Annotated in this window: 52 protein-coding genes and 1 pseudogene (1 of these 53 cut by a window edge); 40 read left to right on the top strand and 13 right to left on the bottom strand. The window is 58.4% G+C overall.

The features are described from left to right. Together argE and argA are read left to right on the top strand one after the other, a co-directional pair. Positions 1–175, top strand: the 3' end of a protein-coding gene (gene argE / locus F7R06_RS03995) for an acetylornithine deacetylase (RefSeq protein ID WP_090326366.1). 986 nt of this gene lie to the left of the window's left edge; the window shows 175 of its 1,161 coding nt (coding positions 987–1,161); the start codon falls outside the window, past its left edge; the stop codon is at positions 173–175. A 246-nt stretch (positions 176–421) separates the two neighbouring features. Beyond that, positions 422–1,720, top strand: a complete 1,299-nt coding sequence (gene argA, locus F7R06_RS03990; RefSeq protein ID WP_090326363.1) for an amino-acid N-acetyltransferase — start codon at positions 422–424, stop codon at positions 1,718–1,720. 107 nt (positions 1,721–1,827) lie between these two features. Here the strand turns inward: argA and tauA are convergent, their stop codons facing one another. Then, positions 1,828–2,817: a taurine ABC transporter substrate-binding protein gene (tauA, locus tag F7R06_RS03985; RefSeq protein ID WP_090326359.1), complete on the bottom strand. Its 990-nt coding sequence runs from the start codon at positions 2,815–2,817 to the stop codon at positions 1,828–1,830. A 363-nt stretch (positions 2,818–3,180) separates the two neighbouring features. On the opposite strand from tauA, the gene F7R06_RS03980 reads away from it, so the two are divergent. From F7R06_RS03980 to F7R06_RS03940, 9 genes are all read left to right on the top strand, one after another. Next, a complete protein-coding gene (locus F7R06_RS03980; protein ID WP_090326356.1) occupies positions 3,181–4,518 on the top strand; it encodes an OprD family outer membrane porin in 1,338 nt (445 codons plus the stop codon). A gap of 414 nt (positions 4,519–4,932) precedes the next feature. After that, on the top strand, positions 4,933–6,300 hold the full coding sequence (locus F7R06_RS03975; protein WP_090326354.1) for an OprD family porin: 1,368 nt from the start codon (positions 4,933–4,935) through the stop codon (positions 6,298–6,300). Between the two features lie 367 nt (positions 6,301–6,667). Next, the gene (locus tag F7R06_RS03970; RefSeq protein WP_090326351.1) at positions 6,668–7,306 is read left to right on the top strand and encodes a peroxiredoxin; all 639 of its coding nucleotides are present in this window, start codon (positions 6,668–6,670) and stop codon (positions 7,304–7,306) included. Between the two features lie 321 nt (positions 7,307–7,627). Continuing rightward, positions 7,628–8,221, top strand: a complete 594-nt coding sequence (ssuE, locus tag F7R06_RS03965; RefSeq protein ID WP_090326347.1) for an NADPH-dependent FMN reductase — start codon at positions 7,628–7,630, stop codon at positions 8,219–8,221. A gap of 90 nt (positions 8,222–8,311) precedes the next feature. Then, a complete protein-coding gene (locus tag F7R06_RS03960) occupies positions 8,312–9,277 on the top strand; it encodes a sulfonate ABC transporter substrate-binding protein (protein WP_090326344.1) in 966 nt (321 codons plus the stop codon). 25 nt (positions 9,278–9,302) lie between these two features. Further along, on the top strand, positions 9,303–10,451 hold the full coding sequence (gene ssuD, locus F7R06_RS03955) for an FMNH2-dependent alkanesulfonate monooxygenase (protein ID WP_007939251.1): 1,149 nt from the start codon (positions 9,303–9,305) through the stop codon (positions 10,449–10,451). Positions 10,452–10,459: 8 nt separating this feature from the next. Then, complete coding sequence (gene ssuC / locus F7R06_RS03950; RefSeq protein WP_047534732.1) at positions 10,460–11,242, top strand: aliphatic sulfonate ABC transporter permease SsuC; 783 nt, start codon at positions 10,460–10,462, stop codon at positions 11,240–11,242. Beyond that, positions 11,239–12,045, top strand: coding sequence for an aliphatic sulfonates ABC transporter ATP-binding protein (gene ssuB, locus F7R06_RS03945; protein ID WP_090326342.1), 807 nt, complete (start codon positions 11,239–11,241; stop codon positions 12,043–12,045). The genes ssuC and ssuB overlap by 4 nt, the downstream gene beginning before the upstream one ends. A gap of 33 nt (positions 12,046–12,078) precedes the next feature. Further along, on the top strand, positions 12,079–12,294 hold the full coding sequence (locus tag F7R06_RS03940; protein WP_007967989.1) for a TOBE domain-containing protein: 216 nt from the start codon (positions 12,079–12,081) through the stop codon (positions 12,292–12,294). Positions 12,295–12,351: 57 nt separating this feature from the next. On the opposite strand, the gene F7R06_RS03935 is transcribed toward F7R06_RS03940, so the two are convergent. Both F7R06_RS03935 and F7R06_RS03930 read right to left on the bottom strand, forming a co-directional pair. Next, positions 12,352–12,984: a TetR/AcrR family transcriptional regulator gene (locus tag F7R06_RS03935; RefSeq protein ID WP_090326339.1), complete on the bottom strand. Its 633-nt coding sequence runs from the start codon at positions 12,982–12,984 to the stop codon at positions 12,352–12,354. A gap of 227 nt (positions 12,985–13,211) precedes the next feature. After that, a complete protein-coding gene (locus tag F7R06_RS03930) occupies positions 13,212–14,588 on the bottom strand; it encodes a glutamine synthetase family protein (RefSeq protein WP_090326336.1) in 1,377 nt (458 codons plus the stop codon). Positions 14,589–14,866: 278 nt separating this feature from the next. On the opposite strand from F7R06_RS03930, the gene F7R06_RS03925 reads away from it, so the two are divergent. The 8 genes from F7R06_RS03925 (at position 14,867) to F7R06_RS03890 (ending at position 23,693) form a co-directional block, all read left to right on the top strand. Continuing rightward, on the top strand, positions 14,867–15,175 hold the full coding sequence (locus tag F7R06_RS03925; RefSeq protein WP_170288740.1) for a glutamine amidotransferase: 309 nt from the start codon (positions 14,867–14,869) through the stop codon (positions 15,173–15,175). Between the two features lie 93 nt (positions 15,176–15,268). Further along, positions 15,269–16,627, top strand: a complete 1,359-nt coding sequence (locus F7R06_RS03920) for a glutamine synthetase family protein (RefSeq protein ID WP_090326334.1) — start codon at positions 15,269–15,271, stop codon at positions 16,625–16,627. A gap of 59 nt (positions 16,628–16,686) precedes the next feature. After that, positions 16,687–18,051, top strand: coding sequence for an aspartate aminotransferase family protein (locus F7R06_RS03915; RefSeq protein WP_090326331.1), 1,365 nt, complete (start codon positions 16,687–16,689; stop codon positions 18,049–18,051). Between the two features lie 168 nt (positions 18,052–18,219). Continuing rightward, positions 18,220–19,332 (top strand): polyamine ABC transporter substrate-binding protein, encoded by a 1,113-nt coding sequence (locus F7R06_RS03910; protein ID WP_090326329.1) that lies wholly within the window; start codon positions 18,220–18,222, stop codon positions 19,330–19,332. Between the two features lie 243 nt (positions 19,333–19,575). Then, entirely contained in the window at positions 19,576–20,673 is a 1,098-nt protein-coding gene (locus F7R06_RS03905; RefSeq protein WP_090326327.1) for a polyamine ABC transporter substrate-binding protein, read from the top strand. A 73-nt stretch (positions 20,674–20,746) separates the two neighbouring features. Then, a complete protein-coding gene (locus F7R06_RS03900) occupies positions 20,747–21,889 on the top strand; it encodes an ABC transporter ATP-binding protein (RefSeq protein WP_090326325.1) in 1,143 nt (380 codons plus the stop codon). A 35-nt stretch (positions 21,890–21,924) separates the two neighbouring features. After that, positions 21,925–22,806, top strand: coding sequence for an ABC transporter permease subunit (locus tag F7R06_RS03895; RefSeq protein WP_174552510.1), 882 nt, complete (start codon positions 21,925–21,927; stop codon positions 22,804–22,806). Continuing rightward, a complete protein-coding gene (locus F7R06_RS03890; RefSeq protein ID WP_090326320.1) occupies positions 22,803–23,693 on the top strand; it encodes an ABC transporter permease subunit in 891 nt (296 codons plus the stop codon). The genes F7R06_RS03895 and F7R06_RS03890 overlap by 4 nt, the downstream gene beginning before the upstream one ends. Before the next feature lie 143 nt (positions 23,694–23,836). On the opposite strand, the gene F7R06_RS03885 is transcribed toward F7R06_RS03890, so the two are convergent. Next, complete coding sequence (locus F7R06_RS03885; protein WP_090326317.1) at positions 23,837–24,478, bottom strand: HD domain-containing protein; 642 nt, start codon at positions 24,476–24,478, stop codon at positions 23,837–23,839. 304 nt (positions 24,479–24,782) lie between these two features. On the opposite strand from F7R06_RS03885, the gene F7R06_RS03880 reads away from it, so the two are divergent. Beyond that, complete coding sequence (locus F7R06_RS03880) at positions 24,783–25,748, top strand: GlxA family transcriptional regulator (RefSeq protein ID WP_090326315.1); 966 nt, start codon at positions 24,783–24,785, stop codon at positions 25,746–25,748. A gap of 63 nt (positions 25,749–25,811) precedes the next feature. Here the strand turns inward: F7R06_RS03880 and F7R06_RS03875 are convergent, their stop codons facing one another. Both F7R06_RS03875 and F7R06_RS03870 read right to left on the bottom strand, forming a co-directional pair. Then, positions 25,812–28,223, bottom strand: coding sequence for a penicillin acylase family protein (locus F7R06_RS03875; protein ID WP_090326312.1), 2,412 nt, complete (start codon positions 28,221–28,223; stop codon positions 25,812–25,814). A 99-nt stretch (positions 28,224–28,322) separates the two neighbouring features. Next, positions 28,323–28,904 carry a DUF6436 domain-containing protein gene (locus tag F7R06_RS03870; protein WP_090326310.1) on the bottom strand — a complete coding sequence of 194 codons (582 nt, stop codon included), beginning with the start codon at positions 28,902–28,904 and terminating at the stop codon, positions 28,323–28,325. 97 nt (positions 28,905–29,001) lie between these two features. On the opposite strand from F7R06_RS03870, the gene bipL reads away from it, so the two are divergent. Continuing rightward, positions 29,002–29,949, top strand: coding sequence for a phospholipase BipL (gene bipL / locus F7R06_RS03865; RefSeq protein WP_090326307.1), 948 nt, complete (start codon positions 29,002–29,004; stop codon positions 29,947–29,949). Positions 29,950–29,968: 19 nt separating this feature from the next. Here the strand turns inward: bipL and F7R06_RS03860 are convergent, their stop codons facing one another. Continuing rightward, a complete protein-coding gene (locus tag F7R06_RS03860; RefSeq protein WP_090326304.1) occupies positions 29,969–30,721 on the bottom strand; it encodes a DUF2059 domain-containing protein in 753 nt (250 codons plus the stop codon). 108 nt (positions 30,722–30,829) lie between these two features. Between F7R06_RS03860 and F7R06_RS03855 the strand changes: the two genes are divergently transcribed. Then, on the top strand, positions 30,830–31,462 hold the full coding sequence (locus F7R06_RS03855) for a 2OG-Fe(II) oxygenase (RefSeq protein ID WP_090326302.1): 633 nt from the start codon (positions 30,830–30,832) through the stop codon (positions 31,460–31,462). 2 nt (positions 31,463–31,464) lie between these two features. Further along, positions 31,465–31,950 carry a 2-thiouracil desulfurase family protein gene (locus F7R06_RS03850; RefSeq protein ID WP_090327599.1) on the top strand — a complete coding sequence of 162 codons (486 nt, stop codon included), beginning with the start codon at positions 31,465–31,467 and terminating at the stop codon, positions 31,948–31,950. A gap of 128 nt (positions 31,951–32,078) precedes the next feature. On the opposite strand, the gene F7R06_RS03845 is transcribed toward F7R06_RS03850, so the two are convergent. Beyond that, positions 32,079–32,663: a transporter substrate-binding domain-containing protein gene (locus F7R06_RS03845; protein WP_090326300.1), complete on the bottom strand. Its 585-nt coding sequence runs from the start codon at positions 32,661–32,663 to the stop codon at positions 32,079–32,081. 134 nt (positions 32,664–32,797) lie between these two features. Between F7R06_RS03845 and F7R06_RS03840 the strand changes: the two genes are divergently transcribed. Further along, entirely contained in the window at positions 32,798–33,223 is a 426-nt protein-coding gene (locus F7R06_RS03840; protein ID WP_090326297.1) for a DUF4399 domain-containing protein, read from the top strand. A gap of 62 nt (positions 33,224–33,285) precedes the next feature. On the opposite strand, the gene serA is transcribed toward F7R06_RS03840, so the two are convergent. Continuing rightward, on the bottom strand, positions 33,286–34,515 hold the full coding sequence (gene serA / locus F7R06_RS03835) for a phosphoglycerate dehydrogenase (protein ID WP_077048552.1): 1,230 nt from the start codon (positions 34,513–34,515) through the stop codon (positions 33,286–33,288). A 204-nt stretch (positions 34,516–34,719) separates the two neighbouring features. Between serA and F7R06_RS03830 the strand changes: the two genes are divergently transcribed. The 4 genes from F7R06_RS03830 to F7R06_RS03815 all read left to right on the top strand — a co-directional run bounded on the left by F7R06_RS03830 (position 34,720) and on the right by F7R06_RS03815 (position 38,956). Beyond that, on the top strand, positions 34,720–36,114 hold the full coding sequence (locus F7R06_RS03830) for an FAD-binding oxidoreductase (RefSeq protein WP_090326295.1): 1,395 nt from the start codon (positions 34,720–34,722) through the stop codon (positions 36,112–36,114). 23 nt (positions 36,115–36,137) lie between these two features. After that, on the top strand, positions 36,138–36,803 hold the full coding sequence (locus F7R06_RS03825; protein WP_090326292.1) for a fumarylacetoacetate hydrolase family protein: 666 nt from the start codon (positions 36,138–36,140) through the stop codon (positions 36,801–36,803). Between the two features lie 196 nt (positions 36,804–36,999). After that, complete coding sequence (locus tag F7R06_RS03820) at positions 37,000–37,926, top strand: SdiA-regulated domain-containing protein (protein ID WP_090327596.1); 927 nt, start codon at positions 37,000–37,002, stop codon at positions 37,924–37,926. 112 nt (positions 37,927–38,038) lie between these two features. Next, positions 38,039–38,956, top strand: a complete 918-nt coding sequence (locus F7R06_RS03815; RefSeq protein ID WP_090326287.1) for an SdiA-regulated domain-containing protein — start codon at positions 38,039–38,041, stop codon at positions 38,954–38,956. Positions 38,957–39,079: 123 nt separating this feature from the next. Here the strand turns inward: F7R06_RS03815 and rpiA are convergent, their stop codons facing one another. Continuing rightward, positions 39,080–39,754 (bottom strand): ribose-5-phosphate isomerase RpiA, encoded by a 675-nt coding sequence (gene rpiA, locus F7R06_RS03805; RefSeq protein WP_090326285.1) that lies wholly within the window; start codon positions 39,752–39,754, stop codon positions 39,080–39,082. Between the two features lie 290 nt (positions 39,755–40,044). Here rpiA and ilvA point away from each other — a divergent pair, with 290 nt between their 5' ends. Both ilvA and F7R06_RS03795 read left to right on the top strand, forming a co-directional pair. Further along, entirely contained in the window at positions 40,045–41,559 is a 1,515-nt protein-coding gene (gene ilvA / locus F7R06_RS03800) for a threonine ammonia-lyase, biosynthetic (RefSeq protein WP_090326283.1), read from the top strand. Between the two features lie 39 nt (positions 41,560–41,598). Then, positions 41,599–42,024, top strand: coding sequence for a DUF2269 domain-containing protein (locus tag F7R06_RS03795; protein WP_090326280.1), 426 nt, complete (start codon positions 41,599–41,601; stop codon positions 42,022–42,024). 108 nt (positions 42,025–42,132) lie between these two features. Here the strand turns inward: F7R06_RS03795 and F7R06_RS03790 are convergent, their stop codons facing one another. Continuing rightward, positions 42,133–42,789, bottom strand: coding sequence for a histidinol-phosphatase (locus F7R06_RS03790; protein ID WP_090326278.1), 657 nt, complete (start codon positions 42,787–42,789; stop codon positions 42,133–42,135). Between the two features lie 143 nt (positions 42,790–42,932). Here F7R06_RS03790 and F7R06_RS03785 point away from each other — a divergent pair, with 143 nt between their 5' ends. Together F7R06_RS03785 and ptsP are read left to right on the top strand one after the other, a co-directional pair. Then, positions 42,933–43,412, top strand: a complete 480-nt coding sequence (locus F7R06_RS03785) for an RNA pyrophosphohydrolase (protein ID WP_007897732.1) — start codon at positions 42,933–42,935, stop codon at positions 43,410–43,412. A gap of 22 nt (positions 43,413–43,434) precedes the next feature. Continuing rightward, positions 43,435–45,714, top strand: a complete 2,280-nt coding sequence (gene ptsP / locus F7R06_RS03780; protein WP_090326277.1) for a phosphoenolpyruvate--protein phosphotransferase — start codon at positions 43,435–43,437, stop codon at positions 45,712–45,714. Positions 45,715–45,828: 114 nt separating this feature from the next. Here ptsP and F7R06_RS03775 read toward each other — a convergent pair whose 3' ends face one another. After that, positions 45,829–46,575, bottom strand: a complete 747-nt coding sequence (locus tag F7R06_RS03775) for an NRDE family protein (RefSeq protein ID WP_090326275.1) — start codon at positions 46,573–46,575, stop codon at positions 45,829–45,831. A gap of 132 nt (positions 46,576–46,707) precedes the next feature. Between F7R06_RS03775 and F7R06_RS03770 the strand changes: the two genes are divergently transcribed. From F7R06_RS03770 to F7R06_RS03735, 8 genes and pseudogenes are all read left to right on the top strand, one after another. Then, on the top strand, positions 46,708–47,490 hold the full coding sequence (locus F7R06_RS03770) for a sulfite exporter TauE/SafE family protein (protein WP_090326273.1): 783 nt from the start codon (positions 46,708–46,710) through the stop codon (positions 47,488–47,490). Between the two features lie 83 nt (positions 47,491–47,573). After that, positions 47,574–48,386: a prolipoprotein diacylglyceryl transferase gene (gene lgt / locus F7R06_RS03765; protein WP_090326270.1), complete on the top strand. Its 813-nt coding sequence runs from the start codon at positions 47,574–47,576 to the stop codon at positions 48,384–48,386. A 48-nt stretch (positions 48,387–48,434) separates the two neighbouring features. Beyond that, positions 48,435–49,103, top strand: a pseudogene (locus F7R06_RS03760) (thymidylate synthase); the annotation flags it as partial. 125 nt (positions 49,104–49,228) lie between these two features. Beyond that, the gene (locus F7R06_RS03755) at positions 49,229–50,461 is read left to right on the top strand and encodes a tyrosine-type recombinase/integrase (RefSeq protein ID WP_245706726.1); all 1,233 of its coding nucleotides are present in this window, start codon (positions 49,229–49,231) and stop codon (positions 50,459–50,461) included. Between the two features lie 136 nt (positions 50,462–50,597). After that, positions 50,598–53,477, top strand: a complete 2,880-nt coding sequence (locus F7R06_RS03750) for a site-specific integrase (protein WP_090326265.1) — start codon at positions 50,598–50,600, stop codon at positions 53,475–53,477. Then, entirely contained in the window at positions 53,474–55,630 is a 2,157-nt protein-coding gene (locus F7R06_RS03745; RefSeq protein WP_090326262.1) for a tyrosine-type recombinase/integrase, read from the top strand. The genes F7R06_RS03750 and F7R06_RS03745 overlap by 4 nt, the downstream gene beginning before the upstream one ends. Beyond that, positions 55,627–56,136, top strand: a complete 510-nt coding sequence (locus tag F7R06_RS03740; RefSeq protein ID WP_090326260.1) for a hypothetical protein — start codon at positions 55,627–55,629, stop codon at positions 56,134–56,136. Before F7R06_RS03745 ends, F7R06_RS03740 begins: the two co-directional genes overlap by 4 nt. Then, a complete protein-coding gene (locus tag F7R06_RS03735; RefSeq protein ID WP_090326258.1) occupies positions 56,133–56,966 on the top strand; it encodes a thymidylate synthase in 834 nt (277 codons plus the stop codon). Before F7R06_RS03740 ends, F7R06_RS03735 begins: the two co-directional genes overlap by 4 nt. Positions 56,967–57,165: 199 nt before the next feature. On the opposite strand, the gene F7R06_RS03730 is transcribed toward F7R06_RS03735, so the two are convergent. Continuing rightward, positions 57,166–57,606: a CBS domain-containing protein gene (locus F7R06_RS03730; protein ID WP_090326256.1), complete on the bottom strand. Its 441-nt coding sequence runs from the start codon at positions 57,604–57,606 to the stop codon at positions 57,166–57,168. Positions 57,607–57,671: the final 65 nt, after the last annotated feature.

Below are 57,671 nucleotides of genomic sequence, written 5' to 3'. Positions count from 1 at the left end.
AGCGCCTTATCTTCAGCAACTTGGCTGCGAGACACTGGTGCTCGGCCCGGGCGATATCGCCTGCGCCCACCAGCCGGGGGAATACCTCGAAATGTCACGTTTGCAGCCTACGGTGCATCTATTACGTCAGTTGATTGAACATTACTGCCTGACACCGGCAAACAACCCCCTGTAGGAGCGAGCCTGCTCGCGATGGACGTCAACGATGACGAGAGCTGCCTGGAGCAACGCGGTAGCTCTACCACCATCGCGAGCAAGCTCGCTCCTACAGGTGTTTGCGGTTAAATTGCCGGTACCCAACCCCGTATTCATGAGGAGAGCGCGCGTGTCGCCAAGCCTGTTCCGACGATAACCATCAGCCCGCTGTGCGTTTTCTGTTTCGCCCTTTTTTTCGGCTGCTATTTATTACAGGCCCAGGTTCATGCCCGAATACGTCAATTGGCTTCGTCACGCTTCGCCATACATCAACGCCCACCGCGATTGCACCTTCGTCGTCATGCTGCCCGGCGACGGCGTTGAGCATCCCAACTTCGGCAATATCGTCCACGACCTGGTGCTGTTGCACAGCCTGGGCGTACGACTGGTGCTGGTTCACGGTTCGCGTCCGCAAATCGAAGCGCGTCTCGCCGCTCGCGGCCTGACCCCGCATTACCATCACGGCATGCGCATCACCGACGCGGCAACGCTTGAGTGCGTGATCGATGCCGTCGGCCAGTTGCGCATCGCCATCGAAGCGCGGCTGTCGATGGACATGGCTTCCTCGCCGATGCAGGGCTCACGCTTGCGCGTGGCCAGCGGCAACCTCGTTACGGCCCGACCGATCGGCGTGCTCGAAGGCGTCGACTATCACCACACCGGCGAAGTACGCCGGGTCGACCGCAAGGGCATCAATCGCCTGCTGGACGAGCGCTCCATCGTGCTGCTGTCGCCATTGGGCTACTCGCCGACCGGTGAAATTTTCAACCTCGCCTGTGAAGACGTCGCCACCCGCGCGGCCATTGATCTGGGCGCGGACAAACTGCTGCTGTTTGGCGCAGACCTTGGCTTGATCGATGAGCATGGCCGTCTGGTTCGTGAATTGCGTCCGCAACAGGTGCCGGCGCATTTGCAGCGTCTGGGCAGCAATTATCAGGCGGAACTGCTGGATGCCGCCGCAGAAGCCTGCCGTGGCGGCGTGGCACGCAGTCATATCGTCAGCTATGCCGAGGATGGCGCTCTGCTGACCGAACTGTTCACCCGCGACGGTGGCGGCACGCTGGTCGCCCAGGAACAATTTGAAGTGGTGCGCGAAGCGGCCATTGAAGACGTCGGTGGTCTGCTGGACTTGATCAGTCCGCTGGAAGAGCAGGGGATTCTGGTGCGGCGTTCCCGCGAGGTGCTGGAGCGCGAGATCGAGCAGTTCAGTGTGGTCGAGCGTGAAGGCATGATCATCGCCTGCGCGGCGCTGTATCAGATTGCCGATTCCGATGCCGGTGAGCTGGCCTGCCTGGCCGTTAACCCTGAGTACCGTCATGGCGGTCGTGGGGATGAGCTGCTGGAGCGCATCGAAACCCGTGCACGGGCGCAAGGGCTCAAGACACTGTTCGTCCTGACGACCCGCACCGCGCACTGGTTCCGCGAGCGTGGTTTCGAGCCCAGCAGCGTCGAGCGCCTGCCGTCGGCGCGGGCGTCGCTGTACAACTATCAGCGTAATTCGAAGATCTTCGAAAAGACCCTTTGACCGTGGTGGTCCTATCGCGAGCAGGCTCGCTCCCACAAGGTTCTGTGTCGTTCGCAGAACCTGTGGGCGAGCCTGCTCGCGATGGGCCGCGCAGCCGCCTTCAGCAATTACTCGGTGACGAACTTCGCGCTCACATACGGCGAATAATCCGGCAGCACCGTTTCAACCTTCCCTTGTTCCTTCAAGAATTTCGCGGTCTCACCAATCGCCTTCGCCGTGCCGCCGTCCAGCAGTGCGCTGGTCTTTTGCGCCTTGGCGTCCGGGAAGTCGGAGCCGGCCAGCAGTTCCGGCACGTCAGCGGCGTTGGCACCGGTCAGTTTGGCGATTTTTTGCACGGGTAGTGAGTCAGCGGTCCAGCTGTCCTTGTGCGCGGCATAGTCGGCAAAAGAGTCCAGGGTGACCTTGGCGAACCTGGCGACCACTTCCGGATGCTTCTCGGCGTAGTCCTTGCGCGCCACCCACACTTCGAAGGTGGGAGCTCCCCATTGGCCGACCTGTGCGGCATCCGTCAAGGTCTTGCCAGTCTTGCGAATTTCACCCAGGGCCGGCGACCAGACGAACGCCCCATCGATGTCTCCACGTTTCCAGGCCGCGGCGATTTCCGCCGGTTGCAGGTTCACCACTTTGACTTTCGAGATGTCCAGGCCCCAGTGCTTCAGTGCACCCAGCAGGCTGTAGTGGGAGGTCGAGACGAACGGCGTCGCGATGGTTTTGCCGATCAGATCTTCCGGTTTGTTGATGCCGCTGCCGTCGCGCACCACCAGGGCTTCGGCCGCATTGATCTGGGCGGACACAATGAACGCGACGATCGGAAGCTTGCGCGAGGCTGCCGCAGCCAGTGGGCTGGAACCCAGATTGCCGATCTGCACATCGCCGGAGGCAATCGCGGTGACGACTTCCGGACCGCTATTGAAACGACGCCAGTCGATTTTCTCGCCGATGGTTTTTTCGTAAATGCCGTCGGCCTGGGGGACTTTGCTCGGGTCGATTCCAGTCTGGTAGCCCACTGTGAGATTTGCCGCATAAGTGGAAAAAGAATGTGCCAGCAACACACAAACTGTAACAATTGGTCTGGATAGTTCGCGCTTGAATCGCATGGGGGGCGGCCTTTGCGTAAAGGAATTGTTTCCGAAGTGAGTCAACGCTAAATGATCTAAAAAACGACCAATAAATACCATTTAGGAATTAGCTTATGAGTCGACCGCTCTAGGCTGGGGTAGTGCGCGGCGGTGAGTTAAATTCCTAAAAGGTATGAGAAAAGAATTGGTCTATTCTTTTCAGGTTTGTGACAGTTTCATGACCTGCAGGGACCAAAAAAACGGGCATTAGACTATGGTCGTAGACACACATGGTTACGATTGACTTGTGGGTCACGGTACGGCGCTAATCGCGCATCTTAGGAATCGGGGCATCGACTCTGAGCCAGGAACACAAGAATTAGAAACGAGAGGAGCTAAACAATGAACAAGTCCACCTTGGCATTGGCCGTGGCGGTTGGGGTTTTGGCGCAGCAGGCAGGCGCAGCAGGTTTCCTGGAAGACAGCAAGGCTTCCGTCAGTTCCCGGACCATGTATTACGACGCCGATGTCCGTGAAGGCGCCAGCACTGCTGCGAACCGTCAGCGAGAAACTGCTGAGGGTCTGAAGTTCGATTACCTGTCCGGCTTCACTCAGGGAACAGTTGGTTTCGGTATCGATGCTCAGGCGCTGGTCGGCATCCACCTGGATGGCGGCAGGGGTCACCACCCGCTGGGTAACAGCAACTCCTTCTTCCCAAGCGACGGCGACAGGTCTGCCGACGAGTGGAGCCGTCTGGATGCCAACGTCAAGGCGCGTTTCTCCAAGACTGAGGCCCACTTGGGTGGCGGCCTGGCACCTAACCTGCCGATCCTGATTGCGAACGACAGCCGTCTGCTGCCGCAGACCTTCGAAGGTGGCACCATCTCCTCGAAGGAAATCGACAACGTGACCTTCAACCTGGGTCAACTGGAGCACGCGTCGGGTCGCGCTTCCTCCAACGACACGGGCATGGCAGTGGCTGGCGGTACCCAGGACAGCAACAAGTTCCGTTACGCCGGTGCTGACTGGAAGGTCACCAAAGACCTGTTGCTGCAGTACTACTATGCGAACCTGGAAGACTACTACAAGCAGAACTTCCTCGGCCTGGTGCACGTCTACCCGATCGCGGCGAACCAGTCGTTCAAGACTGATCTTCGTTATTTCGACAGCAGTTCCGATGGCAAGAACGGCGATCCTGGCTACTTCTTCAACAACAACGGTGGTTATGCCAAGAACATAAACGAGGTCGATAACAAGACCTGGAGCGCGACGTTCACCTACACCCTGGGGGGCAGTGCGTTCCTGCTTGGCCATCAGCGTGTCAATGATGACGGCGGCTTCGTTTTCTTGAACCAGGGAAGCTTGATCGATAGTAACGGTCGTCCAGAAGGTGCCGGTGGCTCCAGCTTCTACTCATTCACCGACGCCACCGTGGGCAGCTTCATCCGTGCCGGTGAAAACACCAGCTACGGTCAGTACTCCTATGACTTCGCGTCATTGGGTGTGCCAGGCTTGAAAGCTTCGGCTGCGTACTTGTATGGCCGGGACATCAAGGCTAAGTCCGGCGTGGGTGATGATCTGAACGAGCGGGAAACTGACCTGCGCGTAGACTACGTGATTCAAACGGGTCCACTGAAAGGGTTTGGCACGACGCTGCGTCACGGTGCTTATCGTGGCAACACCAACCCTGACCAGGACCAGACCCGTCTGATCTTCAACTACACCTACAGCTTCCTGTAATACGCGCCACCCAAAGAAAACCTCGCCCATCGGCGAGGTTTTTTTTTTGCGCTGCGTTTTATATTCCATAAACAATGCACATGATGATTTTTTATTCTTTTTAGCTTTTTCTCCAAGCGCATAAAGTAGGCGCATCCGACTCGCCATGCGTCTCGGATTTGGCGATTTCACCCCTCGACAAACCAACCATCAAGGAATTGGCCTGTCAGCCGATACCTCGGTTTCGTGCTGCGGATGTATATAGCCAAATGGCATTAAAAGTAATTGGGTAATTCTTTTAAGGTTTATGTCGAGGTATCCTGTAGCAATGAAAACCCCGATTTAGAGCGGTTGACGCGATTGGCGCGTCTGCGGATCCAGGGCGTACGACCCAGGACCAGCAACAGAAAAATTAGAATCAATAGGAGCGAAACAATGAACAAGTCCACCTTGGCCCTGGCTGTGGCCGTAGGGGTTTTGGCGCAGCAGGCAAGCGCCGCCGGTTTCATCGAAGACAGCAAGGCCACCCTGGGTCTGCGTAACTTCTACATCAACACCGACAACCGCGATGGCCAGCCATCGGCGACGTCCAACACCCGTAACAAGAACGCCGAATGGGGCCAGGGCTTCGATCTGCGCTTCATCTCCGGTTACACCCAGGGCACTGTCCAGTTCGGTGTTGATGCAATCGGCCTGTACGGCGTGCGTCTGGACTCCAGCCGTGCAGAGCACGGTAACTACACCGGCACGGCTTCGGGCGGTACCGTTTTCCCTAGCGATGGCAACGAAGCTGTGAATGATTTCGCCAGCCTGGGCGTGACCGGCAAGGCCAGGATCTCCCAGACCGAGCTGAAAATCGGCACCCTGCAACCCAACAACCCGGTCATCAAATACAACGATGGTCGTCTGTTGCCACAAACCTTCCAGGGCGGCGCGATCACCTCGAACGAGATCAAGGACCTGACCCTGACCGCTGGGCAAATCGAGCACGCCAAAGGCCGTAACTCCAGCAACAATGAAGGCTTGTCCATCGCGGGTGCCAACGGCAGCTCGAACTATGACGCTGGTGAATTCGTCAACAAGTTCTACTACGGCGGCGCTGACTACAAAATCACCAAAGACCTGACCGCTTCGTACTACTACGGCAACCTGGAAGACTTCTACAAACAACACTTCCTGGGTCTGGTGCACAACTGGGCCATCGGCCCGGGCGTGTTGAAGTCTGACTTCCGTTATTTCCATAGCTCGGACGACGGTGCCAACGGCAGCGATCCGCTTTACTACAGCTCTGGCAACTACAGCGGCGTGGCTAACGGTAAAGGCAAGGTCGACAACAACCTCTACAGCGGCCTGTTCCTGTACAGCGTTGCCGGTCACACCTTCGGTGGCGGTTACCAGGTCAGCAACGGCAGCAGTGACTTCCCTTGGCTGAACCAGGGCGACGGTTCGTCGAACTACACCATCACCGACTCGCAAATCCAGAAGTTCAGCCGTGCCGGCGAGCGCACCTGGCAAGCCCGTTACTCGTATGACTTCGCCACCGTCGGCGTGCCTGGCCTGACGGCGGGTGTGGTTTACCTGCATGGCGATAACATCGACACCGTTAACGCACGCGGTGGCGAAGCGGCTAACGGCGCTACGGAGTGGGAGCGTGACCTGAGCGTTGGTTATGTGGTCCAGTCGGGCGCACTGAAGAACCTGGGCGTGGCGTGGAAAAACGCCACCTGGCGCACCGATCTGCCGAGCACCCGCTCGCAGGACGAAAACCGCCTGATCGTCAGCTACTCGATCCCGCTGTTGTAACAGCGAGTGGGAGCGAGCCTGCTCGCGAAGGTGTCGTCTCAGCCACAAACGTGCTGAATGACGCACGCCTTCGGGAGTAAGCCGTGACCAACCAAAAAAAAGCCCCGCCCGGCATCTCGCCGGGCGGGGCTTTTGCGTTTTCAAGGCGGGCTCACCCCCGCAAACCCGCCTTGAAACTCCCCTTTTTTGCAGCAACTCAAGGCCTTCTCGAACCTCGGTGGCGATGTTCGGCGGGATGGGCAGGCACGTCCAGTGAACAGATCTTTAATATTACTTATGGATATAAATAAATCGATATTTATTCTTTTTAATAGATAAAAAACGCAGGCACAGTTGAGCTCATCAAGCACTCACAAGGAGCAGCACCATGAGCCTCAGACTCGGCGATATCGCCCCCGATTTCGAACAGGATTCAAGTGCCGGCACCATCCGGTTCCACCAGTGGCTGGGCGACAGCTGGGGTGTGCTGTTTTCCCATCCGGCGGACTTCACGCCGGTGTGCACCACCGAACTGGGATTCACGGCCAGGCTCAAGGATGAGTTCGACAAGCGTGGGGTCAAGACCATTGCGCTGTCCGTCGACCCGGTGGATTCGCATCACAAGTGGATCGAAGACATCAACGAAACCCAGAACACGGTGGTCACCTTTCCGATCCTCGACGATGCCGACCGCAAGGTCTCGGACCTGTACGACCTGATCCACCCCAACGCCAACGACACCCTCACGGTGCGCTCGCTGTTCGTGATCGACCCGAATAAAAAGGTCCGGTTGACCATCACCTACCCGGCGAGCACCGGCCGCAACTTCCATGAAATCCTGCGGGTGATCGACTCGCTGCAACTCACCGACAACTACAAGGTGGCCACCCCGGCCAACTGGCAGGACGGTGATGAGGTGGTGATTGTGCCGTCGCTCAAGGATGAAGACGAAATCAAGCAACGCTTTCCCAAGGGCTACCGCGCCGTCAAACCTTACTTGCGCCTGACACCGCAGCCCAATCGGTGAGTCACCAACATTGATGGTGTGGCTGATGTCGCCATCGCGAGCAAGCTCGCTCCCACAATTGATCGCGTAACCCCGTGGGAGCGAGCTTGCTCGCGATGGCGACCGAACAGGTGCAACAGAATCCAGAGTACAAAGCAGGGGATTTCAGGCCGTTTCGACGGCCTTTTTTTTCGCCTGGAAGAAATGGATTTATATATCTCTTAATTGCATAACCAAATGAATAAATATGATTTATGGATATATAAATCACCTGTTAAGGTCACTCCATCGAAGCGAGATCGCAAACCGCGAATCGCCCCCACCGTTCAAGGAATCGTCTGAATGCTGGTCGTCTCACTCGGTGGCAGTCCCAGCCAACGCTCCCGTTCCGGGGTGCTGCTGGGCCGCTCCCAGCGTTGGTTACAAGAGCAAGGCGTGGAAGTGGTGAGTTATCAGGTACGGGACTTCCCGGCCGAAGACTTGCTGCATGCACGCTTCGACAGCCCGAAGGTGATCGACCTGTTGCAACAGATTGAAAACGCCGACGGTCTGCTGATCGCCACACCGGTGTACAAGGCGTCGTTCTCCGGAGCGTTGAAAACCGTACTGGATTTGCTGCCCGAGCGCGCGTTGAGTCACAAGGTGGTTCTGCCAATGGCAACCGGGGGCAGCATCGCCCACATGCTGGCGGTGGATTACGCACTCAAGCCGGTGTTGTCGGCCTTGAAGGCCCAGGAAATGCTCCACGGCATTTTCGCGGTGGACAGCCAGATCGCCTACGGCGAAGGCAGCGCGCTGGCGCAATTGGCGCCGGAGCTGGAGCAAAGACTGATCGAATCGCTGGAGCTGTTTTTCAGCGCCATGGCCCGACGGCCCAAGCCGCTCGATCCGAACCTGTTGAATGAACGTTTGTTGAGTGCTCGCTGGAGCATTTAAGCCCCACCCGACATTGATGTACTGGCCTTACTCGCCCGCTAACGGGCAAGCAGGTGCAGCCAAAACCCAACTGCAAAAAAGGAGAGCGCCATGCGCCCTGTTATTTTGCGTCGTGGTCTGGTCGCTCTGTTTGCAGCGGCTGTAGCCTTCGGCGCCATTACTCAAGCTCAAGCTGAAACATTGCGAATCGGCTATCAGAAATACGGCACCCTGGTGCTGCTCAAAGCCAAAGGCTCTCTGGAAAAACGCCTCGCCGCCCAAGGCGTGGACGTGCAATGGACTGAATTCCCCGGCGGCCCGCAACTGCTCGAAGGCCTGAACGTCGGTTCCATTGACTTCGGCGTCACCGGCGAAACCCCGCCCGTGTTCGCTCAGGCGGCGGGCGCTGATTTGCTTTACGTCGCCTACGAACCCCCAGCCCCTCACAGTGAAGCGATCCTGGTACCGAAGGACTCGGCGATCAAATCGGTGGCGGATCTCAAGGGCAAGAAAGTCGTCCTGAACAAAGGCTCCAACGTGCACTACCTGCTGGTTCGCGCGCTGGAAGACGCCGGCCTCAAGTACACCGACATCCAGACCGTGTTCCTGCCGCCGGCCGATGCCCGCGCTGCGTTCGAACGTGGCAGCGTCGATGCCTGGGTCATCTGGGACCCGTACCAGGCAGCCGCCGAACAACAACTGCAGGCGCGCACCCTGCGCGATGGCCAAGGCATCGTCGACAACCATCAGTTCTACCTGGCGACCAAGCCTTACGCACAGAAAAATCCTGAGGTGATCAAGACCCTGGTGGAAGAAGTGCGCGCCGTCGGCGAGTGGTCCAAAGCCAATCCACAAGAGGTGACCCAACAAGTGTCGCCACTGCTCGGCCTGCCGGCGGACATCACCCTGACCTCGGTGAAACGCCAGGGCTACGGCGCATTGTTCCTGACCCCCGACGTGGTCGCCGCGCAACAGAAAATCGCCGACAGCTTCTACCAGCTCAAGCTGATTCCCAAGCCGTTGAGCATCAAAGACGTGATCTGGACGCCACCGGCAGCCGTTGCCAAAGCACAGTAATTCGATCCCCCAAGGAGACCACTCCATGAGCCTCAATATCTTCTGGTTCCTGCCAACCCACGGCGACGGCCATTACCTTGGCACCGCCGAAGGCGCTCGCGCCGTCGACCACGGTTACCTGCAGCAAGTCGCGCAAGCGGCGGATCGCCTGGGCTTCGGCGGGGTGCTGATTCCCACCGGTCGCTCCTGCGAAGACTCGTGGCTGGTGGCGGCGTCGCTGATCCCGGTGACCCAGCGTTTGAAATTCCTTGTCGCCCTGCGCCCCGGGATTATTTCCCCGACGGTGGCCGCGCGTCAGGCCGCGACGCTGGATCGCCTGTCCGGCGGACGTGCGCTGTTTAACCTGGTGACGGGCGGTGATCCGGAGGAGTTGGCCGGCGATGGTCTGTTCCTCAGTCATGAAGAGCGCTATCAGGCTTCGGTGGAATTCACCCGCATCTGGCGCCGCGTGCTGGAAGGCGAAACTGTTGATTACGATGGTCAGCACATCAGCGTGAAGGGAGCCAAATTGCTCTATCCGCCGATTCAGCAACCGCGTCCGCCGCTGTACTTCGGCGGCTCCTCGGAAGCGGCGCAGGACCTGGCGGCAGAGCAGGTTGAAATGGTGCTGACCTGGGGCGAACCACCCGCCGCCGTTGCCGAGAAGATTGAGCAGGTACGCGCCAAAGCCGCGAAACTCGGCCGTACCGTGCGCTTTGGCATTCGCCTGCATGTGATCGTGCGCGAAACCAACGCCGAGGCCTGGCAAGCGGCGGACCGCCTGATTTCGCATCTGGACGACGACACCATCGCTCGCGCCCAGGCTTCCCTGGCGCGCTTCGATTCGGTCGGCCAGCAGCGCATGGCCGCGTTGCACGGTGGCAGTCGCGACAACCTGGAAGTCAGCCCCAACCTGTGGGCCGGTGTTGGCCTGGTTCGCGGCGGTGCCGGTACGGCGCTGGTGGGCGATGGTCCGACCGTGGCCGCTCGCGTGAAGGAGTACGCGGACCTGGGCATCGACACCTTCATCTTCTCCGGTTATCCACACCTGGAAGAGTCGTATCGCGTAGCCGAGTTGCTGTTCCCGCACCTCGATATCGAGCGTCCAGAGCTGCCGAAAAGCGCCGGTTACGTCAGCCCGTTCGGCGAGATGGTGGCCAACGACATTCTTCCCAAAGCCGCGTCCCAGAGCTGAGGCGCGCCATGAAGAAAATTATCCACAGTCTCGCGCCCTGGGCGTTGCCGGTGTTGCTGCTGGCGGTGTGGCAGTTGTCGGTATCGGCGGGCTGGTTGTCGACTCGGATTCTGCCGGCACCGATCGCCGTGATCGAAGCCGGGGTGAGCCTGGTGCGCAGTGGCGAAATCTGGACACACCTGGCGATCAGCGGCTGGCGTGCCGCACTGGGTTTCACCATCGGCGGCAGCATCGGCCTGACCCTGGGTTTCATCACCGGACTGTCGAAATGGGGTGAACGCCTGCTCGACAGCTCGGTGCAGATGATCCGCAACGTGCCGCACCTGGCGCTGATCCCGTTGGTGATTCTGTGGTTCGGCATCGACGAGTCGGCGAAGATTTTCCTGGTGGCGCTGGGCACCTTGTTCCCGATCTACCTCAACACTTACCACGGCATCCGCAACGTCGATCCGGCGTTGGTGGAGATGTCGCGCAGTTATGGTTTGTCCGGTTTCAGCCTGTTCCGTCAGGTGATTCTGCCGGGGGCGCTGCCGTCGATCCTGGTCGGCGTGCGCTTCGCCTTGGGCTTCATGTGGTTGACGCTGATCGTCGCCGAGACCATTTCCGCCAGTTCGGGCATTGGCTATCTGGCGATGAACGCCCGGGAGTTTCTGCAGACCGACGTGGTGGTGCTGGCGATTCTGCTGTACGCCGTGCTCGGCAAACTGGCCGACCTCGCCGCCCGTGGACTTGAGCGTGTGTGGCTGCGCTGGCATCCGGCCTATCAAGTCGCCAAGGGAGGTGCCGCATGACCGCACAGCAACCTCCACGCCTGCTGCGCGGCATCCCGCTGGCGGTGCGCAATCTGCAAAAAACCTTCGGCTCGCGACAGGTGTTGCGTGACATCGACCTGCACATTCCGGCAGGCCAGTTTGTGGCTGTGGTCGGTCGTAGCGGCTGCGGCAAGAGCACCTTGCTGCGCTTGCTCGCGGGCCTTGATCAGCCTTCCGGCGGTGAATTGCTGGCCGGCGCCGCGCCGCTCAGTGATGCGCGGGAAGACACACGCTTGATGTTCCAGGAAGCGCGTCTGCTGCCATGGAAACGGATCATCGACAACGTCGGCCTCGGGCTCAAGGGTAATTGGCGACCACAAGCACTGGAAGCCCTGGAAGCGGTCGGCCTGGCGGATCGCGCCAACGAGTGGCCGGCGGCGCTGTCCGGAGGGCAGAAGCAACGCGTCGCCTTGGCCCGTGCGCTGATCCATCAACCGCGCCTGCTGTTGCTCGACGAGCCGTTGGGCGCGCTGGATGCGCTGACCCGAATCGAAATGCAGCAACTGATCGAACGGCTTTGGCAGCAGCACGGTTTCACCGTGTTGCTGGTGACCCACGACGTCAGTGAAGCGGTGGCGATTGCCGATCGGGTGATCTTGATCGAAGACGGCGAAGTCGGCCTCGACCTGCAGGTGGAACTGCCGCGCCCCCGGGTTCGCGGCTCCCATCGGCTGGCGGCGCTGGAAACCGAAGTGCTCAACCGTGTGCTGTCACTGCCCGGCCAACCGCCGGAGCCGGAACCTGTTTCACCCTTGCCTACGCAGTTGCGTTGGGCTCAATAACTCAAGTCTTATCCAACGACAGGAATCAACATCATGACGATCAAAGCCATCAACGTTCGCAACCAGTTCAAAGGCTCCATCAAGGAAATCGTTCTCGGCGACGTGCTGTCGGAAATCGACGTGCAAACCGCTTCCGGCATCGTCACTTCGGTGATCACCACGCGTTCGGTGAAAGAGCTGGAGCTGGCCGTCGGCAGCGAAGTGATCGCATTCGTGAAATCCACCGAGGTGTCGATCGCCAAGTTGTAAGCCGTGCGCGCAAACAACAACCCCGAAGGGTTTGAGCCCTTCGGGGTTTTTTGTTCGTTAAAGATCGCGCTTGGGCAGATAGGGCGGCAAATACAGCCCAAGGTAAGCATCAAACACCCGCATCCCTTCTTCAGCCATGCGCGGCGTGATCTGTCCATGCTGCTGGACCGAACGCGCATAGACCCGATCGCCGAGCTCCATGGCCAGCGCAAATACATCGACATCGCCCGGCAGCTTCGGCAGTTCGAAGTGGTGGTCGAACAGTTTGTGCATCAGGTCGCCCAATTCGATGTCGTGCTGACGATCGGCCTGGGTGACCTCGGTCAGGCCGTGTTGGGCAAGAATGAGTTGGCGGGCGGCGGCGTCTTCACTGTAGATCTCGAGCATGCGCTGTTCTACCAGGCGCGACAGATCCCGCCAGCTGCTCAGCGCCTGATGGTCGATGGGCGCTTGCAGGCAGGCGCGGAACGCGGCGTGGACATCGGCGGTCAGGGCTTCGAGCAGGGCCGGGACGCTGGCGAAGAAGTGGTAGACGGAGGAGGGCGGGATCTCCGCACGCTCAGCCACGCTGTAGATCGACAGACTGGCCACGCCCTCGGCGGCCAGCAGCGTGCGGGCCGCATCGAGTATCGAATCGATCCGGGCCTGGCTGCGTGCGCGGGGTTTGCGGGGGGTGGCTACGCGTGTCATTGAGGTCTCCTGCGGGGCAGCGGGCATTGTACGAGCGGGGTTGCGTGTTGTCTCGTCGGCCGCCATCGCTGGCAAGCCAGCTCCCACAGAAATTTCCGGTGTACACGGAATTTATGTTCACTGGAGATCAACTGGGGGTGGCTGGCTTGCCAGCGATCCGCCGCAGGCGGCCATAAAAAAACGCCGCAAGCTGTAAAGCCTGCGGCGTTCTTTTTTACTGCAATCGCTTACACGGTATGCAGGTACCAGTTGTACTCGAGGTCGGAGATGGAGTGTTCGAACTCTTCCAGCTCGCTCTCTTTACAGGCCACGAAGATATCGATGTATTTCGGATCGATGTACTTGGCCATGACTTCGCTGTCGTCCAGCTCGCGCAAGGCATCGCGCAGGTTGTTCGGCAGGCTTTGCTCGTTCTGCTCGTAGCTGTTGCCTTCCACTGGCGCGCCCGGCTCGATCTTGTTGACCAGGCCGTGGTGCACGCCTGCCAGGACCGAAGCCATCAGCAGGTAAGGGTTGGCGTCGGCGCCGGCCACGCGGTGTTCCAGGCGGACCGCGTCGGCGGAACCGGTCGGCACGCGCAGGGCGACAGTGCGGTTGTCCAGGCCCCAGCTTGGCGAGTTCGGCACGTAGAACTGTGCGCCGAAACGACGGTAGGAGTTGACGTTCGGGCAGAGGAAAGCCATCTGCGCCGGTAGGGTCTCGAGCACACCGCCGATCGCGTGACGCAGTGCGGCGTTCTGCTCGGGATCCTCACTGGCAAAAATGTTTTTGCCGTCTTTGTCGAGAATCGAGATGTGGACGTGCAGACCATTGCCTGCCTGGCCTGGATAAGGCTTGGCCATGAAGGTGGTGTCCATTTCATGGTCGTAGGCGATGTTCTTGATCAGGCGCTTGAGCAGGACCGCGTAGTCGCATGCCTTGATCGGGTCGGCCACGTGGTGCAGGTTCACTTCGAACTGCGCCGGGGCACTTTCCTTGACGATGGCGTCGGCCGGGATGCCTTGTTCTTTCGCGCCTTCCAGAATGTCCTGGAGGCAGTCGACGTATTCGTCGAGGTCGTCGATCAGGTAAACCTGCGTCGAGTGCGGGCGTTTGCCGGAGATCGGCGAGCGCGGTGGTTGTGGGCGGCCGTTCACGTTCTCCTGGTCAATCAGGTAGAACTCCAGTTCGAATGCGGCGCAGATGGTCAGGCCCAGCTCATCGAACTTGGTTACGACTTGTCGCAGCACTTCGCGCGGGTCGGCGAAGAAAGGGTCACCTTCGAGTTCGTGCATGGTCATCAACAGTTGCGCGGTCGGGCGCTTCTGCCATGGCTCATTGCACAGGGTGTCGGGGATTGGATAGCAGATTCGGTCAGCATCGCCGATGTCCAGGCCCAGGCCGGTGCTTTCCACCGTAGAGCCATTGATATCCAGAGCAAATAGAGAGGCCGGCAGGTTGATGCCTTTCTCGTAAACCTTGTGGAGGCTGGTGCGTTCGATGCGCTTGCCGCGCACCACACCATTCATATCCGCAATCAGAAGGTCAACGTACAGAACCTCAGGATGTTCCTTAAGGAACGCGTTCGCTTCGTTAAGCTGAACGGCACGCGGGGGTACCGACATGATGCAACACCTTTGTTGTTAAAAATATCAATCATTGATCTCTTCGGATTCCAGTCAACCCGAACGGCATGCCGAAGTCAAGCGAGGCCGTTTTTGCCCTAAAAAAGCGCTCGTGTGGCTTTTTTGAAGCACTTTGGGGCGTTTTTATGCCCTTGAGCGCTATGCCGTATGCAGGCTTGAGCGGGCCGTGTTGTATTTTTTACGGGGGTGTTGTGTAAAAAAATGAACAAGGCTAAGCTCGAATCAAACCCATAACAGCAATAATACCGGGGTGCTTCATGTCTCGCCTGCCGTTAATCGGCGTCACCGACTGCTCTAGGCAGATCGGTCTGCATGCTTATCACATCAGTGGCGACATTGACGTCAGCGTCGCAGCCTTCACGGCTCCGGGACTGCCGGTGATTCTTCCGTCCCTGGCGAGTCGACCATTGGCGTCCGATATTCTGGACAGCCCTGATGTCACCCCCATTACGGTTACTCCATTCAATATAGAACCGATTCACAATAGCGGCGCCTCCATTGCCTTGGGCACCGCTTGCGATTCTGCACGCCCGGTATTTGCCGCGTGGTGCGAAAAAACACGATAGCCTTTCGTACACTGGAATTTCAACGCGACGCCGATGCGTCAAACATCGCCTGACTCATGCAAGAGTCGGGAAACTCAAAGCCTAGAGGCATTTATGAGTAACAACCTCGACCAGCTCACCGATTGGTTGAAAGACCACAAGATCACAGAAGTCGAATGCATGATCGCCGACTTGACCGGGATCACCCGGGGCAAGATTTCGCCGACCAACAAATTCATCGCGGAAAAAGGCATGCGCCTGCCAGAGAGCGTGCTGCTGCAGACCGTGACCGGCGATTACGTCGAAGACGACATCTATTACGAGCTGCTTGATCCGGCCGACATCGACATGGTCTGCCGTCCCGACCAGAACGCGGTGTACCTGGTGCCTTGGGCCATCGAGCCCACCGCTATCGTCATTCACGACACCTACGACAAGCAAGGCAACCCGATCGAGCTGTCGCCGCGCAACGTGCTGAAGAAAGTCCTGAAACTCTATTCCGACAAGGGCTGGCAGCCCATCGTCGCGCCGGAAATGGAGTTCTACCTGACCAAGCGCAGCGATGACCCGGATTACCCGCTGCAGCCGCCGATTGGCCGTTCCGGACGCCCTGAAACCGGTCGCCAATCGTTTTCCATTGAAGCGGCCAACGAATTCGATCCGCTGTTCGAAGACGTCTATGACTGGTGCGAGCTGCAGGACCTGGACCTCGACACGCTGATCCACGAGGACGGCACGGCGCAGATGGAAATCAACTTCCGTCACGGTGATGCCCTGTCCCTGGCCGACCAGATCCTGGTGTTCAAGCGCACGATGCGCGAAGCGGCGCTCAAGCATGACGTGGCCGCCACTTTCATGGCCAAGCCCATGACCGGCGAGCCGGGCAGTGCCATGCACTTGCACCAGAGCATCATCGACATCGAAACCGGCAAGAACATCTTCTCCAATGAAGACGGGACCATGAGCCAGTTGTTCCTGCACCACATCGGTGGCTTGCAGAAACTGATTCCCGAGCTGTTGCCGCTGTTCGCACCCAACGTCAACTCGTTCCGCCGCTTCCTGCCGGACACTTCGGCACCGGTGAACGTGGAATGGGGCGAAGAGAACCGCACCGTGGGCCTGCGGGTTCCGGATGCCGGGCCGCAGAACCGTCGGGTGGAAAACCGCCTGCCGGGCGCCGATGCCAACCCGTACCTGGCGATCGCCGCGAGCCTGCTCTGCGGTTACATCGGCATGGTCGAAGGCCTGAACCCGAGTGCTCCGGTGGTGGGCCGTGGCTATGAGCGCCGCAACCTGCGCCTGCCACTGACCATCGAGGACGCGCTGGAACGCATGGAAAACAGCGCGGCCATCGCGAAATACCTGGGCAAAAATTTCATCACTGGCTACGTCGCGGTCAAGCGGGCCGAGCATGAAAACTTCAAGCGCGTGATCAGTTCGTGGGAACGGGAATTCCTGCTTTTTGCCGTCTGACGCGCCGGGCGTCGTTGTGATCAAACGGCGCCTCCACCTGATTTTTTTAGGAGATTGGTATGACCAGCAACAACCCGCAAACCCGTGAATGGCAAGCCCTGAGCAGTGACCACCACCTGGCCCCGTTCAGCGACTTCAAGCAGTTGAAAGAGAAAGGCCCGCGGATCATCACCAACGCCAAAGGCGTTTACCTGTGGGACAGCGAAGGCAACAAGATCCTCGACGGCATGGCCGGCCTGTGGTGCGTGGCCATCGGTTACGGTCGCGATGAACTGGCCGATGCCGCCAGCAAGCAAATGCGCGAACTGCCGTACTACAACCTGTTCTTCCAGACCGCTCACCCGCCGGTGCTGGAACTGGCCAAGGCCATCGCCGATATCGCGCCTGAAGGCATGAACCACGTGTTCTTCACCGGTTCCGGCTCTGAAGGCAACGACACCATGCTGCGTATGGTTCGCCACTATTGGGCGATCAAGGGCCAGCCGAACAAGAAAGTCATCATCAGCCGCAAGAACGGCTATCACGGTTCCACCGTGGCCGGCGCGAGCCTGGGTGGCATGACCTACATGCACGAACAAGGCGACTTGCCGATCCCGGGCATCGTCCACATCGCCCAGCCGTACTGGTTCGCCGAAGGCGGCGACATGACGCCGGAAGAGTTCGGTGTCTGGGCGGCCAACCAGCTCGAAGAGAAAATTCTGGAAATCGGCGTCGACAACGTGGGCGCCTTTATTGCCGAACCGATCCAGGGCGCCGGCGGCGTGATCATTCCGCCAGACACCTACTGGCCGCGCATCAAGGAAATCCTCGCCAAGTACGACATCCTGTTCGTGGCAGACGAAGTGATCTGTGGTTTCGGCCGCACCGGCGAGTGGTTCGGTTCCGATTTCTACGGCCTCAAGCCCGACATGATGACCATCGCCAAAGGCCTGACCTCCGGCTACATCCCCATGGGTGGCCTGATCGTGCGCGACGAAGTGGTGGCAGTGCTCAATGAAGGCGGCGATTTCAACCACGGTTTCACGTACTCCGGTCACCCGGTGGCGGCTGCGGTGGCGCTGGAAAACATCCGCATCCTGCGCGACGAAAAAATTATCGAGCGCGTGCACAACGAAACGGCACCGTATTTGCAGAAACGCTTGCGGGAACTGAATGATCACCCATTGGTGGGCGAAGTTCGTGGTGTGGGTCTGTTGGGGGCTATCGAGCTGGTGCAGGACAAGGCCACTCGCAAGCGCTACGAAGGCAAGGGCGTTGGCATGATCTGCCGGCAGTTCTGCTTCGACAACGGCCTGATCATGCGCGCCGTGGGCGATACCATGATCATCGCTCCGCCGCTGGTGATCACACTGGCGGAAATCGATGAGCTAGTGACCAAGGCACGCAAGTGCCTGGACCTGACCCTGAGTGCATTGCAGGGCTAAGTGCTAGGCTCTGAGCGCAAGTATGAAACTTTCGCTCAGAGCAGCCATAAAGGGTGGCCTTTTGTTGAAAGACCGCCTCGGAACTTGCCAGACTAGCCGCGGTTCCAGTTGCCCGGGTTCGGCCGCTGAACTTAGTGGTTCAAAAAAGAAAAATTTGGAGCATCACGCATGAAGGCATTAGGCAAAAAGTTTGCTGGCAAGACTCTTCTCGCCATGTCCCTGATGGGCATTATGGCGGGCGCGGTTCAGGCCGATGACAAAGTTCTGCACGTGTACAACTGGTCCGACTACATTGCTCCGGACACCATCGCGAACTTCGAAAAAGAGTCCGGCATCAAAGTCGTGTATGACGTTTTCGACAGTAACGAAACCCTGGAAGCGAAGTTGCTGGCAGGCAAGTCCGGCTACGACATCGTTGTACCGTCGAACAACTTCCTGGCCAAGCAGATCAAGGCCGGTGTTTACCAGAAGCTGGACAAGTCCAAGCTGCCTAACTGGAAAAACCTGAACCCGGACCTGCTCAAGGCCGTATCGGTGAGCGACCCAGGCAACGAACACGCCTTCCCGTACATGTGGGGTTCGATCGGTATCGGCTTCAACGCCGAGAAGGTCAAGGCTGCACTGGGTGCCGACGCACCGACCAACTCCTGGGATCTGATCTTCAAGCCTGAAAACGCCGCCAAGCTGAAGTCGTGCGGTATCAGCCTGCTGGATTCGCCAACCGAGATGATTCCGGTGGCGCTGCATTACCTGGGCCTGCCAACCGACAGCCAGAAGAAAGAAGACATCGACAAGGCTCAGGCGCTGCTGCTCAAGGTTCGTCCTTCGATCGCCTACTTCCACTCTTCCAAGTACATCTCCGACCTGGCCAACGGCAACATCTGCGTAGCCGTGGGTTATTCGGGGGACGTGTACCAGGCCAAGTCCCGCGCGGCTGAAGCCGGTGACAAGGTGAAAGTCAGCTACAACATCCCGAAAGAAGGTGCGGGCAGCTTCTACGACATGGTCGCCATCCCTAAAGATGCCGAAAACGTCGAAGGCGCCTACAAATTCATGACCTACCTGCAGAAGCCGGAAGTCATGGCTGCAATCACCAACGCCGTGCGCTTCCCGAACGGTAACGCGGCTGCCACGCCACTGGTTGATAAAGACATCACCAGCGATCCAGGCATCTACCCGCCAGCGGACGTGCAGGCCAAGCTGTACGCGATTGCCGACTTGCCGGCCGCGACCCAGCGGATCCTGACTCGCAGTTGGACCACGATCAAATCCGGTAAGTAATGGGTAAAACCTTGTAGGAGTGAGCTTGCTCGCGATGAGTCTGATAGCACCGCGAGGTGTCAGGCACCCAGCGTCATCCTTGACGGCCATTGCGAGCGGGCTCGCTCCTACAGGTATCTGCATAAAAGTTTTGCTGGAACGGTTTTTCGAGGGTAAGTTGCGCGCCGGTTTTGTTGCCAGGCAGCCATGGCTGTCATGTAACGCGGGGCAACTTGGGCCCAACTAATTTTAGAGGACCTCCACTTGCCTATTTTTTCTTTTTTGCGCAATGCCTTGCTGGCTGCTGCCGGGTTGACGCTTGCCGTCAATGCCCAGGCCGCCGGTACCGTGCATGTTTATAATTGGTCGGATTACATCGGGCAGACCACCCTGGCGGACTTTCAGAAAGAGACCGGCATTAAACCGGTTTATGACGTTTTCGACTCCAACGAAACCCTGGAAGGCAAGTTGCTGGCCGGGCGCACCGGGTACGACGTGGTCGTGCCGTCCAACCACTTCCTTGGCAAGCAGATCAAGGCCGGCGCTTTCCAGAAGCTCGACAAGAAACTGCTGACGAACTACGGCAACCTTGATGCGGTGCTGCTCAAGCGCCTGGAGCAGAACGATCCGGGTAACCAGTACGCCGTACCGTACCTCTGGGGCACCAACGGCATCGGCTACAACGTCGACAAGATCAAGGCCGTGCTGGGCGTCGATTCGATCGATTCCTGGGCGGTGTTGTTCGAGCCGGAAAACATCAAGAAACTGCAGAGCTGCGGTGTAGCGTTCCTCGACTCCGCTGACGAAATGATGCCCACCGTTCTCAACTACATGGGCCTGAACGCCAACAGCACCAACCCCGAAGATTACAAAAAGGCTGAAGCCAAGTTGCTGGCGGTGCGGCCTTACGTGACCTACTTCCATTCGTCGAAATACATCACCGACCTGGCCAACGGCGATATCTGCATCGCGGTCGGCTTCTCCGGCGACATGTTCCAGGCACGCAACCGTGCCGAAGAAGCCAAGAAGGGCGTGAAGATCGCCTACACCATTCCCAAAGAAGGTGGCGCACTATGGTTCGACATGCTGGCGATTCCGAAGGATTCGGCCAACGTCAAAGAGGCCCACGCGTTCATCAACTATTTGCTGAAACCTGAGGTTATCGCCCAGGTCAGTGATTACGTCGGCTACGCCAACCCTAACCCGGGGTCGGACAAACTGATGGAACAGTCCATTCGCACCGACGAAGCGGTTTATCCACCGCAAGCCGTGCTCGACAAGACTTACGTGTCTATCGAGTTACCACCAAACATTCAACGTTTGATGACCCGCAGCTGGACCAAGGTCAAGTCGGGTAAATAGCTTCAAGGCTCAAACTATCCAAGGTTGGCTCACCTTGAGCGAACTGCACTCTTTTTTTCTGGGAGTTTCGTAAATGGCAGTTGCCTCCGGCGCCTATAAGAAAGCCCTCGAGGGCGACCAGTCACCTAAACAGGTGCTGGTCAAAATCGACCGGGTCACGAAGAAGTTCGACGAGACGATTGCCGTGGACGATGTGTCCCTGGAAATCAAGAAAGGCGAGATTTTCGCCCTGCTCGGCGGTTCGGGATCGGGCAAATCCACCTTGCTGCGTATGCTCGCGGGTTTCGAGCGTCCAACCGAAGGACGGATCTTCCTCGATGGCGTAGACATCACCGACATGCCGCCGTACGAGCGGCCGATCAACATGATGTTCCAGTCCTACGCATTGTTCCCGCACATGACCGTGGCGCAGAACATCGCCTTCGGCCTCAAGCAGGACAAGCTGCCGGCCGCTGAAATCGATGCACGCGTGGCCGACATGCTCAAGCTGGTGCAGATGAGCCAATACGCCAAGCGCAAACCCCATCAATTGTCCGGTGGTCAGCGTCAGCGTGTTGCCCTGGCCCGTTCCCTGGCCAAGCGTCCGAAGCTGCTGTTGCTCGACGAACCGATGGGCGCACTGGACAAGAAGCTGCGTTCGCAAATGCAGCTGGAGCTGGTGGAGATCATCGAACGCGTCGGCGTAACCTGCGTCATGGTGACCCACGACCAGGAAGAGGCCATGACCATGGCCGAGCGCATCGCGATCATGCACCTGGGCTGGATCGCCCAGATCGGCAGCCCGATCGACATCTACGAAACCCCGACCAGCCGCCTGGTCTGCGAATTCATCGGCAACGTCAACATCTTCGACGGTGAAGTGATCGACGATGCCGAAGGCCACGCGACCATCACCTGCAAGGACCTGGACCGCCAGATCTATGTCGGCCACGGCATCAGCACCTCGGTGCAGGACAAGTCCGTGACCTACGCGATTCGTCCGGAAAAGCTGCTCGTGACCCCGACCATGCCGACCTGCGAATACAACTGGTCCAGCGGCAAGGTGCACGACATCGCCTACCTGGGCGGTCACTCGGTGTTCTACGTTGAACTGCCGAGCGGCAAGATCGTCCAGTCCTTCGTCGCCAACGCCGAACGCCGTGGCCAGCGGCCGACCTGGGGTGATCAGGTGTACGTGTACTGGGAAGACGACAGCGGCGTGGTACTTCGCTCATGAACATGCGCAAACTCAAACGCCGCTTCAGTCGAATAATTCCCGGTGGCCGCCAGTTGGTCATCGGGGTTCCCTTCATCTGGCTGTTCCTGTTCTTCATGCTGCCGTTCTTCATCGTCCTGAAGATCAGCTTCGCCGAAGCCGACGTGGCCATTCCGCCGTACACCGAGATCTACAGCTACGCCGAGCAGAAATTGCAGCTGCTGCTGAACCTGGGCAACTACGCGACGCTGGCTGGCGACGAGCTGTACATCGCCGCCTACCTCGGCTCGCTGAAGATGGCGTTTTTCAGCACCATCCTCTGTCTGCTGATCGGCTATCCGATGGCCTACGCCATCGCCAGCGCCCGTAAAGAGCTGCAAACGGTGCTGGTGCTGCTGATCATGATGCCGACCTGGACCGCGATCCTGATCCGCGTGTATGCGTGGATGGGCATCCTCAGCAACAACGGTCTGCTCAACGGTTTCCTGATGAGCATGGGCTGGATCAACGAACCGCTGCAGATCCTCAACACCAACCTGGCGGTCTACATCGGCGTGGTTTATTCCTACCTGCCGTTCATGATCCTGCCGCTCTACGCCAACCTGGTGAAGCACGATCAAAGCCTGCTGGAAGCCGCGTCGGACCTGGGTTCGAGCAACTTCAACAGCTTCTGGAAGATCACGATTCCGCTGTCGAAAAACGGCATCATCGCCGGCTGCATGCTGGTGTTCATCCCGGTGGTGGGCGAGTTCGTGATCCCGGAACTGCTCGGTGGTCCGGAAACCCTGATGATCGGTAAAGTGCTCTGGCAAGAGTTCTTCAACAACCGAGACTGGCCGGTGGCTTCTTCCCTGGCGGTAGTGATGCTGGCGATCCTGATTGTGCCGATCATTCTCTTCAACCGCAGTCAGGCCAAGGAAATGGAGGGTAAAGAATGAAGCGCTTCCGTTTCTCCAGCTTGATGCTGGTATTGGGTCTGCTGTTCATTTATGCGCCGATGCTGATCCTGGTGATCTACTCGTTCAACGCCTCGAAACTGGTGACGGTGTGGGGCGGCTGGTCGATCAAGTGGTACGTCGGCCTGCTCGACAACACGCAACTGATGGGCTCGGTGGTGCGCTCGCTGGAAATCGCCTGCTACACGGCGGTGGCGGCGGTGGCACTGGGTACGCTGGCAGCGTTCGTCCTGACCCGTATTACTCACTTCAAGGGCCGTACGCTGTTCGGCGGCCTGGTGACCGCGCCGCTGGTCATGCCCGAGGTGATCACCGGTCTGTCGCTGTTGCTGCTGTTCGTGGCCATGGCGCAGATGATCGGCTGGCCGCAGGAACGCGGCATCGTCACCATCTGGATCGCTCACACCACGTTCTGTGCGGCGTATGTGGCGGTGGTGGTCTCGGCGCGTTTGCGTGAGCTGGACCTGTCCATCGAAGAAGCGGCCATGGACCTCGGTGCTCGGCCATGGAAGGTGTTCTTCCTGATCACCATTCCGATGATCGCGCCATCCCTGGGCGCGGGCGGCATGATGTCCTTCGCCCTGTCCCTGGATGACCTGGTGTTGGCGAGCTTCGTGTCGGGTCCGGGGTCCACGACCCTGCCGATGGAAGTGTTCTCGGCGGTACGCCTGGGCGTGAAGCCGGAGATCAACGCCGTGGCCAGCCTGATTCTGCTGGCGGTATCGCTGATGACGTTCCTGGTGTGGTTCTTCAGCCGCCGCGCCGAAGAAAGCCGCAAGCGGGCGATTCAGCAGGCCATCGAAGAAGGCGCTGCCGATTCGTGGAAGCAACCGGACGTGCGTCGCGCGCAGGCACCGGAAGCGGCTTGAGCTTGATGTCGGGTTGGCCACAATTTCGTGGCCGCCCCTGATCCACTGTAAGAGCGAGCCTGCTCGCGATGGACTCCCAGTCGACCTCTTCGTTGACTGACTCTCCTTCGCGAGCGGGCTCGCTCCCACAGGTTGTTTGGAGGTCAGGCAAGCCAAGGGGATTTGCGGATGACCTCGACAAAGTTCATCGGTTTGAACCCCGGCTCCTGATCCACCAGCACATCCGTCTTCACGTTACCAAACGTGGTCTGCGGGCGATGGCGCAAGCCGTCGGCAAAGGCGCAGATGATGCATTCCTTGAACCCTTCACCCCGTGGATGCGCATGCACCACTGCTTCGCGCTGCGCGGTGGGAAACGCGGCGTAGTCCATCCCCAGTACGTCCATCTCGACACCGGCCGTCACCAGCGCAACGGTTGGCCGCAAATGTTGGGGCACGCCAGGGGTGGTGTGCAGGGCGATCGATAACCAGACCTGCTCAATGTCGTCATCGCTGAACCCGTAGGGCCTGAGGAACGCGGCCGCCGCATTGGCGCCATCGACCTCGAAGCGTTCGCTGTCACTGCGATAGCCTTCCACCAGGCCGAGGTCATGGAACATCGCGCCGACGTACAACAGCTCAGGGTTATAGGCCAGTTGCTTGCGTTCACCGCTCAGCGCACCAAACAGGAATACCCGGCGCGAGTGGTGGTAGAGCAGGTCTGATTCGATGTCGCGGATGTATTCGGTGGTGGCTCTGGCCAATGCGCTGTCAGGGATTTTGATACCGGCGATGGTGGTGCTCATGGGAGTTCCCTCGAGATGAACGCCGTGGCGGCGCTGAGGGTTCAGTCTGTTCGTCCACCCCAAACCGGACAATCGATCCATGGCTGCGATCCCGGCCAATGAGCGAACATATCGCGCCAACCTCGCTTGTCGGGCCTGGATTGGCTAGGGTTGCACACAGCCCCTGTAGGAGCGAGCCTGCTCGCGATGGATGTCAACGATGACGCGGGCTGTCTGGATAAACACAGCGCCCTCACGGCCATCGCGAGCAGGCTCGCTCCTACAGGAGACGGTGTGATCCGATTCATAAAAGGCTATTCACGTCATGAGTAAAACCGTTGCCATCGTGGTGTTCGCAGGTGTGCAGTCGCTGGACGTCACTGGCCCCATGGATGTGTTTTCCGAAGCCAATCGATTCCTCGCCCCCAAGGATCATTATCAGATTGAAGTGATAGGCGTGGAGCGCGGCGCGATGGCGTGTTCCAACGGCCTGTCGCTCAACGCCCATCGACATTTCAGCGAAGCATTGCAGGGCTACGACTTGCTGCTGGTGGCGGGTGGGCCGCAGTTGCCATTCATGAACTTCGGCGCGGTATTCGATGCCTGGCTGCGCGATGCCTGCGCGCGGGCGCAACGCTTTGGCTCGATCTGCAACGGCGCATTCATGCTCGCCCGGGCGGGTTTGCTGGAGGGGCGTACGGTGACCACCCATTGGAGCGATGCGCCAGCGTTGGCGGCGCTTTGCCCGACCACTCGGGTCGAAGCCGATCGCCTGTACGTCCAGGATGCCGAGCTTTACACCTCGGCGGGGGTCACGGCGGGGATCGACTTGTCGTTGTACCTGCTGGGTCGCGACCATGGACCGGAAGTGGCGTTGAGCGTGGCCAAGCGGCTGGTGGTGTTCACCCAGCGCTCGGGCGGCCAGTCACAGTTCAGCCCGTTCCTCGCTCCCCATGCCGAACCGACCTCGGCGGTGGCAATGGTTCAGCACTACGTGTTGGCCAACCTCAACGGCGACCTGACCATCGCCGACCTGGCCAATGCCGCCAACATGAGTGCGCGCAATTTTTCCAGAGTGTTCGCCAGGGAAGCGAAGATCACCCCGGCCGAGTTCGTCGAGTGGGCCAGGGTAGACGCGGCACGGGTGCTGCTGGAAAGCACCCGGTCGCCGCTCAAGACGGTAGCCTATCAATGCGGCTTCCGCGATGCCCAGCACATGCGCAGTGTGTTCAATCGCAGGCTGGGGGTGACGCCGCAACAGTTCAGGCTGAACTTTGCGACGATGGTTTGAGCCAGGATTTGCGTTGTTCTCGCGGGCCTCATCGCGAGCAGGCCAGTCCAGGCAACACAAATTTTACTGAGCGCCCCGCGCCGGCAACAGCTTCAACGTACTGCGCGTATTGGCCGTGACCTCTTCATCATTGAGATACGCCTGGTAGTACAGGCCTTCGATGTACGACTCGGCCTGATCGTCGTAGTGGCTGTCGAATGGCACGCCGCTCTGGCCGACCGGGTTGACGGTCAGGCTGTGGGCCGGGTCGGCGAAGTCGATCAGGCGTCGGGTCGACGGGCCATACGTCACCGGCCAGGGCGCCGGGCCGATCTTGGCTGACAGGTTGTTCGGCACTTCATGGCTGCCGGGCGCGGCGAAGGGGCCGACGTTGAAAATCAGGTCCAGCGGTTTTTGCTGCCCCAGCGGATGGCCGTGGGTCAGCGTATGGGCCTTGCCCCACTGCCATTGCGCGAAGTCCGGACCGAGGGTGGTCTTGAGGTGGGCGATGCTGGCCTGCCACGCAGCCTTGACGGTATCGGCCCGGGTTTCCTTGCCAAGGGTGTTGCGATTGTCCCACCACGGCGAGTCAGGGTTGGCGGCCAGGCGCGGCAGCGCGGCGTCGATCACGCGGGTCGAGAGCAGCGTTTCGAAGAAATCGTTGCCCAATTCATCGTGCATCGTCGCGTCAGCCAGATTGAACAGGAACTGGTTGAACACCGTGGCACTGGTGGATTCCAGCGGGTAGTTGCCCTTCCATTGAGCCAGTTGTTCCACCAGTTTCAGTTCGGCGGGATCGCTCACCACGGTGCGCAATACCGGCAGCAAGGGCGCCAGCAGGCGCGGGCCGTAGGCGGTGGTGGTGCCCAACTGCAGCTTCTGACTGGACTCCAGATCCCACTTGATGCCCTTGTCGCTGAGCTGTTGATTGAGCTGCTGACCACGGTCGGCCAGGTTGTAATAACCGGGAATCTCCATGCCCGTCGGTGACACCGGCTGGAAGTTGGCCGAGACGATGTACCCCCGCGCCGGGTTTTCTTCCTGCGGGTTGGCGCTGAAGGGGTAGAAACCGTCCTTGTCGGCCTCGGGCGTGCTGCCGTCGAGGATAAAGCCGGGGCGCACGCCCGCAGGGCGCTTGGGTAGTTGTGCTGCGGCCCACCAGCCGATGTCGCCCTTGGCGTTGGCCCAGACGATGTTCAGGCCGGGGGCCTGGACCTTGGCGGCAGCACTGCGTGCCTTGGCCAGGGTGTCGGCACGGTTGAGCTGATAGAAGCCCTCGAGGATCGGGTTCTGGCTTTCGAGAAAACCCCACCACATGGCGATTGGCGTCTTGCCCACGCCGCTGCCGAGCACATCGTTGACGATCGGGCCGTGGGGCGACTGGCGCAACACCAGCGTGACCGGAGCCTGACCCTTGACCGCGATTTGCTGTTCGCTGGTCACCATGTCTGCCCATTTGCCGCGGTACCAGACCTGGTTGGGGTTGTCCAGGTTGACCTTTTCGGCAATCAGGTCGAGGTCGTCGTTCTGGAACATGGTGATGCTCCAGCCGAAATCACGGTTCATGCCCAGCGAAGCGAACGGCATCAAGGCCTGATAGTGGCCGTAGAGTTCGAACCCCGGTGCAGAGAGATGCGCTTCGTACCACACCGCGGGCGCGGAAAAGCGGATATGCGGGTCGCCGGCCAGCAGCGGCTTGCCGCTTTGGGTTCGGCTGCCGGCGACGACCCAGGCGTTGCTGCCTTCGAATTGCGGCAGGCCATTGTCGGCCAGCGCCTGTTCACTGAGGCGGGCGAGGGCGTTGAGGTCTTTCCAGTCACTGCTGGCGAGTGCGGGTGTCGCGCCGCCGTGACGTTTCGCCAATACGCCCTTGGGCTGCCAGTCGAGATCGAAGATGTTCAGGTAGTCGGCGCCCAGCTGATCGCGCACGTAGGTCAGCAGGGGCTCGGTGCGAAACGCCGCGGCAAAACTGTAGGCCATGTAACCGGCGATGCTGATGGTGTCCTGGGCCGTGAACGGGCGCTTGGGAATGCCCAATACATTGAACTCCACGGGTTTGGCGTGAGTGTCCTGATACTGGTTGATGCCATCCAGATAGGCCTGCATGGCGATGAAGGCGGGCGATTGTTTATCCAGGTTCGCCAGGTAGGTTTCGGCGCGCTCGCGAATGCGCAGGCTGCGCATCAACTTGTCGGTGTCGAGCAGCTTGGGCCCGAGCACTTCGGCCAGCTCGCCACGGGCCAGGCGACGCAGGATTTCCATTTGGAACAAGCGGTCCTGGGCATGGACGTAGCCGAGGGCGCGGTAAAGATCGGTTTCGTTTTCGGCGCGTATGTGCGGCACGCCTCGCTCGTCGTAGCGCACGGTGACCGAACCTTGCAGGTGTTGCAGTTCCACCATGCCCTGGCGTGACGGCTGCTTGCTGTAGGCGTACCAGCCGCCCGCCGCGATGAGCGCGACGATCAGCAAACCGAAAGCGGTCAGGCTGCGTTTCATGGTGTCTCCTTGTTGTTATGTGTGACAGCGATTCCCTGGCGCCACTGTTTAACACGGCAGGCTGGTTTGGCCCATCGCCCGTAGGAGGGATTCGTCTGGCTACTTCGCCGTGGTAGCGGGCCAGGGGCAGTAACACCCCACCGCCAGTGTGTGCGTGGCACTCACCTCACGACCTTCGTTCAGCGCTTTGAGGATCGGTTCGATAAAGCTGTTGCTCGAATTGCAGGTCAGGCCTTCGCTGTAGGGGCCGAAGTACGCCAGTTTGCCGCTGCGATCCCAGATCGCCACGGCCGGGCTGGCCGGGATCTGCTCGGAGCCGGGCAAGACGTCGAGGCTTTTCAGGCTGCTCAGGGTGCTGGGTAGCTGGCCATGACTGCCGGGCTTTTGCACCGCATAAAATTCCACACCCTGCGGTACGTAGCGCTCGACCAGTTCGGCCAGGTGTTGTTGATTGCCGACGTTGCACGGACAGGCCGGGTCCCAGAAATGCACCAGGCGGATGGCGCCGGGGCCGGCGAGGTCAGCGGGAAGACGCAGCGGATCGCCAGAGAACACCGCCGTATGCTCACTGAATGCGCGCAGGTAACGTCCCTGGAACCAGTCATAAGCAGCCCACAGTACTCCGGCACACACGAGCGCTAGCAGGCTGATAATCAGTGTGGCGCGGTAAGGCGGGCGCATTGGGGGCACTCCTTGAGGGTCGGCTAGCTTGCCATGCTTGCTGCGACAGATGAATATCGCAGGTCCATAAAGTCCGTTTCATGCCCTGGAATCGTTCATGCCTGTCACCTTCGACCCTGATCACCTGCGCGCCAGCCTGCGGCCATTGGCCGAGCGGCAGCCGTTGTCGGTAGAGGCGCAGGCTTATCAGCGGTTTTACGGGCTGGATTTTTCTTCACGCAATGTGCGCAGCGGCCTGGGGCGTTTCCAGGTCGACGGCTATGAAGTCGTCAGCCAGTTCTGGTGGCCCGAGCGGGCGAAAGCGACGCTGTTTGTGTTCCATGGTTTTTATGATCACACCGGGCTTTACCGGCATGTGATCGAGTGGGCGCTGGATCAGGGTTTTGCCGTGATTGCCTGCGACTTGCCGGGGCACGGGCTGTCCAGCGGCGAGCGGGCGAGCATCAGGGATTTCGCCGAGTACCAGGACACCCTGCAAGGGCTGTTCAGCGAGGCGCACTCCCTGGCGCTGCCGCAACCGTGGCATTTGTGCGGGCAAAGCACCGGTGGCGCCATTGTGATCGATCATGTGCTCAATGCGGGGGCGAGCAGCCCGGCCCAGGGGCAGGTGATTCTGTTGGCACCGCTGGTGCGGCCGCGGGCGTGGGGTTGGTCGAAATTCAGCTATTACCTGCTCAAGCCTTTCGTCAAAGCCATTGCCCGCCGCTTCAGCGAGAACTCCAACGACCCGGAATTTTTGCCCTTCCTGCAGGCCGATCCATTGCAGCCACTGCGTCTGCCGACGGCTTGGGTAGGCGCGCTGGCACGCTGGATCAAACGTGTCGAAGCCGCACCGGCAAGCCCCCGGCGACCCCTGATTGTCCAAGGCCAGGCGGACATGACGGTGGACTGGGAGCATAACCTTGAGGTGTTGCGGGGCAAGTTCGATCGGCCGCAGGTGCTGATGCTGCCCGAGGCGCGGCATCATTTGGCGAATGAAGTGCCGGCGTTGCGAGGGGAGTACTTCGGGTTTTTGACCAAGCGGATCAAGGGGCGGAATCAGTGATCATTCGGGCCCCCAAAAATTATTGGGCCAGGTTCGACGTGCTTTGCCCCACCGCGAGCCCCGCCCGAATCGCCGCCAGTGCCGCCTGGTAATAAGCCTTGCCCTCTGCCGACTCGGCAAATGTGGCGAACTCTTCCAGTTCTTCATCCGACAGATCGCGATAGACATACAGCAGTGTGTTGTTCAAGTCGCTGCCGATCTGCTCCATCAAGCGCTGGCGCTGACTGTTCAACATGCCTTGTGCCTGACCGGCGCCGAGCAGGCCGGGGATCATCGCGCTCAGGCTGTCGGCCGCAACACCGGCAATCGCCAGGCTGACTTCCGCGCCGGCCTCGCGAGCGGGCAGGGCCTGGGCCAGGTGACCGATGATCAGCAGGCGGCTATCGCTGGCCTGCATCCTCGGCAAGCCCTTGGCGTTTTTCGCCAGTTGGTCGCGGCGCGTCGCCAGCAATTCGGCGGTGACGATCTTCTTGCCCAGTGGCGATTGGAAGAAGGCCAGCGCCGGTTTCGGATCGGCGAGGTTCTTGCGCAGTTGCGATTCGGCGCGCTGATCCACGGCTTTGGGGTCAAAGCGTTGATTGCTGTTGTTGACCAGTGCCTGGAACACCGCGGGTGGCAGACTGCTTTGGTAGCGTTGTTGGGCGGCTGAAAGAGCGTCGTTGAAATGCGCGCGTTGTTCTGGCCAGCCGGCGACCTTGTACAACTGGTCGTGGCCGTCTGCCCAAGCGGGCAAAACGCAGAACATCAGCAGGGAGAAAAGCAAACGGCGCATAGGGACTCCTGTCAGCAGGCGACTATTCTCCGTGTGGCATACGGACTTGTCGAGAATTCGTATCAACCCGCTGCGTGGCTCTGTCGGATTTTCAGGCGCAGGAATACTATGCGCGCCATGCCAATACCTTCTGATCACCCATTGCTGTTACGAATCGTCGATGACCTGGCCGCCAATGGCTGGTCGCAGCAAAATATTTTCCTGCCTCTGGATCTGACCCGGGCACTGGCGGCCGAGTGCCGTAAACGTGCCGCCGAAGGTGAGCTGGCTCCCGCTGCGGTGGGGCGCGGGCCGTCCTCGGAGATTCGCGAGGGTATTCGCGGCGATCATATCCAGTGGATCGAGCCCGGCCAGGCCGAGCCTTGCGACAGTTACCTGGAGTTGATGGACAGCCTGCGCGAGGCCATGAACCGCGATCTGTTCCTGGGGCTGGAAGATTTCGAAAGCCATTTCGCGATGTACCCGCCGGGGGCGTTCTACCTCAAGCATGTCGACCGGTTTCGCGATGACGACCGGCGCATGGTCTCGGCGGTGGTCTACCTCAATGAGGGTTGGCTGCCCGAGCACGGCGGCCAATTGCGCATGTACCTGGAAGAAGGCGCGGCATACGATGTGACACCGATCGGTGGCTGCCTGGTGGTGTTCCTGTCGGGTGAGGTCCCCCATGAAGTTTTGCCTGCGACCCGCGAACGCATGTCGTTGACCGGCTGGTTCCGGCGTCGCGGCAACGAGCCGTTCTGATGATGCAGAAAATTCTGGTAAGCCGCTGCCTGCTGGGGCATCGCGTACGTTACGACGGCGGGGCCAGCGGTCCGTTCGATCAGCTACAGGTCTGGCTCGATGAAGGTCGTGTCGTGCCGTTGTGCCCGGAAGTCGCCGGTGGATTGCCGACACCACGTGCGGCGGCGGAAATCCCGGGCGGGCAGGGCGGTGAAGTGCTGGATGGTCAGGCGTCGGTGCTGACGACCGAGGGCGAGGACGTCAGCGCGCAGTTTCTGAGTGGGGCCTGCCAGGCACTGGAACTGGTGCGGCAGCATGGCATCCGCATCGCCGTACTCAAGGCCAACAGCCCGTCTTGTGGCAATCTGCTGACCTATGACGGGACGTTCAGTGGGGTGAAGGTCCGTGGCGAAGGCGTGACGGCTGCACTGCTCAAGCGCCACGGCGTGCAAGTCTTCAGCGAGCTGGAGCTGGCTGAAGCGGCGGCGGCCCTGGAAAACCTGAGCTGACCCCGAACCCTGCAGGCGCTGGCTGGTCGGGTCGCCGCATCGCAGCGATGGTCTTTAACGATAACGCGTGTGAGCTGGGTAAACGCTACGCACTTGAGTCCTTCGCGAGCAAGCTCACGCCTACAGGGTCATTGCTTTGGCGTTACACCCGCATCTGGCCCAAACCATTTCTCTTCCAGCGCTTTAAGCCGGCCATCGGCCTTGATTCGCTGCAACGCGTTTTCCAGGCTGGCATGAAAGGCCGGATTACCCTTCTGAAACGGAATCGCCAGGTTCACGGGCGAACTGGCTTTGGGCTTCTCTTCTGTCAGCGATTGCACCAGCAGCATTGAGCGCGGCTCGTCTTTCTGCGCAATCAGCTGTGCATCGGTACGACGATAAGGTTCGCTGAAGTCGAAACGTTCCTTGAGCGCCGGGGTCTCTGTTATGTGATTGATGGCGATGTCGTACTTGCCGCTTTCGACGCCGGTCAACAGATCGCTGCCGTCAGTGACGACGAAATCGGCCCGAACTTCCAGTTCGTTGGCGAGCAGTTGACCCAATTCAACTTCGAAGCCCTCGAGCTTGTCGTCTTTCTTGAAATTGAAAGGGGGAGTATTGGCCTCAAGGGCTATGCGCAGTTCGCCGCGGTCGTTGACGTCATCAATCAGTTCGGCATGAGCCAACGGGCTCAAAAGGGGTAGCAGGCAGATCAGGCCAGGCAGAAAACGCATGGTCACTCCTTTGAAATCATTATCGCGACGCTGTTATCAGGTTCGCTTTGCTATGGTTATCGAGTGCCTTCGACAACGATTGACCATGAAGTTGTGATGGTCACGCGGATTTTACGGAAAAACTGGAGAAGAGAATGAAAACCTTTATGTCACGAGCTGCTTTGGCTGGCCTGCTGATGGGCGTTTCTGTGCTGGCCAGTGCTGCGACTCCGGCGCCTGCGGGTGCTGCAGTGTCCATCGTTTCTCCTAAAGACGGTGCGACGGTTCCACAGACTGTCGTCGTCAAGTTCGCTGTCGAGAACATAGCGCTGGCGCCAGCTGGCGATCCCACCAAGAACACAGGCCACCATCACCTGCTGATCGATGTAGACGAAATGCCGGCGGCGGGTATGCCGATTCCGAACGATGCCCACCACCTGCACTACGGCAAGGCGCAGACCCAGGCTGAAATAACCCTGACACCGGGCAAACACACCCTCCAGCTGGAGCTGGGCGACAGCGGCCACATGCCATTCGATCCGCCGATCGTCTCGAAGAAGATCACCGTAAACGTTAAATAACGTTATTGCGCGCATGAAAAAGGGAGCCCCGAAGGCTCCCTTTTTTGTCGCTCAACTCGCGATCAGAACAACACGCGGCTACGGATGGTGCCGTTGACGTGTTGCAGCTTCTCTTGCGCCAGTTCCGAGTACTCGGCGTCTACGTCGATAACCACGTAGCCGACTTTCTCGTTGGTCTGCAGGAACTGACCGGAAATGTTGATGCCGTTTTCGGCGAAGACCTTGTTGATCTCGCTCATCACACCCGGAATGTTTTCGTGGATGTGCAACAGGCGGTGCTTGCCAGGGTGAGCCGGCAGGGCCACTTCCGGGAAGTTCACGGACGATACCGAGGTACCGTTGTCGCTGTACTTGACCAGCTTCTCGGCCACTTCCAGACCAATGTTGGCCTGCGCCTCGGCGGTGGAACCACCGATGTGCGGGGTCAGGATCACGTTGTCCAGGCCACGCAGCGGGCTTTCGAACTCTTCATCGTTGGAGCGTGGCTCCACCGGGAATACGTCGATGGCAGCGCCGATCAGGTGTTTGTCCTTGATGGCGGCGGCCAGGTGGTCCAGCTCGACCACGGTGCCGCGTGCGGCGTTGATCAGGATGCCGCCCTTCTTGATGGCGCGGATTTCCTTCTCGCCGATCATCCACTGGGTCGCAGCGGTTTCCGGTACGTGCAGGGTCACGATGTCGGACATGCCCAGCAGCTCGTGCAGGTTGCCGACCTGGGTGGCGTTACCCAGTGGCAGCTTGGTCACGGTGTCGTAGAAGTACACCTGCATGCCCAGGCCTTCAGCCAGGACCGACAATTGGGTACCGATCGAGCCGTAGCCGACGATGCCCAGCTTCTTGCCACGGATTTCGAAGGAGTTGGCCGCGCTCTTGATCCAGCCGCCACGGTGGCAGGAAGCGTTCTTCTCGGGGATGCCGCGCAACAACAGGATCGCTTCGGCCAGCACCAGCTCGGCAACGGAGCGGGTGTTGGAGTACGGGGCGTTGAACACGGCGATACCGCGCTCGCGGGCCGCGTCCAGATCAACCTGGTTGGTGCCGATGCAGAAACATCCAACCGCGACGAGCTTCTTCGCATGATCGAAGATCTCTTCGGTCAGTTGAGTGCGCGAGCGAATGCCGATGAAGTGAGCATCAGCGATCTTTTCCTTGAGTTGGGCTTCCGGCAGAGAACCTGTGAGGTACTCGATGCTGGTGTAGCCCGCCGCCTTGAGGACGTCGACAGCCGATTGGTGGACGCCTTCGAGAAGAAGGAACTTGATCTTGCTCTTATCGAGAGAAGTCTTGCTCATCTGCGTAAACCTGTATCCCGGAGAAAAATGGCAGGAGATAGCCAGCAGACGCTGACCCGGACGGCAGGAAAGCCGTCGCCGCAGAACAGCCGTTGGGCACTATGCTGCGGGGTCGGTATGCTAGCATATGCGCCCCGCTAAACACTCATTCCTGCGACGTGAAGCGTTCTCAGGATGACCATGAATTGTTCGAGAGTTCTGTCGATGACCAATCCTGCCCTGATTGATGAGCTGAAGACCCTGGTTGAGCCCGGCAAGGTGCTGACCGATGACGACTCCCTGAATGCTTACGGTAAGGATTGGACCAAGCATTTCGCCCCGGCACCCACGGCCATCGTGTTCCCGAAGACCACCGAACAGGTCCAGGCCATTGTCCTGTGGGCCAATAAACACAAGGTGGCGCTGGTGCCGTCCGGCGGACGTACCGGTCTTTCTGCGGCGGCGGTCGCGGCCAACGGCGAAGTCGTCGTGTCGTTCGACTACATGAACCAGATCCTCGACGTAAACCTCACCGACCGCACCGCCGTGTGTCAGCCGGGCGTGGTGACCGAGCATTTGCAGAACGTGGCCGAAGAAAACGGCCTGTACTACCCGGTGGACTTCGCTTCGGCGGGTTCGAGCCAGATTGGCGGCAACATCGGCACCAATGCCGGCGGGATCAAAGTGATTCGCTACGGCATGACCCGTAACTGGGTCGCCGGCATGAAAGTGGTCACCGGCAAGGGCGACGTGCTGGAACTGAACCGTGACCTGATCAAGAACGCGACCGGCTACGACATGCGTCAGCTGTTCATTGGTGCTGAAGGCACCCTCGGTTTCGTGGTCGAGGCGACCATGCGCCTGGATCGCGCACCGAAAAACCTCACTGCCATGGTCCTCGGCACCGCCGATTTCGATTCGATCATGCCGGTGCTGCACGCGTTCCAGAGCAAACTCGACCTGACTGCCTTCGAATTCTTCTCCGATAAAGCCCTAGCCAAAGTCATGGCCCGTGGCGACGTTCCGGCGCCGTTCGAATCCGATTGCCCGTTCTACGCACTGCTCGAATTTGAAGCGACCACCGAAGAAGTGGCCAACCACGCGCTGGAAACCTTCGAGCACTGCGTCGAGCAGGGCTGGGTGCTGGACGGCGTGATGAGCCAGAGCGAAACCCAGCTGCAGAATTTGTGGAAACTGCGCGAATACATCTCCGAAACCATTTCCCACTGGACGCCATACAAGAACGACATTTCGGTCACCGTGTCGAAAGTTCCGGCGTTCCTGAAGGAAATTGACGCGATCGTCGGCGAACACTACCCGGACTTCGAAATCGTCTGGTTCGGTCACATTGGCGACGGCAACCTGCACCTGAACATCCTCAAGCCGGATAACCTGAGCAAGGACGAGTTCTTCGCCAAGTGTGCGACCGTTAACAAATGGGTATTCGAAACCGTCGAGAAGTACAACGGTTCGATTTCCGCCGAGCACGGCGTGGGCATGACCAAGCGTGATTACTTGACCTACAGCCGCTCCCCGGTTGAGATCGAGTACATGAAAGCCGTCAAGGCGGTGTTCGACCCGAACGGCATCATGAACCCGGGCAAGATTTTCGCTGTCTGAATCAACGAATCAGGAGTCGGTCAATGAGCTATCAGCACCAGTATGTCGACGGTACGCGTATTCATTTCCCGCTGGGGAAAGTGGTGTGCATCGGCCGTAACTACGCCGAACACGCCAAGGAACTGGATAATCCGATCCCGACCGAGCCATTGCTGTTCATCAAGCCGGGCAGTTGCGTGGTGTCACCGGAAGGTGGTTTCAGCATTCCGACCGACCGCGGTGCAGTGCATTACGAGGCGGAAATTGCGGTGTTGATCGGCAAGTCACTGTCGACCAAGCCAAGCCGTGAAGAAGTGCTCGACGCGATCTCCGGTTTCGCTCCGGCCCTGGACCTGACCCTGCGTGACAAGCAGGCCGAGCTGAAATCCAAGGGCCTGCCCTGGGAAATCGCCAAGTCCTTCGACGGTGCAGCGGTGATTGCTCCGTTCGTATCCGGCAGCACTTTCGCCGACCTGACTGATATCGGCATTCGCCTGACCATCAACGGCGAAGTTCGCCAGGATGGCAACAGCAGCGCGATGCTCAACCCGATCGTGCCGATGATCCAGCACATGGCCGGCTGCTTCTCGCTGCAGGCCGGTGATGTGATCCTCACTGGCACGCCAGTGGGCGTGGGTCCGTTGAATGTCGGTGATGAGATCGTTCTGGAACTGCCGGGCGCCAGCAGCTTCACCAGCAGCGTTCGCTGATCACACGCAAGACCTCGGTAGGCGCTGGCTTGCCAGCGAAGGCGGTCTTCCGGTCAACCTGTTCATTGACTGTGAGGGCCTCTTCGCCGGCAAGCCAGCCCCGCAGAGGTGTCACTTCGCCCGCCTGGTTTTCGGCGCCTGAGCCAAGCCCAAGCGTGCTTTTACCCACCGATTGATTTTCTGGATGCATTCCCCGATGGCCACCCGACCGCTGACCACGCTGAAAACCGCCCGCCGATCGCGCTTCGCCATGCGTTGGTACTCCTGGCTTTTGCTGGTCATCGTCGCCGCCTACGGCCTTGCATTTGCCATGCATTGGGACAATCGCGGCGTGCTGTGGGTGCGAGAGCAGTTCAAGAGCCCGGCTGAGCGCCAGGCGAGTGTCTGGCTGCCGGACTATCGTGCGGTGATCGACGCCAAGCCCCTGCCGGGCATGGAAAAGGACGAAGCGTCGGACCTGGCCTACGATCCGCAGACCAAAACCCTGTTTTCGGTCATGGGGAAAAACCCGTTTCTGGTCGAGTTGACGTTGCAGGGCGATGTGTTGCGCAAAATGCCGCTGGTGGGCTGGAGCAACCCGGAAGGCGTCACGGTGCTGGGCAACGGCTTGCTGGCCATTGTCGATGAGCGCTCTCACTTGATTACCATCGTCAAGGTCGATGCCGATACCCGCGAGCTGAACATCGCCAATTTCCCGAAATACGACCTCGGCCCGTCTAAAGACCAGAACAAAGCGTTCGAAGGGGTCACCTGGGATTCGAGCAATCAGCAGTTGATGCTGGGTGAAGAGCGCCCACCAGCGTTGTTTGCCTGGAAAGGCGACGGTAAGGTCCTGACCGGTGACAAGGTCAAGCTTGCCAGTCATGCGCTGGACATGCGCAACCTTTCGGCTCTGGCCATTGATCCGCGGACCGGGCACATGCTGGTGCTGTCCGCCGATTCCCATCTGCTGCTGGAGCTGGATAAAAAGGGCGAGCAGGTCAGCTTTATTGCCCTGCTGGGTGGTCTCAATGGCCTGAGAAATACCATTCCCCGCGCTGAAGGCGTGGCCATGGATGAGGCCGGTACGCTGTACATGGTGAGTGAGCCGAACCTGTTCTACCGCTTCGAAAAGCACAAGTAATCGCGGCGACGCCGGCAGCTCTTGCGTTGTCCTTCAGGGCTGATGGCCATTAAGCTGCAATTCAGGCAGGCGTGATATTTCATCCGCCTGTTTTGATTCCGAGCCTGTCCGAATGCGTCGATTTGCCCGCCCCAAGCCTCTGATACTGATCCTGTCGGCGATTGCGCTGATCGTTCTGGTCGCAATCGGCCAATACCTGCGCCTGTTCGAGCGCGCGTGGTTCAACCTGAATACGCTTTGGCAGCCGATGGATACCCAGTCCATTGGCCTGGACCAGTATCAAGTGGTCCTGGAAGGGCAAGTCATCAAGGGTCTGGACGCCGATGTTTCGGCGTTGACCTTCGATCCGGTGCGCAAAAGCCTGTTCACCGTCACCAACAAAAATGCCGAGTTGATCGAGCTGTCCCTGGACGGCAGGATTTTGCGTCGTGTGGCATTGATCGGTTTTGGTGATGCGGAAGCGGTGGAGTTCATCAGTGCCGACACCTACGTGATCGCCGACGAAAGCCAGCAGCGCCTGATCAAGATTCACCTGGAGCAGGGCACTACCTTCCTCGATGCGGTGGACGCCGAACAGATGACGCTCGGCGTGCACGCGAGCGGCAACAAGGGCTTCGAGGGGCTGGCCTACGATTCGGTGGGCAAGCGTCTGTTTGTCGCCAAGGAGCGCGACCCGATGCTGATCTACGAAGTGCACGGGTTTCCGCACTTCAATCCGGAAAAATCCTACGCGGTGCACGTCATCAACAATCCCAAGCGTGACGCCGGTTTGTTCGTGCGGGATCTGTCGAGCCTGCAATATGACGAACGCAGCGGGCACTTGATGGCGCTGTCCGACGAGTCTCGGCTGGTTCTGGAGCTGGATGTGGACGGACGACCGCTGAGCACGATGTCGTTGAGCAAGGGGCGCCAGGGGTTGCAAAAGAACGTGCCGCAAGCGGAAGGGATCGCCATGGGTGACGACGGTACGGTGTACCTGGTGAGTGAGCCGAACTTGTTCTATGTCTTCAAGAAGCCGCCGCAGCCTTAACCAGCACCGTAAAGCCAATGTGGGAGCGAGCCTGCTCGCGATTTCGGTCCATCATTCAACATCTGAGTCGACTGATCAGGCCTGATCGCGAGCAGGCTCGCTGCCACAGGTTTTGTGTCTGGCTTACTCGGCGCGCAGGGTCTTCACGCCTTCACTGGTCCCGAGCAACAGCAGGTCCGCCGGACGCGCCGCGAACAGACCGTTGGTGACTACGCCGACGATCGCGTTGATTTGCTTCTCCAGCTCCACCGGGTTGGTGATCTGCATGTTGTAGACGTCGAGGATGATGTTGCCGTTGTCGGTCAGCACGCCTTCACGGTAGACCGGGTCGCCGCCGAGTTTCACCAGTTCGCGGGCCACGTGGCTGCGGGCCATCGGGATCACTTCCACCGGCAGCGGGAAGGTGCCCAGTACCGGCACCAGCTTGCTGGCGTCGGCGATGCAGATGAAGGTCTTGGCCACGGCCGCGACGATTTTTTCGCGGGTCAGGGCTGCGCCGCCGCCCTTGATCAGGTGAAGGTGCTCGTCGCTTTCATCGGCGCCGTCGACGTAGAACTCCAGATCGCTCACGGTATTAAGCTCGTACACGGGAATGCCGTGGCCCTTGAGACGGGCGGCCGTGGCTTCGGAGCTGGCGACCGCGCCGTCGAATGCACCCTTGTGTTGGGCCAGGGCGTCGATGAAGCAGTTGGCGGTGGAACCGGTGCCGACCCCGACGATGCTCTTGTCATCGAGTTTCGGGAGGATGAAGTCGACGGCGGCCTGAGCCACTGCCTGTTTGAGTTGATCCTGGGTCATGCGGGCTCCGAGGTGCCGAAGAGGGGAACGAAAGGCCTGCATTATAGGCGTCGGGGCGGGGAAGGTCATTGCCCGATTAGTGCAGGAGCGAGCTTGCTCGCGATGGTCGCGAACGATAATGCGTAAAACCAGATACCCCGCAGTGCCTTTGGTTTTTTCGCGAGCAAGCTCGCTCCTGCAGGTAATGATCTCTTTCGGGTGACTTAAAACCACCGGTTTAGTGTGGTCGCCTGCCCAAAAGCCGGGTTAGACTCCTTGGTCCTGCCCAACCCGCTCAGTGATGCTTTCCGATGCTTGAACAGTACGTCAAAAAGATCCTCACCTCGCGCGTTTATGACGTTGCCGTAGAAACCCCATTGCAGACTGCCCGTCAGCTCTCCGAGCGGCTGGGCAACAGTATTTTGCTCAAGCGCGAAGACTTGCAGCCGGTGTTCTCGTTCAAGATTCGCGGCGCTTACAACAAGCTGACCCAATTGAGCGACGAAGAGCGCGCGCGTGGCGTGGTCACCGCCTCGGCGGGCAACCATGCGCAAGGCCTGGCCCTGGCGGCCAAGGTGTTGGGCGTGAAGGCGACCATCGTGATGCCCAAGACCACTCCCGAGATCAAGGTCGAAGGCGTGCGCTCCCGTGGCGGCAAAGTGGTGCTGCACGGCGATTCGTTCCCGGAAGCCCTGGCCTACTCGCTGAAACTGGTCGACGAAAAAGGCTACGTCTACATCCACCCTTATGACGATCCGCACACCATTGCCGGGCAGGGCACGGTGGCCATGGAGATCCTGCGCCAGCATCCCGGGCGCCTGGACGCGATTTTCGTCCCGGTGGGCGGCGGCGGGCTGATCGCCGGTATCGCGGCGTACGTCAAATACCTGCGCCCTGAAATCAAGATCATCGGCGTCGAACCGGACGACTCCAACTGCCTGCAAGTCGCCATCGCGGCGGGTGAACGGGTTGTGCTGCCGACCGTGGGCATCTTTGCCGACGGTGTCGCGGTGGCCCAGATCGGCCAGCACACCTTTGATATCTGCAAAGATCATGTCGATGAAGTGATCACCGTCAGCACCGACGAAATCTGCGCCGCGATCAAGGATATCTACGACGATACCCGCTCGATCACCGAACCTGCCGGGGCCTTGGGCGTGGCGGGGATCAAGAAGTACGTCGAGCAGCGCGGCGTCACCGGGCACACCTTCGTGGCCATCGATTCCGGGGCCAACGTCAACTTCGACCGATTGCGCCACGTGGCCGAGCGCGCCGAACTGGGTGAGGGTCGCGAAGCCATCATCGCCGTGACCATTCCCGAGAAACCGGGCAGCTTCAAGGCGTTCTGCGAAGCCATCGGCAAGCGCCAGATCACCGAATTCAACTACCGCTACAACACCGGCAGCGAGGCGCACATCTTCGTTGGCGTGCAGACACACCCGGAAACCGACCCGCGCAGTGCGCTGATCGCCAGCCTCAGCGAGCAGGGCTTCCCGGTGATCGACCTGACGGACAACGAACTGGCCAAGTTGCACATCCGTCACATGGTAGGCGGCCGCGCGGCCCATGTGGTCGATGAAGTGATCCTGCGCTTCGAGTTCCCGGAGCGTCCGGGTGCGTTGTTTAACTTCCTTAACAAGCTCGGCGGGCGCTGGAACATATCGATGTTCCACTACCGCAACCATGGTGCGGCGGATGGCCGTGTGGTTGCCGGCCTGCAGGTGCCTCACGATGAGCGTCACCTGGTGCCCGCAGCGCTTGAGGAAATCGGCTACCCGTACTGGGACGAAAGCGACAACCCGGCCTATCAGCTGTTTCTCGGCTGAACGGCTACGCTGATGGGCAAGCCATAAGGAACTCGAGCCATGGAAACGTTAACTGCCCTGAAAGCGGCGCACATGGTGGCAACGGTCGTGCTGCTGCTGTGTGCATTGGGTCTGGGGATCTGGGTCTGGCGGACCCGGCGAAACGGTGATGCCACGGCGGGAAGTCGCACCTTGCAGAAGCCGCGGGTGTTTGTCTGGCTGTTGATGGGGCTGGCGCTGCTGAGCATGCCGTTTACCGGCTGGGGGATGGTCCACTTGGTGGGCTGGCCATTGGGTCAGACCTGGCTGCTGGCGTCGAGCGTGTTGTACACCGTGGCGGCGCTGGCTTGGTTCTGGTTGCTGGTGCGCTTGAATCGATTGCGCAAGGCACCGGGTGGTGTCGGCAAGTTCAGCGTTGCCTTGGCGCTGTTCAGTTTTGTGTGTTTTATCGCGATTGCCGGTTTGATGGGCGCCAAACCAGTGTAGGAGCGAGCCTGCTCGCGATGGTCGCTAACGAAAACGCGGGGTACCTGACTCTCCGCGGCGACCTTGAGTTTTTCGCGAGCAGGCTCGCTCCTACAGTAGGGTCATCAGTCAGCCGCGCAGACTGATGACCGGCCAGCCACGCTTTTTGGCTTCAGCATGAAGGTTGGGGTCCGGGTCGACGGCCACCGGGTTCGCCACCTGCTCCAGCAACGCCAGGTCATTCATCGAGTCGCTATAGAAGTAGCTGTCTTCCAGCGAATGCCCGGTCTCCTCCAGCCAACGATTCAACCGTGTCACCTTGCCTTCACGGAAGCACGGCACGTCGGTGCTGCGCCCGGTGTAGCGGCCGTCGACCATCTCGCATTCGGTAGCAATCAGGTGTTCGACACCCAGGCGCACGGCAATCGGTCCGGTGACGAAGCGATTGGTGGCGGTGATGATCACCAGCTTGTCGCCGGCTTCCCGGTGTTTGGCCAGCAGATCAATCGCCTTGGGCAGTACGATCGGCTCGATGCAATCGCGCATGTAGTCGCTGTGCCATTGATCCAGGGTGGCCATTTCGGTGCGGCCGAGGACCTCGAGGCAGAAATTCAGGTAGGCGGCGTTATCCAGCTTGCCGGCCAGGTAGTCCTGATAGAACTCATCGTTGCGTGCCTTGTAGGCCACGGCGTCGAGGAAGCCGCGTTCACAAAGGTAATCGCCCCAGGCGTGGTCGCTGTCGCCGCCCAGAAGGGTGTTGTCCAAGTCGAATAAAGCCAGCCGCATTGCAGTTACTCGCTGAAAAGTCTGTAGAAAGGTGTCCAGAATACGGACTTTTCACAAGAGTGCACATAAGGTAGGCCCGCGCGTTGCTGCCTTCACAACCTTTGTGGAACAATGCGGCGACATGCGTTTGCGAGGTTGTTGCCGTGATCGACCCCGATGGTTTCCGTCCTAATGTCGGGATCATTCTCACGAATGATGCCGGACAGGTGCTATGGGCTCGCCGTATCAATCAAGATGCCTGGCAGTTTCCCCAAGGTGGAATCAACCCCCAGGAGACGCCGGAAGACGCCTTGTACCGCGAGTTGAACGAAGAAGTGGGCCTGGAGCGCGAAGATGTTGAAATTCTCGCCTGCACCCGGGGCTGGTTGCGCTATCGTTTGCCGCAACGTCTGGTCAGGACTCACAGCCAACCGCTGTGCATCGGCCAGAAGCAGAAATGGTTTCTCCTGCGCCTGATCTCCAACGAGCAGCGGGTGCGGATGGATTTGACCGGTAAACCGGAGTTCGATGGCTGGCGCTGGGTCAGCTATTGGTATCCGTTGGGCCAGGTGGTGACATTCAAGCGCGAGGTGTATCGACGCGCTCTCAAAGAGCTTGCCCCGCGCCTTTTAGCGCGCGACTGACGACGGAGTTCGACCCCGAGCCATGCTCAATACGCTGCGCAAGATCGTCCAGGAAGTTAACTCCGCCAAGGATCTCAAGGCGGCGTTGGGGATTATTGTGTTGCGCGTCAAAGAGGCCATGGGCAGCCAGGTCTGCTCGGTCTACCTGCTTGACCCCGAGACCAACCGTTTCGTGCTGATGGCCACCGAGGGCTTGAACAAGCGCTCGATCGGCAAGGTCAGCATGGCGCCCAATGAAGGTCTGGTCGGTCTGGTCGGCACGCGTGAAGAACCCCTGAACCTCGAAAATGCCGCGGATCACCCGCGCTACCGCTACTTCGCCGAAACCGGCGAAGAACGCTACGCCTCGTTCCTCGGGGCGCCGATCATCCACCACCGTCGCGTTGTCGGCGTGTTGGTCATTCAGCAAAAAGAACGTCGCCAGTTCGATGAAGGTGAAGAAGCCTTCCTCGTGACCATGAGCGCGCAGCTCGCCGGCGTTATCGCCCACGCCGAGGCCACCGGTTCGATCCGTGGCCTGGGCCGTCAGGGCAAGGGCATCCAGGAAGCCAAGTTCGTCGGCGTACCGGGTTCACCGGGCGCGGCGGTCGGTACGGCGGTGGTCATGCTGCCCCCGGCCGATCTGGATGTGGTGCCCGACAAGACCATCATCGACATCGACGCCGAGCTGGGGCTGTTCAAGACCGCCATTGAGGGTGTGCGCGCCGATATGCGCGCATTGTCCGCCAAGCTCGCCACGCAGCTGCGTCCCGAAGAGCGCGCCCTGTTCGACGTCTACCTGATGATGCTCGACGACGCGGCGCTCGGCAGTGAAGTGACCACCGTGATCAAGACCGGTCAGTGGGCCCAGGGCGCGTTGCGTCAGGTGGTGACCGATCACGTCAACCGTTTCGAATTGATGGACGACGCCTACCTGCGTGAGCGCGCTTCGGACGTCAAGGACCTGGGCCGGCGCTTGCTCGCCTACCTGCAGGAAGAGCGTCAGCAAACCCTGGTCTACCCCGACAACACCATTCTGGTCAGCGAAGAGCTGACGCCGGCCATGCTCGGCGAGGTGCCGGAAGGCAAGCTGGCGGGTCTGGTCTCGGTACTCGGTTCGGGTAACTCCCACGTGGCGATCCTGGCGCGCGCCATGGGTATCCCGACGGTGATGGGCCTGGTCGACCTGCCGTATTCCAAGGTCGACGGCATCCAGATGATCGTCGACGGCTACCACGGCGAGGTCTACACCAACCCGAGCGACGTATTGCGCAAGCAGTTCGCCGACGTGGTCGAGGAAGAGAAACAACTGGCGCTGGGCCTCGATGCCCTGCGCGATTTGCCGTGCGTGACCGTCGATGGCCACCGCATGCCGCTGTGGGTCAACACCGGCCTGCTGGCCGATGTGGCGCGAGCGCAGAAGCGCGGTGCCGAAGGCGTTGGCCTGTACCGCACCGAAGTGCCGTTCATGATCAACCAGCGCTTCCCCAGCGAAAAGGAACAACTGGCGATCTATCGCGAGCAACTCGCTGCATTCCATCCGCAACCTGTGACCATGCGCAGCCTGGATATCGGCGGCGACAAGGCGCTGTCGTACTTCCCGATCAAGGAAGACAACCCGTTCCTCGGCTGGCGCGGCATTCGCGTGACCCTCGACCACCCGGAAATCTTCCTGGTGCAGACCCGCGCCATGCTCAAGGCCAGCGAAGGCCTGAACAATCTGCGAATCCTGCTGCCGATGATCTCCGGCACCCATGAGCTCGAAGAAGCCCTGCACCTGATTCATCGGGCCTGGGGCGAAGTGCGCGACGAAGGCACCGACGTGCCGATGCCGCCCATTGGCGTGATGATCGAGATTCCGGCGGCGGTGTACCAGACCAAGGAACTGGCGCGGCAGGTGGACTTCCTGTCAGTCGGTTCCAACGACCTGACCCAGTACCTGCTGGCCGTGGACCGTAACAACCCACGGGTGGCCGATCTCTACGATTACCTGCATCCGGCCGTGCTGCAAGCGCTGCAAAACGTGGTGCGCGATGCCCATGCCGAAGGCAAGCCGGTGAGCATCTGCGGTGAGATGGCTGGCGACCCGGCGGCGGCGGTTCTGTTGATGGCCATGGGTTTCGACAGCCTGTCGATGAACGCCACCAACTTGCCGAAAGTGAAGTGGATGCTGCGCCAGATCAACCTGAGCAAGGCCAAGGAGTTGTTGGCGGAGCTGATGACCATCGACAACCCGCAAGTGATCCACAGCTCGCTGCAACTGGCGCTGAAAAACCTCGGGTTGGCGCGGATGATCAATCCGGCTTCGGTCAAAACCCTCTAAAAAGCTGACGGCCCCATCGCGAGCAGGCTCGCTCCCACACTGGATCTGCGAACGACGCAAATTCCTTGTGGGAGCGAGCCTGCTCACGATGGGGTCTGTCCATGCAATACAAAACTAAACCCTGATCTCTATTTCCCCCAAATGCCCGCCATAGGGCCCGAAACTCCTTTCGACCAAATGCCGCGAGCCGTCCGCGTGCACAACCAACGCCGTACTCGCCCGGGTGCCGTAACTCTGGCTGGCAATGAACACGCTCGACAGCAATGTTTCGGTGGCCAGTCCCACGCCGGTATCCGGCAGCTCGGCGAATGGCGCGGTCTGCGGATCGCTCAGCAAGGTCAGTAGCGTCTCAGGTCGTGGATCATCCATTGCCGCGCTCAATGCAGCCTTGGCCTTGAGCAGCTTCGGCCACGGCGTATCCAGCCCGGCATTCGACACCCCGTAGACGCCCGGTTGCAGCATGACGGCTTCCGATTCCCGGGCATTGAAGTGCCACAGCTCATGCAGGTTGCCCACCAGCAGGTTAAAGCCGCCGTATTCCGGCGAACGTGCGACAACGTCGCCTAAATAGTCGTCAATCGGCAGTTCGCCGGTGAGAAAGCGCGCCACCAGTTCACCGCGGGATCGGCGGCCGGGCGGTCGATGCGGATCGCGGATATTGGTCAGCGCGGCAAAGCGACCATTGGCGCCAATGCCGAGCCAGGTTCCACCCGCCTCCAGGTCGCGGCCGGCATGAACCTGCGGTGCTTCAGGCCATTGCGCCAGCGGCAGGCTGGGGCGGGCGTAGAACTCGTCGCGGTTGGCCGCCACGATCAATGGCTGGGCATGACCCGGGCGCCAGGCGAAAACAATCAGGCACATAAGGTTGTCCTTGTGTGTTTTTTGCTCACTCTACGCAGTCATTGCGCGGGTATCCATCGCCATCCAGTGGAGCCGAGGGCCATGCATCCGTTACCATGCCGCTCCGGTTTTGGGGTTGGGTGGTGTAGCACCATGGAATTTCTGCTCTATCTGGCGCTCGGCGCCTGTGCCGGCGTGCTGGCCGGGCTGTTTGGCGTGGGCGGCGGGATCATTATCGTCCCGGTGCTGGTGTTCAGCTTCAAGGCGCAAGGGTTTGATCCGTCGATCCTCACGCACCTGGCCGTCGGCACGTCCCTGGCGACCATCATTTTTACTTCGGTCAATGCCATTCGCGAGCATCACAGGCGCGGTGCCGTGCGCTGGCCGATTTTCGTCTGGCTGACCGTTGGCATTCTGATCGGCGCCGGTTTCGGGGCAGTGACGGCCGAGGCGATTTCCGGGCCAAACCTGCAAAAGATCATTGGTGTGTTCGCCCTGGTCATTGCCGCGCAATTGGCGCTGAACCTCAAACCCAAGGCCAGTCGAACGGTGCCGGGTAAATTCGGTCTGACCGTGGCCGGCAGCGTCATTGGCTGGGCGTCGGCGATTTTCGGGATTGGCGGCGGTTCGCTGACCGTGCCGTTCCTGACCTGGCGCAGTGTGCCGATGCAGCAAGCAGTGGCCACGTCATCGGCCTGCGGCTTGCCGATTGCGTTGTCCAGTGCATTATTTTTCATGATTCTGGGCTGGCACGATCCCTTGCTGCCGGCCCATAGTCTCGGTTTTGTTTACTTGCCGGCGCTGCTGGGCATTGCCCTGACCAGCATGTTCTTCGCCCGCATCGGCGCACGTTTGGCCCACAAGCTGTCGCCGAAGTTGCTGAAAAGACTGTTTGCCGCTTTGCTGTTCTGCGTCGGCCTGAACTTCTTGCTCTGACACAGGGCGCAATCCTGGCTTAATCCTGAGGTGGCAGCGTCGCCCGGGAATTTTTGAGATTTGAACTCTAACGAGGAGTCGCAATGCTGCCTTACCCGCAGATCGACCCGGTGGCCGTGGCCATCGGTCCGCTGAAAATCCACTGGTACGGTCTGATGTACCTGATCGGCATCGGCGGCGCCTGGCTGCTGGCGTCGCGCCGGTTGAACCGCTTCGACCCGACCTGGACCAAGGAAAAACTCTCCGACATGGTGTTCTGGATGTCGATGGGGGTGATCGTCGGCGGCCGCCTCGGCTACGTGTTGTTCTACGATCTGAGTGCGTACCTGGCCAACCCGACGCTGATTTTCGAAGTGTGGAAGGGCGGCATGTCATTCCACGGCGGCTTCATCGGAGTGATGCTGGCGGCCTTGTGGTTCGGTAAAAAGAACAACAAGTCGTTCTTCCAGCTGATGGACTTCGTCGCACCCATGGTACCGATCGGCCTTGGCGCCGGACGCATCGGCAACTTCATCAATGCCGAGCTGTGGGGCAAGCCGACCGACGTGCCGTGGGCAATGATCTTCCCGCCGTTCAGCGATCCAGCGCAGTTGCCGCGTCACCCGTCGCAGCTGTATCAGTTCGCCCTCGAAGGCGTGGCGCTGTTCCTGATCCTGTGGCTGTTCTCGCGCAAGCCGCGGCCGACCATGGCGGTCTCCGGGATGTTCGCGCTGTTCTACGGCATCTTCCGTTTCATCGTCGAATTCGTCCGCGTGCCGGACGCACAACTGGGCTATCTGGCCTGGAACTGGCTGACCATGGGTCAGTTGCTGTGCGTGCCGATGATCGTTGGCGGGCTGTTCCTGATCTGGCTGGCGTATCACCGCGCCCCGGCGACTCCAGCGGCAGCGGCATAAATTCGAACCCCGCAGCGACGGCTGCGGGTTCAAGGACACAGGTAACTCATGAAGCAATATCTCGAACTGGTCGCCCACGTCATCAAGAACGGCACCAAACAGGCCAACCGTACGGGCGTGAACACCATCAGCTTCCCTGGCGCGATGCTGCGTTATGACCTGAAGGAAGGTTTCCCGGCGATCACCACGCGCAAGATGGCCTTCAAATCCGCCATCGGCGAGATGTGTGGCTTTCTGCGTGGCGTGAACAACGCGGCAGAATTCCGCGCCCTGGGCTGCAAGGTCTGGGACCAGAACGCCAACGAAAACGCCCAGTGGCTGGCCAACCCGTTCCGTCAGGGCGAAGACGACCTCGGCGAGATCTACGGCGTGCAATGGCGCAAGTGGCCGGCGTACAAGCAGATCCCGGTCAGCAACCAGGCCGCCATCGAGCAGACCCTGAAGCAAGGCTACCGCCAGATCGCCGAAGGCGAAGAAGGCGGTCATGCCTACGTGGTGCTGTACAAGGCCATCGACCAGGTTCGCCAATGCGTCGACACCATCATCAAGGACCCGGGCAGCCGCCGTATCCTGTTCCACGGCTGGAACGTCGCCCAGCTCGATGAAATGGCCCTGCCGCCGTGCCACCTGCTGTACCAGTTCCACCCGAATGTCGAGACCAAGGAGATTTCCCTGACCCTCTACATCCGCTCCAACGACCTGGGCCTTTTATACCCCCCTACAGAAACTGCACATTATCTAATGGCTGCGTAGATCAAATTCTTTTCCGAGCGCTTTTAAAGTGACTAGTCATAACTGCACATTCTGTATAGGGTACGTGCATGGCGCGAGGAGTAATGAGTATGAAGGTGGTAGCTGCAAGAGCCGAGGTGCTTGATCTAGGGGAGTCGCTGCTTAACGAGATTGAGCTAACGACCGAGGGTGTGGTTCAAGTGACGGGGGCTGGTGTTTTCGACGATGACGAACGTCTGATGCCCCGGATATCCGATTTCCTCTCGGAGCGGGCCGCAACGGATCTGCTGTCGATCAAGTCTGTGAAGACGTATGGCCATAATCTCGGCTATATCCTTGAATACCTGAAGTCTCGTCCAGACTTCAGATCCACCGAAAGGGATGAGGCCTTCGTGGAGGCTGGCACCCATGTTTTCCGCGAGTACTTTAAGCTTCTACTCGAAGACCAAGACCTTGAAGGCAACACAGCCCGTAACCGTGATGCCACCCTCATGTCCTTCATGGGCAATTACCTATGCAAGTCGGTGGATGGCCGAGCTCCGTTTAGGGCCAGCAATCCCTATGACCATGGGCTGCTAACGCCTGCACCTAAAGCTAAGCTCATCAAAGGCTGTGATACTGAGGAGTTGATGGCCCTCATCGAAGCCTCCCCGTACGAACGCGAGCGGTGCCTGCTGCAGTTCATCTTTGATGCAGGCCTACGCCGCTCTGAGGTCGAGTTCGTGACGCTCCAGAACGTCCTCGACGCCCTGAAATTCAGCAGAGCCCAGTTTATCTCGCAGGACGACCTGCCTCCTTTGCACGTCGATTACTGCCCGATATACATCAACGGCAGTAAAGGGCGAGGCAATGAAAAGAAAGCTCGTTACAGCATCGTCAGCCGCGCAACGCTGCAGCGAATTAAGCGATACCACGATTCCATACTGTATCGCACCTACTCCCGCAAATATGGCAAGGCTACGGACACTCCAGCCTTTTTCAACACTGAGGGCGAGGCCTTCAGTCCGAGAGCGGTTAGCAGTCTCCTTGAGCGATTGAGCGAGCGCGCGATCCTGACTAGCAAACTATCTCGGCCGGTATCTCCGCACAAGCTCAGGCATGGAAATGCTTACGCAATCCTTTCAAGCCCGGATCTTGGCGCTGACTATATGGAGCGCCTAACGATTGCCCAGAAAAGTCTAGGCCACGCCCATTTTTCGACGACCGAAAAGTACAACCAGATTGCCATGGATCTTCATCGAAAGATGATGGATGACAACGCGATCACCGTCACACGGGCCCAGGAAATGGAAGCCTTGATCCAGAAGACCTGGCTCAGGATAAGACCGGCCGATCGAAAGTGAATGTTCTAACGCGCACCTGAATCGTTGCCGCTCAAGATTGCCGCTGGCTGCGCCATAGCAATCGCCCCAAGAAAATAGAGTGCCCCTTTGATCTGAGTGATCAGAGGTGCTGACTCGCAGCTGTGGAAATAGATGGATGAGTATTCAACAAAAACTGAGTTTTGAAGATGTTAGCAGTGTTGGGGGCGGCCGAGCACGAGCCGCTGAAGTCGGCCTTCGTTTTCAAAACTGGGCTTCTGCGGTTATCCCAGATCGGCTAGCCCTGCTCAATATTCCGCTCAGCGCCCGCAGCGGCGTGAAGATTTCGAGAAAGTATCTTGAAGAAGAACTCGGCTTTACTTTTGATATGCAGGTCGCCCATGAGGAAACCATTGCATCTGTTTGTCAGGCCATGGAAGCACAAAACATTTTAGTCGAAGGCTTTACCGTTCAAGATTGTGAATACCGTCGCTACCTCCTCAAATGGTTTGAAGGACTGACCTCTGATGAAAAAGCCAAGCTCCCCCTTATCGCCGGCAAAATCAAGTTCCGAGGGGTGATTGATAGTATTGGCCCCGGCATGAGTCATGCGAAGCTGTCCCCGTTATTTAAGACCACCGTGCAGGAGCTTTCGGCTGAAGTACTGGAAATCCAGCAGTCTCTTAGGCCGCCTGACCTCTCTAAAAAACGCAAGACGTCTTCAGAGATCAGTGAGCTGATTACGGATTGGGCGCAACGGGTCATCCAGAGTCGTGGGTCGCTTCTAAGCGTCCCGCTCATCCTGCGTCCGGGCAAGCCGCAGATAGTGAGTGATCATATTGGCGAGCAGATTTCAGCATCCTCCCAAGCCGTCGCGAAGAAAATTCATCTAACTTCGAATGTCATCGAAGCGATGATCGAGCAAAAAATTGTGCTGCCCGAATACAGCTCCTATGAGTGCGATTGGAGAAGAAGGCTGCTGCGCTGGTATGAAGGGATGGATGACAAACAAAAGCTCAACATTCCTGTATATGGCAATAAAATAAAGGTCAAAGGATTTTTCGACCAAGTCAAGTCTCTGGCCAACCTCTATTACAATGCCAGCCTTCCTTTGATCATGATTACGCTGGACGAAATTACGAGTGATCTCCGAGAGCGGGGGGTGCTTGCCGACGACTATAAAACTGTTAGTCAACGGTTTGCAGAAAAAGAGCTTTTGATAGTCGACGATGTTGCGGAGAGCCCTTACAAACGCCTGTGCCGATATCGGGAAATATCGGTAGGGAGCATTGACGACCTTGCGCAGGGTGAAGGAGAGCCGTTCTCGCCGTTGATGCACCTCTTTGCGGCTGCCTCCTTAGGTAGCCACCACAAATCTGGGATCAGCAACTATCTGGAAGCCTACAGATACTTTAGTCGGGGTCTTATCGAATCTGGGCTTGAGGGGCACGAATCCATTGTAGAAATGGTCGGAATCTACTCGCTGGTCAGATTCAGAAAGTATCTCGAATGCCTGATGATCGAAGAAAAAATTTCCTCCCACTCCAGCAATACGCTAATGAGCTCAGCTCGAATAATGATGGAGACGGCACGTGGACTAAAGGGAATGGCCATGGAGTCATTCATTTCAGCGTCAGGGTTCGATGTTGCATCTGAAACTGATCTGTACCGACCGTATTCACCTGCGGAACGAACCCGGATTTCTGATGCTATCAGTGAAGCTATCGACCGTACGAATACGTTAGTACAGCCCTATGTACAATCTGGGCAAGGGGAAGATCCACTCGATACATCTGGTTGTATGAAGCGTGGTTTCAGATCTCTTGAAAATGCCCGTTGGATATTTGAGAATAAACTGAACTGTGTGCCCATTGGCTTCAAGACGGTCGATAAAAAGGATCCATATCAGAAGGCATTTATAAATATTGTAAATGCTCAAAATGTTTCAATTTTCGATATCTATAAAAGCTGGGGTGTTCTATATGCTCGCGACTCCCAGGTGCTCTCGCCTTATATTGCTCGGTTGGCACAAGTTACAGGGCTAAATGGCGACTCTTTGCTTAGCCTCGATGTGGGCGACTTTGAAGAGCGTCATAAGCTAACCAATCGGCCATGCTTAAGGTATTGGAAAGAGCGATCTAATGGTGCCAAGGAATACCACCTTGATATTTTCTATGCCGACATTACATGGCTTACGACATCTCAAGGTCGTGAAGTCCGTAAAATATTCGATGATGTCCTTGCGCTTACGGCGGACTTTAGGTTGCAAGCTGAACCTAAAGTTGCGTCGCGGCTGTTTATTTACCGTTCTATAGCGCCGAGTACTTATAATCAGATCAAGTCGTTGGATGCATCATCGTCGACAACTCTAAACAAGATATTCGAAAAGTTTTCGGCGGAGTACGGGCTTTTTCTTGATAGTGGCGAGCCCCTGAGGTTGTCTGCGTCGAGGTTTCGCCCAAGCTTTGTTAGCGAACTGATCGAACGTGGTGTGTCCATGCGAGAAGTGCAAGTCATTCTTGGTCACAAAAATATGTCTACTACTATCGGCTATTTAGAGAGACTCGACCTCAATAGGGTCGCCCGGAAGATTCTTGATGAGGCCATCAGGAAAATTCATGATGGAACTGTAGTCAACGAACCCAAAGCGCCTATGCCGAAGGTCGTGGCCACCGAGGGTGACAATATCATCTTCAAAACCCCTTTGGGCGGATGTCGCAATATCCTGAACCCACCAGATTTCATCAAAAAGCTCCGGGGATATATTCCTGGACGACCTTGCGCGCTCTATAACAAATGCTTAGCATGTGATAATCGGCTGATCACGAAAGCCAACTTGCCTGACCTGTATGCGATGCGACGCGATTATCTCCAGACACTTGAAACCTCCCGTGTGGTTGATACTCCCTACGGCTCAATTATCTTGGAGAATCTAGCGCTGCTGGAAGAAATCCTCGACCCAAATTTCTCTGACTTTACTGCTGTTGAATTGGAGGAAGCGGAGCGGTTGTCGGAATATATTGAGACCAATGTGATCGTCGAGGGGGCATTTCAATGAACGAGTCAGAATTCAACCTACTTTCTAAGTTCGGTTCGTTACGCACATGGTTCGCGCCTACTCCTGATAATCATGAAGTACTATTCAGGCAGCCTGCTGATGAAAGCATTGTCAATGCAACCTCGCAACTGCAAGCCCTTGCCTACTACGAGGCATTGATGGCTTTACCAGTAGCAAGGAAGGATAAGCGAAAAGGATCTCAGTCTCTATTCAAAGATATGGTTTGGGACTTTAATCCAAACTATCCAGACGCAGCGAGGAACGTGAAGGGTGCGAAGTTGAGGATGGACTGGTCTAAATATCCTGACGTAAATTCTGTCGTTCTATTAGAGATGAAGGTGGCTTTTTACCTCTATTATCTAGCCCCCACTCACATTTATGGCGGTGCGAGTCGGAAGAAAAAGCACAAGAAGGTCAACACGATCGTTGCTAATTTTCAGCATGGAATGAGGTTTCTTAATGAAATGTCTCTTCGTGACCAGCAGGAGTTTGGTAAGGACTATGTGCTTCATAGCGGGCTGGGCATAAAGAACTTTGACCTGATGTCGTATCAAGATGCTGCTAAGAGCCATGAGTTTCCCTACTCGGCAGACCTCAGAGTTTTTTTCTACGTCATTCGATCGCCCTTTCTGGCAGAAAATCTATTCGGCGGCTATCTGCCGTACGTCGATCTCGATGTGCTCGAATGGAAATACGTTTCCGGTGTGAAAGAAGACGAAGACAATGGAAAAGATGCGGCTCCCGTAACGAGTGAGGTCTTGCCCAATTCCGTATTTGAGCGCTCGTCCTATTCTGCATCGATGCTGGTCGTTGACTTTCTGGCGACCCTAGGGGAGCCCATTGTGGACATTGATACCTTGAGACGGCGCAATGCCAGGCAGTTCAAGCGTGCGGAGTCTCATGGCTTAAGTAATCGTCTCATGAAAATGTATACCTTTATGAGGTTGAAGCAGAAAGGGTACTCAGACGAGCACATGGCATCGGTCATGGGAGGGATGCCTGACGAGTTCCTGACCCAGCGTCGGAGTAAGGATCAGAATCGTACGACGATTTCCAAGCAGACACTGGTTAAGCTTTCAGAGGGGCGGCTGAATGATGCTCTGCGGGTTTATCTTAACCAAGTTAACTACAGCTGCTGCTACCTTGTTGCACAGTACACAGGAATGCGCCCTTCGGAATTGTCGAATATTATCCTCGATGATGCGCTTGAAGAAGATGGTGCCTACTGGCTGATTAAGAGTCATGTTGTGAAGCATAGAGAGAGCTACGGGAAGCTCTTTGATGATACATGGGTGGCAATCCCGATCATCAGGGATGCTATTGCGGCGGCGCAGATCTGTGCTCGCTACAAGCAGAGTCCATATCTCTTCTCGTCAGTAGATACGGTAGGGCCTGGCGAAACGTCCTCGCCTCTTGAATCAAGTGGGCTCCGTTATCAATTGAGCACTTTTTTCGAACAAGTATTGCCAGAAGACGAATGTCAATCTCTGGTCTTCACGCCTTATATGTTACGACATACCTTGGCGTATCAGTTGTATCGGGCAGACGTTGGGCTGCCATTTATCTCCCATCAGCTTAAGCATTTTGGGGAAGTTGTTGGTGGCTACCAGAATCGAGGTTACAGTGCCGTGACCCTGGTATATGGTCACATAGGCGATATTATCGAGATGGGTGGCCGGAAGAAAAGCACAAATCAATATCGCCATATGGCTGAGAAGGAAGTTGTTCGTCTGCACTATGATCCGGAAGGCAGCTATGCTGGTACTAATGCTACCGCGCATAAGGCTCGCAACCAGGCATTGTTTAAGATGTATCAGGATGCAGGATTTTCCGCCGAAGAAGTTTTTGAGGTGCTAGTTGCCAAAGGAATCGCCATTGTCAATATTGGCATGGGTATGTGTTATGGCGGCCGCGTGGAGGATTTCGACGAAAGCCTTCCTTGTATTGGCGGCCTTCGCTGTAACCCGAATCGGTGCCAGAATTCGGTAATTACCAAAGCTCACGCGCCTAAGTGGCGGGAAATTTATACCCAAAACCAAATGCTTCTTACTGACCCTCTTTATCAGGATCGACTTGATCAAATTCATGAGGTGATCAATGAGGCGAAGGGTGTCCTTGTGTACCTTGGTGAAAAGCTGGAGCTCGAAGTATGAGTAGCCAACCTTTTGATGCGCGTAACGCAAATGACTTCGATAAAATTACTGTGGCATTAACTGAAGCTGTTTCTGCTATATCAAGAAATGACGACATTAAAGCTACTGTCACTGAGTTGAGTCGAATCTCTGGTGTTCATCGGAATACGATTTATCAGCGCAAGTGGCCAATTGAAAAATTAGCGCTGATTAAAGACCAGCGAACACTAAAACAAATGGCGCTCGCTAGAAAGAAAGTCAAACGTCAAGACCCAGTAAGTATGCTGGAGAATAGACTGGAAAAAAGTAGGTTGGAAGTAGTATACTGGTTTAATAAATTTAGAGACTCAGAACAGACGGCTATTGCATTTGAGACTAGGTTAACCAGGGTGCGTGATGCCCGTGATGTTTCCCTAAAAATCTCTGAGGAGCGTCTGTCCAAGATACAGTCTCTTGAAACTGAAATTGAGAAGCTCAGGGACGTCATCACATTCCTTGAGGCTGAGAGCCCGGAGAATCCGAAGTGAAAGCATATCAAGACCTGCTGGCCGACGTGCTCAGCAATGGCGTAGAGAAAGGCGACCGCACCGGTACCGGTACGTTGAGCGTGTTTGGTCGCCAGTTTCGCCACAACCTTGAGGATGGTTTTCCGCTCATCACCACCAAGAAAGTCCATTTCAAAGGCATCATCAACGAGCTTCTGTGGTTCCTGAGCGGAGACACGAACACCAAATGGCTCAAGGAGCATGGTGTTTCGATCTGGGATGAGTGGGCAACCGATACCGGTGACCTGGGCCCGATCTATGGCAAGCAGTGGACACAGTGGCCGACGGCGGATGGCAAGACCATTAACCAGATCGACTATGTCATCAATACGCTGAAGACCAACCCGAATAGCCGGCGCATCCTTTTTCACGGTTGGAACGTGGAGTACCTCCCTGACGAGAAGCTCACCCCGCAACAAAATGTCTTGGAAGGGAAGATGGCGCTACCCCCTTGCCACTTGCTTTATCAGTTCTATGTCGCAAACAACAAGCTGTCTGCACACCTGCTGATCAGATCGTCCGACCTGATGTTGGGCTGGCCCTACAATTGCGCATCGCTTGCGGCCCTGACAACTATGCTGGCGCAGCAGACGTCGCTGGGGCTCGGCGAGATCGTCATCACAATGAGTGACGCTCACATCTACCTGAACCACCTTGAGCAAGTGAAGCTCCAGTTGACACGCGAGCCCAAGCCGCTACCCAAGCTTATTCTCAAGCGTAAGCCAGATAGTATCTACGACTACACGTTTGAGGACTTCGAGTTGGTTGACTACGATCCGCATCCTCATATCTCCGCACCGGTTGCCATCTGAGCCACCCTTAGGAGTGAAGGTGGGTGGCTATCATCCTATCCACCTTGGACACATAGAGACCAGGAGCTAACTCTCGCAGTGCTGATGACACCCGAATGATCGGGTACCAAATCGCGCCTTTGCTTCGAGTGTGGATATCAATTTCAAGCTCACGAGCCTTCGTACCCATGAGCCCTGGATCCGCCTCACCTTATTCGCGTTAATGCCCGCGGATATAGTGCTCCAATTGCTGGATCAGATCGGCCTGCTCGATGATGGCTTCTTTCACCAGGTCACCAATCGACAAGAGGCCAATCAGTTGATCACCTTCTACCACTGGCAAATGGCGCAGATGACTATCGGTCATGACCACCATGCAACGCTCAATGCTCTGCTGGCTGTCCGCCGTAACGACGGGAGCGCTCATGACGGCCCTGACCGGCGTACCGACCGAAGAGCGCCCCTGTAGGACTACCTTGCGCGCATAGTCGCGTTCGCTGATAACGCCCACCACCAGCCCCTTTTCTATCACGGGTAGAGCACCCACATTCTTTTCCGCCATCATCTTCAGCGCTTCAAGCACCATCTGATCTGGAGCGATACTATGCACCTGCTGATTTTTCATGACCTTCAGTTTCAGCAATTGCGCGGCTGTTTTCATACACACCTCCGAAGCCAACTACGTTTAGAAGAAATAAAACGCCTGAAACCATTCGGTGACAGACA

It is taken from the genome of Pseudomonas moorei, from assembly GCF_008801475.1.
Taxonomy (GTDB): domain Bacteria; phylum Pseudomonadota; class Gammaproteobacteria; order Pseudomonadales; family Pseudomonadaceae; genus Aquipseudomonas; species Aquipseudomonas moorei.
This window is presented reverse-complemented; position numbering and strand designations above follow the sequence as displayed.

Bases quoted from the DNA above. Each gene is read 5' to 3' on its own strand.
- lgt (WP_090326270.1), top strand. From the start codon at position 47,574: ATGCTGCCTTACCCGCAGATCGACCCGGTGGCCGTGGCCATCGGTCCG.
- F7R06_RS03975 (WP_090326354.1), top strand. From the start codon at position 4,933: ATGAACAAGTCCACCTTGGCCCTGGCTGTGGCCGTAGGGGTTTTGGCG.
- F7R06_RS03790 (WP_090326278.1), bottom strand. From the start codon at position 42,789: ATGCGGCTGGCTTTATTCGACTTGGACAACACCCTTCTGGGCGGCGAC.
- ssuB (WP_090326342.1), top strand. From the start codon at position 11,239: ATGACCGCACAGCAACCTCCACGCCTGCTGCGCGGCATCCCGCTGGCG.
- F7R06_RS03915 (WP_090326331.1), top strand. From the start codon at position 16,687: ATGACCAGCAACAACCCGCAAACCCGTGAATGGCAAGCCCTGAGCAGT.
- ilvA (WP_090326283.1), top strand. From the start codon at position 40,045: ATGCTTGAACAGTACGTCAAAAAGATCCTCACCTCGCGCGTTTATGAC.
- F7R06_RS03730 (WP_090326256.1), bottom strand. From the start codon at position 57,606: ATGAAAACAGCCGCGCAATTGCTGAAACTGAAGGTCATGAAAAATCAG.
- F7R06_RS03860 (WP_090326304.1), bottom strand. From the start codon at position 30,721: ATGCGCCGTTTGCTTTTCTCCCTGCTGATGTTCTGCGTTTTGCCCGCT.
- F7R06_RS03935 (WP_090326339.1), bottom strand. From the start codon at position 12,984: ATGACACGCGTAGCCACCCCCCGCAAACCCCGCGCACGCAGCCAGGCC.
- F7R06_RS03825 (WP_090326292.1), top strand. From the start codon at position 36,138: ATGAGCTATCAGCACCAGTATGTCGACGGTACGCGTATTCATTTCCCG.
- F7R06_RS03850 (WP_090327599.1), top strand. From the start codon at position 31,465: ATGCAGAAAATTCTGGTAAGCCGCTGCCTGCTGGGGCATCGCGTACGT.
- F7R06_RS03970 (WP_090326351.1), top strand. From the start codon at position 6,668: ATGAGCCTCAGACTCGGCGATATCGCCCCCGATTTCGAACAGGATTCA.
- tauA (WP_090326359.1), bottom strand. From the start codon at position 2,817: ATGCGATTCAAGCGCGAACTATCCAGACCAATTGTTACAGTTTGTGTG.
- F7R06_RS03960 (WP_090326344.1), top strand. From the start codon at position 8,312: ATGCGCCCTGTTATTTTGCGTCGTGGTCTGGTCGCTCTGTTTGCAGCG.
- ssuE (WP_090326347.1), top strand. From the start codon at position 7,628: ATGCTGGTCGTCTCACTCGGTGGCAGTCCCAGCCAACGCTCCCGTTCC.
- F7R06_RS03770 (WP_090326273.1), top strand. From the start codon at position 46,708: ATGGAATTTCTGCTCTATCTGGCGCTCGGCGCCTGTGCCGGCGTGCTG.
- F7R06_RS03930 (WP_090326336.1), bottom strand. From the start codon at position 14,588: ATGTCGGTACCCCCGCGTGCCGTTCAGCTTAACGAAGCGAACGCGTTC.
- F7R06_RS03775 (WP_090326275.1), bottom strand. From the start codon at position 46,575: ATGTGCCTGATTGTTTTCGCCTGGCGCCCGGGTCATGCCCAGCCATTG.
- rpiA (WP_090326285.1), bottom strand. From the start codon at position 39,754: ATGACCCAGGATCAACTCAAACAGGCAGTGGCTCAGGCCGCCGTCGAC.
- serA (WP_077048552.1), bottom strand. From the start codon at position 34,515: ATGAGCAAGACTTCTCTCGATAAGAGCAAGATCAAGTTCCTTCTTCTC.
- F7R06_RS03740 (WP_090326260.1), top strand. From the start codon at position 55,627: ATGAGTAGCCAACCTTTTGATGCGCGTAACGCAAATGACTTCGATAAA.
- F7R06_RS03980 (WP_090326356.1), top strand. From the start codon at position 3,181: ATGAACAAGTCCACCTTGGCATTGGCCGTGGCGGTTGGGGTTTTGGCG.
- F7R06_RS03750 (WP_090326265.1), top strand. From the start codon at position 50,598: ATGAGTATTCAACAAAAACTGAGTTTTGAAGATGTTAGCAGTGTTGGG.
- ssuD (WP_007939251.1), top strand. From the start codon at position 9,303: ATGAGCCTCAATATCTTCTGGTTCCTGCCAACCCACGGCGACGGCCAT.
- F7R06_RS03745 (WP_090326262.1), top strand. From the start codon at position 53,474: ATGAACGAGTCAGAATTCAACCTACTTTCTAAGTTCGGTTCGTTACGC.
- F7R06_RS03890 (WP_090326320.1), top strand. From the start codon at position 22,803: ATGAAGCGCTTCCGTTTCTCCAGCTTGATGCTGGTATTGGGTCTGCTG.
- F7R06_RS03885 (WP_090326317.1), bottom strand. From the start codon at position 24,478: ATGAGCACCACCATCGCCGGTATCAAAATCCCTGACAGCGCATTGGCC.
- F7R06_RS03940 (WP_007967989.1), top strand. From the start codon at position 12,079: ATGACGATCAAAGCCATCAACGTTCGCAACCAGTTCAAAGGCTCCATC.
- F7R06_RS03845 (WP_090326300.1), bottom strand. From the start codon at position 32,663: ATGCGTTTTCTGCCTGGCCTGATCTGCCTGCTACCCCTTTTGAGCCCG.
- ptsP (WP_090326277.1), top strand. From the start codon at position 43,435: ATGCTCAATACGCTGCGCAAGATCGTCCAGGAAGTTAACTCCGCCAAG.
- argA (WP_090326363.1), top strand. From the start codon at position 422: ATGCCCGAATACGTCAATTGGCTTCGTCACGCTTCGCCATACATCAAC.
- F7R06_RS03830 (WP_090326295.1), top strand. From the start codon at position 34,720: ATGACCAATCCTGCCCTGATTGATGAGCTGAAGACCCTGGTTGAGCCC.
- ssuC (WP_047534732.1), top strand. From the start codon at position 10,460: ATGAAGAAAATTATCCACAGTCTCGCGCCCTGGGCGTTGCCGGTGTTG.
- F7R06_RS03815 (WP_090326287.1), top strand. From the start codon at position 38,039: ATGCGTCGATTTGCCCGCCCCAAGCCTCTGATACTGATCCTGTCGGCG.
- F7R06_RS03875 (WP_090326312.1), bottom strand. From the start codon at position 28,223: ATGAAACGCAGCCTGACCGCTTTCGGTTTGCTGATCGTCGCGCTCATC.
- F7R06_RS03925 (WP_170288740.1), top strand. From the start codon at position 14,867: ATGTCTCGCCTGCCGTTAATCGGCGTCACCGACTGCTCTAGGCAGATC.
- F7R06_RS03920 (WP_090326334.1), top strand. From the start codon at position 15,269: ATGAGTAACAACCTCGACCAGCTCACCGATTGGTTGAAAGACCACAAG.
- F7R06_RS03795 (WP_090326280.1), top strand. From the start codon at position 41,599: ATGGAAACGTTAACTGCCCTGAAAGCGGCGCACATGGTGGCAACGGTC.
- bipL (WP_090326307.1), top strand. From the start codon at position 29,002: ATGCCTGTCACCTTCGACCCTGATCACCTGCGCGCCAGCCTGCGGCCA.
- F7R06_RS03820 (WP_090327596.1), top strand. From the start codon at position 37,000: ATGGCCACCCGACCGCTGACCACGCTGAAAACCGCCCGCCGATCGCGC.
- F7R06_RS03870 (WP_090326310.1), bottom strand. From the start codon at position 28,904: ATGCGCCCGCCTTACCGCGCCACACTGATTATCAGCCTGCTAGCGCTC.
- F7R06_RS03880 (WP_090326315.1), top strand. From the start codon at position 24,783: ATGAGTAAAACCGTTGCCATCGTGGTGTTCGCAGGTGTGCAGTCGCTG.
- F7R06_RS03855 (WP_090326302.1), top strand. From the start codon at position 30,830: ATGCGCGCCATGCCAATACCTTCTGATCACCCATTGCTGTTACGAATC.
- F7R06_RS03910 (WP_090326329.1), top strand. From the start codon at position 18,220: ATGAAGGCATTAGGCAAAAAGTTTGCTGGCAAGACTCTTCTCGCCATG.
- F7R06_RS03840 (WP_090326297.1), top strand. From the start codon at position 32,798: ATGAAAACCTTTATGTCACGAGCTGCTTTGGCTGGCCTGCTGATGGGC.
- F7R06_RS03900 (WP_090326325.1), top strand. From the start codon at position 20,747: ATGGCAGTTGCCTCCGGCGCCTATAAGAAAGCCCTCGAGGGCGACCAG.
- F7R06_RS03755 (WP_245706726.1), top strand. From the start codon at position 49,229: ATGAAGGTGGTAGCTGCAAGAGCCGAGGTGCTTGATCTAGGGGAGTCG.